The organism is Clostridium sp. cel8, from assembly GCF_014050525.1.
In the GTDB taxonomy this organism is placed as follows: domain Bacteria; phylum Bacillota; class Clostridia; order Clostridiales; family Clostridiaceae; genus Clostridium_B.
The window spans coordinates 1-52,635 of record NZ_JACGAG010000017.1 but is presented as its reverse complement, the minus strand read 5'-3'; the positions used below and the strand labels follow the sequence as shown (position 1 = coordinate 52,635).

Annotated in this window: 49 protein-coding genes, 6 tRNA genes, 1 rRNA gene, 1 riboswitch and 1 other annotated feature; of the genes, 12 read left to right on the top strand and 44 right to left on the bottom strand. The window is 28.8% G+C overall.

Translation table 11 applies throughout. The annotated features are described in order from the left end of the window. Positions 1-70 (bottom strand): 16S ribosomal RNA (locus tag H2684_RS11940); the annotation flags it as partial. 953 nt (positions 71-1,023) lie between these two features. On the opposite strand from H2684_RS11940, the gene H2684_RS12485 reads away from it, so the two are divergent. The 3 genes from H2684_RS12485 (at position 1,024) to H2684_RS12475 (ending at position 2,264) form a co-directional block, all read left to right on the top strand. Beyond that, positions 1,024-1,416 carry a transposase gene (locus tag H2684_RS12485; protein ID WP_347707555.1) on the top strand — a complete coding sequence of 131 codons (393 nt, stop codon included), beginning with the start codon at positions 1,024-1,026 and terminating at the stop codon, positions 1,414-1,416. Between the two features lie 74 nt (positions 1,417-1,490). Next, positions 1,491-2,069, top strand: a complete 579-nt coding sequence (locus H2684_RS12480) for a transposase (RefSeq protein ID WP_347707554.1) — start codon at positions 1,491-1,493, stop codon at positions 2,067-2,069. 42 nt (positions 2,070-2,111) lie between these two features. Beyond that, a complete protein-coding gene (locus tag H2684_RS12475; RefSeq protein WP_347707553.1) occupies positions 2,112-2,264 on the top strand; it encodes a hypothetical protein in 153 nt (50 codons plus the stop codon). Positions 2,265-2,449: 185 nt separating this feature from the next. Here H2684_RS12475 and H2684_RS11930 read toward each other — a convergent pair. The 36 genes from H2684_RS11930 to purR form a co-directional block, all read right to left on the bottom strand. Further along, a tRNA-Ala gene (locus H2684_RS11930) sits at positions 2,450-2,525 on the bottom strand. Between the two features lie 3 nt (positions 2,526-2,528). After that, positions 2,529-2,605: transfer RNA gene (locus H2684_RS11925), tRNA-Ile, on the bottom strand. Between the two features lie 196 nt (positions 2,606-2,801). Next, the gene (gene murD, locus H2684_RS11920; protein ID WP_182089622.1) at positions 2,802-4,178 is read right to left on the bottom strand and encodes a UDP-N-acetylmuramoyl-L-alanine--D-glutamate ligase; all 1,377 of its coding nucleotides are present in this window, start codon (positions 4,176-4,178) and stop codon (positions 2,802-2,804) included. Between the two features lie 382 nt (positions 4,179-4,560). Further along, positions 4,561-5,943, bottom strand: coding sequence for a glycine--tRNA ligase (locus tag H2684_RS11915; protein ID WP_182089621.1), 1,383 nt, complete (start codon positions 5,941-5,943; stop codon positions 4,561-4,563). 106 nt (positions 5,944-6,049) lie between these two features. Further along, positions 6,050-6,214, bottom strand: a binding site (T-box leader). A 45-nt stretch (positions 6,215-6,259) separates the two neighbouring features. Next, positions 6,260-7,762: a lysine--tRNA ligase gene (lysS, locus tag H2684_RS11910; protein ID WP_182089620.1), complete on the bottom strand. Its 1,503-nt coding sequence runs from the start codon at positions 7,760-7,762 to the stop codon at positions 6,260-6,262. A gap of 18 nt (positions 7,763-7,780) precedes the next feature. Beyond that, positions 7,781-8,260: a transcription elongation factor GreA gene (gene greA / locus H2684_RS11905; RefSeq protein WP_182089619.1), complete on the bottom strand. Its 480-nt coding sequence runs from the start codon at positions 8,258-8,260 to the stop codon at positions 7,781-7,783. A 181-nt stretch (positions 8,261-8,441) separates the two neighbouring features. Continuing rightward, positions 8,442-9,404, bottom strand: a complete 963-nt coding sequence (gene dusB, locus H2684_RS11900) for a tRNA dihydrouridine synthase DusB (protein ID WP_182089618.1) — start codon at positions 9,402-9,404, stop codon at positions 8,442-8,444. Then, positions 9,395-10,192, bottom strand: a complete 798-nt coding sequence (locus H2684_RS11895) for a type III pantothenate kinase (RefSeq protein ID WP_182089617.1) — start codon at positions 10,190-10,192, stop codon at positions 9,395-9,397. The genes dusB and H2684_RS11895 overlap by 10 nt, the downstream gene beginning before the upstream one ends. 224 nt (positions 10,193-10,416) lie before the next feature. Continuing rightward, positions 10,417-10,806, bottom strand: coding sequence for a thioesterase family protein (locus tag H2684_RS11890; protein WP_182089616.1), 390 nt, complete (start codon positions 10,804-10,806; stop codon positions 10,417-10,419). A 169-nt stretch (positions 10,807-10,975) separates the two neighbouring features. Then, the gene (ftsH, locus tag H2684_RS11885; protein ID WP_182089615.1) at positions 10,976-12,778 is read right to left on the bottom strand and encodes an ATP-dependent zinc metalloprotease FtsH; all 1,803 of its coding nucleotides are present in this window, start codon (positions 12,776-12,778) and stop codon (positions 10,976-10,978) included. Between the two features lie 78 nt (positions 12,779-12,856). After that, positions 12,857-13,402 carry a hypoxanthine phosphoribosyltransferase gene (gene hpt, locus H2684_RS11880; RefSeq protein ID WP_182089614.1) on the bottom strand — a complete coding sequence of 182 codons (546 nt, stop codon included), beginning with the start codon at positions 13,400-13,402 and terminating at the stop codon, positions 12,857-12,859. 1 nt (position 13,403) lies between these two features. Further along, positions 13,404-14,786, bottom strand: coding sequence for a tRNA lysidine(34) synthetase TilS (gene tilS, locus H2684_RS11875; RefSeq protein WP_182089613.1), 1,383 nt, complete (start codon positions 14,784-14,786; stop codon positions 13,404-13,406). Positions 14,787-14,887: 101 nt separating this feature from the next. Next, positions 14,888-17,275, bottom strand: a complete 2,388-nt coding sequence (gene spoIIE / locus H2684_RS11870; RefSeq protein WP_182089612.1) for a stage II sporulation protein E — start codon at positions 17,273-17,275, stop codon at positions 14,888-14,890. Positions 17,276-17,662: 387 nt separating this feature from the next. Further along, positions 17,663-17,738: transfer RNA gene (locus H2684_RS11865), tRNA-Met, on the bottom strand. 32 nt (positions 17,739-17,770) lie between these two features. Then, positions 17,771-17,847, bottom strand: a tRNA-Met gene (locus tag H2684_RS11860). A gap of 11 nt (positions 17,848-17,858) precedes the next feature. Next, a tRNA-Met gene (locus H2684_RS11855) sits at positions 17,859-17,934 on the bottom strand. Positions 17,935-17,939: 5 nt separating this feature from the next. Then, positions 17,940-18,028, bottom strand: a tRNA-Leu gene (locus H2684_RS11850). 166 nt (positions 18,029-18,194) lie between these two features. After that, positions 18,195-18,605 carry a S1 domain-containing RNA-binding protein gene (locus H2684_RS11845; protein WP_182089611.1) on the bottom strand — a complete coding sequence of 137 codons (411 nt, stop codon included), beginning with the start codon at positions 18,603-18,605 and terminating at the stop codon, positions 18,195-18,197. Positions 18,606-18,663: 58 nt separating this feature from the next. Next, entirely contained in the window at positions 18,664-18,939 is a 276-nt protein-coding gene (locus H2684_RS11840; RefSeq protein WP_182089610.1) for a septum formation initiator family protein, read from the bottom strand. Positions 18,940-19,052: 113 nt separating this feature from the next. Further along, positions 19,053-19,457: a spore cortex biosynthesis protein YabQ gene (gene yabQ / locus H2684_RS11835; protein WP_347707552.1), complete on the bottom strand. Its 405-nt coding sequence runs from the start codon at positions 19,455-19,457 to the stop codon at positions 19,053-19,055. A 35-nt stretch (positions 19,458-19,492) separates the two neighbouring features. Further along, positions 19,493-19,783: a sporulation protein YabP gene (gene yabP / locus H2684_RS11830; protein ID WP_182089608.1), complete on the bottom strand. Its 291-nt coding sequence runs from the start codon at positions 19,781-19,783 to the stop codon at positions 19,493-19,495. A gap of 49 nt (positions 19,784-19,832) precedes the next feature. Then, complete coding sequence (locus H2684_RS11825) at positions 19,833-20,090, bottom strand: RNA-binding S4 domain-containing protein (RefSeq protein ID WP_182089607.1); 258 nt, start codon at positions 20,088-20,090, stop codon at positions 19,833-19,835. 65 nt (positions 20,091-20,155) lie between these two features. Then, on the bottom strand, positions 20,156-20,431 hold the full coding sequence (locus tag H2684_RS11820) for an HU family DNA-binding protein (protein WP_182089606.1): 276 nt from the start codon (positions 20,429-20,431) through the stop codon (positions 20,156-20,158). A 94-nt stretch (positions 20,432-20,525) separates the two neighbouring features. Continuing rightward, positions 20,526-21,968, bottom strand: coding sequence for a nucleoside triphosphate pyrophosphohydrolase (gene mazG / locus H2684_RS11815; RefSeq protein WP_182089605.1), 1,443 nt, complete (start codon positions 21,966-21,968; stop codon positions 20,526-20,528). Between the two features lie 16 nt (positions 21,969-21,984). Further along, the gene (locus H2684_RS11810) at positions 21,985-23,520 is read right to left on the bottom strand and encodes a polysaccharide biosynthesis protein (RefSeq protein WP_182089604.1); all 1,536 of its coding nucleotides are present in this window, start codon (positions 23,518-23,520) and stop codon (positions 21,985-21,987) included. A gap of 185 nt (positions 23,521-23,705) precedes the next feature. Beyond that, positions 23,706-24,251 (bottom strand): stage V sporulation protein T, encoded by a 546-nt coding sequence (spoVT, locus tag H2684_RS11805; RefSeq protein ID WP_182089603.1) that lies wholly within the window; start codon positions 24,249-24,251, stop codon positions 23,706-23,708. 143 nt (positions 24,252-24,394) lie between these two features. Next, positions 24,395-25,417: a peptidylprolyl isomerase gene (locus H2684_RS11800; RefSeq protein ID WP_182089602.1), complete on the bottom strand. Its 1,023-nt coding sequence runs from the start codon at positions 25,415-25,417 to the stop codon at positions 24,395-24,397. 192 nt (positions 25,418-25,609) lie between these two features. Beyond that, positions 25,610-29,131: a transcription-repair coupling factor gene (gene mfd, locus H2684_RS11795; RefSeq protein WP_182089601.1), complete on the bottom strand. Its 3,522-nt coding sequence runs from the start codon at positions 29,129-29,131 to the stop codon at positions 25,610-25,612. Between the two features lie 95 nt (positions 29,132-29,226). Beyond that, positions 29,227-29,790: an aminoacyl-tRNA hydrolase gene (gene pth, locus H2684_RS11790; protein ID WP_182089600.1), complete on the bottom strand. Its 564-nt coding sequence runs from the start codon at positions 29,788-29,790 to the stop codon at positions 29,227-29,229. Between the two features lie 228 nt (positions 29,791-30,018). Further along, a complete protein-coding gene (locus H2684_RS11785) occupies positions 30,019-31,242 on the bottom strand; it encodes a trypsin-like peptidase domain-containing protein (RefSeq protein WP_182089599.1) in 1,224 nt (407 codons plus the stop codon). 84 nt (positions 31,243-31,326) lie between these two features. Further along, positions 31,327-32,742, bottom strand: a complete 1,416-nt coding sequence (locus H2684_RS11780) for an ATP-binding protein (protein WP_182089598.1) — start codon at positions 32,740-32,742, stop codon at positions 31,327-31,329. A gap of 1 nt (position 32,743) precedes the next feature. Then, positions 32,744-33,430 (bottom strand): response regulator transcription factor, encoded by a 687-nt coding sequence (locus H2684_RS11775; RefSeq protein ID WP_182089597.1) that lies wholly within the window; start codon positions 33,428-33,430, stop codon positions 32,744-32,746. 245 nt (positions 33,431-33,675) lie between these two features. Further along, positions 33,676-34,635: a ribose-phosphate diphosphokinase gene (locus tag H2684_RS11770; protein ID WP_182089596.1), complete on the bottom strand. Its 960-nt coding sequence runs from the start codon at positions 34,633-34,635 to the stop codon at positions 33,676-33,678. A 31-nt stretch (positions 34,636-34,666) separates the two neighbouring features. Next, complete coding sequence (gene glmU, locus H2684_RS11765; protein WP_182089595.1) at positions 34,667-36,043, bottom strand: bifunctional UDP-N-acetylglucosamine diphosphorylase/glucosamine-1-phosphate N-acetyltransferase GlmU; 1,377 nt, start codon at positions 36,041-36,043, stop codon at positions 34,667-34,669. Between the two features lie 146 nt (positions 36,044-36,189). Further along, complete coding sequence (gene spoVG, locus H2684_RS11760) at positions 36,190-36,474, bottom strand: septation regulator SpoVG (protein ID WP_182089594.1); 285 nt, start codon at positions 36,472-36,474, stop codon at positions 36,190-36,192. 110 nt (positions 36,475-36,584) lie between these two features. Then, on the bottom strand, positions 36,585-37,400 hold the full coding sequence (gene purR, locus H2684_RS11755; protein WP_182089593.1) for a pur operon repressor: 816 nt from the start codon (positions 37,398-37,400) through the stop codon (positions 36,585-36,587). A 235-nt stretch (positions 37,401-37,635) separates the two neighbouring features. Here purR and murC point away from each other — a divergent pair, with 235 nt between their 5' ends. From murC to H2684_RS11720, 7 genes are all read left to right on the top strand, one after another. Next, a complete protein-coding gene (gene murC, locus H2684_RS11750) occupies positions 37,636-39,012 on the top strand; it encodes a UDP-N-acetylmuramate--L-alanine ligase (RefSeq protein WP_182089592.1) in 1,377 nt (458 codons plus the stop codon). Between the two features lie 79 nt (positions 39,013-39,091). Further along, entirely contained in the window at positions 39,092-39,415 is a 324-nt protein-coding gene (locus H2684_RS11745) for a hypothetical protein (RefSeq protein ID WP_182089591.1), read from the top strand. Positions 39,416-39,510: 95 nt separating this feature from the next. Further along, positions 39,511-39,690: riboswitch (cobalamin riboswitch) on the top strand. Between the two features lie 132 nt (positions 39,691-39,822). Next, on the top strand, positions 39,823-40,503 hold the full coding sequence (locus tag H2684_RS11740) for an energy-coupling factor ABC transporter permease (protein WP_182089590.1): 681 nt from the start codon (positions 39,823-39,825) through the stop codon (positions 40,501-40,503). Continuing rightward, positions 40,503-40,841: a hypothetical protein gene (locus H2684_RS11735; RefSeq protein ID WP_182089589.1), complete on the top strand. Its 339-nt coding sequence runs from the start codon at positions 40,503-40,505 to the stop codon at positions 40,839-40,841. The genes H2684_RS11740 and H2684_RS11735 overlap by 1 nt, the downstream gene beginning before the upstream one ends. A 3-nt stretch (positions 40,842-40,844) precedes the next feature. Continuing rightward, complete coding sequence (gene cbiQ / locus H2684_RS11730) at positions 40,845-41,624, top strand: cobalt ECF transporter T component CbiQ (protein ID WP_182089588.1); 780 nt, start codon at positions 40,845-40,847, stop codon at positions 41,622-41,624. 19 nt (positions 41,625-41,643) lie between these two features. Then, entirely contained in the window at positions 41,644-42,477 is an 834-nt protein-coding gene (locus tag H2684_RS11725) for an ATP-binding cassette domain-containing protein (RefSeq protein ID WP_182089587.1), read from the top strand. 22 nt (positions 42,478-42,499) lie between these two features. Beyond that, positions 42,500-43,186, top strand: a complete 687-nt coding sequence (locus H2684_RS11720) for an HAD family phosphatase (protein WP_207719468.1) — start codon at positions 42,500-42,502, stop codon at positions 43,184-43,186. A 254-nt stretch (positions 43,187-43,440) separates the two neighbouring features. On the opposite strand, the gene H2684_RS11715 is transcribed toward H2684_RS11720, so the two are convergent. The 3 genes from H2684_RS11715 to H2684_RS11705 are packed head-to-tail and all read right to left on the bottom strand — an operon-like array spanning position 43,441 to position 46,248. Next, positions 43,441-44,145 carry a 2-phosphosulfolactate phosphatase family protein gene (locus H2684_RS11715; protein ID WP_182089586.1) on the bottom strand — a complete coding sequence of 235 codons (705 nt, stop codon included), beginning with the start codon at positions 44,143-44,145 and terminating at the stop codon, positions 43,441-43,443. A 26-nt stretch (positions 44,146-44,171) separates the two neighbouring features. After that, a complete protein-coding gene (locus H2684_RS11710; protein WP_182089625.1) occupies positions 44,172-45,101 on the bottom strand; it encodes a TIGR01212 family radical SAM protein in 930 nt (309 codons plus the stop codon). Positions 45,102-45,150: 49 nt separating this feature from the next. After that, on the bottom strand, positions 45,151-46,248 hold the full coding sequence (locus tag H2684_RS11705) for a hypothetical protein (protein ID WP_207719466.1): 1,098 nt from the start codon (positions 46,246-46,248) through the stop codon (positions 45,151-45,153). Positions 46,249-46,377: 129 nt separating this feature from the next. Here H2684_RS11705 and H2684_RS11700 point away from each other — a divergent pair, with 129 nt between their 5' ends. Both H2684_RS11700 and H2684_RS11695 read left to right on the top strand, forming a co-directional pair. Beyond that, positions 46,378-47,439 carry a transporter gene (locus H2684_RS11700; protein ID WP_182089585.1) on the top strand — a complete coding sequence of 354 codons (1,062 nt, stop codon included), beginning with the start codon at positions 46,378-46,380 and terminating at the stop codon, positions 47,437-47,439. A gap of 62 nt (positions 47,440-47,501) precedes the next feature. Beyond that, positions 47,502-48,401, top strand: coding sequence for a radical SAM protein (locus H2684_RS11695; RefSeq protein ID WP_182089584.1), 900 nt, complete (start codon positions 47,502-47,504; stop codon positions 48,399-48,401). Positions 48,402-48,447: 46 nt separating this feature from the next. On the opposite strand, the gene H2684_RS11690 is transcribed toward H2684_RS11695, so the two are convergent. The 4 genes from H2684_RS11690 to murI form a co-directional block, all read right to left on the bottom strand. Beyond that, positions 48,448-50,247, bottom strand: a complete 1,800-nt coding sequence (locus tag H2684_RS11690) for a heme NO-binding domain-containing protein (RefSeq protein WP_182089583.1) — start codon at positions 50,245-50,247, stop codon at positions 48,448-48,450. A 105-nt stretch (positions 50,248-50,352) separates the two neighbouring features. Continuing rightward, positions 50,353-51,021: a helix-turn-helix transcriptional regulator gene (locus tag H2684_RS11685; protein WP_182089582.1), complete on the bottom strand. Its 669-nt coding sequence runs from the start codon at positions 51,019-51,021 to the stop codon at positions 50,353-50,355. A gap of 25 nt (positions 51,022-51,046) precedes the next feature. Beyond that, entirely contained in the window at positions 51,047-51,436 is a 390-nt protein-coding gene (locus H2684_RS11680; protein ID WP_347707551.1) for a DUF3783 domain-containing protein, read from the bottom strand. A 49-nt stretch (positions 51,437-51,485) separates the two neighbouring features. Beyond that, complete coding sequence (murI, locus tag H2684_RS11675) at positions 51,486-52,274, bottom strand: glutamate racemase (protein ID WP_182089581.1); 789 nt, start codon at positions 52,272-52,274, stop codon at positions 51,486-51,488. Positions 52,275-52,635 lie beyond the last annotated feature (361 nt).

The window sequence follows — 52,635 nt, the reverse complement described above, 5'->3', positions numbered from 1 at the left end:
TTCGCTCGACTTGCATGTGTTAGGCACGCCGCCAGCGTTCGTCCTGAGCCAGGATCAAACTCTCAATTTAAAAGTTTGTTTATGCCCTTAGAAATTTCCATAAGCTTCGTAATACTGCGTCAAAGTATTCGCTTCAGTACTCATTTACCTTAGTAAACTCTGTTCCTCGCTCAAACTTTTCCTTGTCTTACTCGCTTCTGTAAATTTAAAAGTTTCCTTTGCTCATTTAAAATTAATACAAAGAATTGCTGGTTTATTTATATAAGTTTTCACTTATTTATGCTCTGTTTAATTTTCAAAGATCACATAACTCAACTAACAACTCGTTTATTTTATCATGTTTTATCAAATATGTCAATACTAAATTAAAATATTTATCGAAATTCAAAATTGACTTACAAGATAAACTATTATGTACGCCCTTAAGACGACAAGTGTTATTTTATCATCAAATTATAAAGCCTTCTATAGTTAATTATATATAAATATCAATTTATCCTCTATTTTCTCCATAAAAATTAATATTTCTACATATATCATATATTGACACGCCAGGAATAGTTTTCTTTATATAATGTAAAAAATGGCAGTAATATAGCAAATAATAAATTAAGAGAAACATTAAATTAGTTTCAAATTAAAATAAACTTTATCTTCGATAAATATATGTATTCGTGAATTTTAAAATTCTACAAAATAAAGGGGCTGTTGCACTAAAAAATTAGTGCGGCAGTTTTTCGCATAAAAATAAATCTCCCACTCGAAAGAGTGAAAGATTTATAGTAAAATTAACGTATGAACAAAAACATTAATTTTCATAAAAATTATACTTCAAATCGTAGGAATTATCAATTAAAACTTCCATTAAATATTGAGTACATGGTTCCAAATAATGATTCGGTGCGTTTGCTAAGTCAATTTGTAGAGGAGATGGATTTAACAGATTTATATTCGAGTTATTCTCGATTAAGGGAAAATCAGGCTACGCCTCGTCAAATGTTGAAGATTGTACTTTATTCTTAGATGAATCATAACTATTCTTCAAGGAAAATGGAAACTTCATGCAAAAGAGATGTAAATTTCATGTACCTATTAGAAGGTTCACCAGTACCAGATCATTCTACGTTTGCAAGGTTTAGAAGTCTTCACTTTGCTCCTTGCTCAGAAAGGATTATGGCTGAAATGACAAACTTTCTTTATGAAATTGGAAAAGTATCAGGAGATTCTATATTTATTGATGGTACCAAGATAGAGGCAAGTGCTAATAAATATACTTTTGTTTGGAAAAGAGCAGTTTCAAAAAATTTAGGAAGATTACTTATTAAATTATCTAATTTAGTTGCTGAATGTGAGGAACTGTATGGAATAAAACTTATATATCAAAATAAAATAAAGATAAAGCATATAAAAAGTTAAAAGAATATACACAGAAAATCCATACCTGCGGTAAGCATAATAGTTACTCTAAGACAGACAACGATGCAATTTTTATGAGAATGAAAGAGGATGCTATGAAAAATGGTCAATTAAAACCTGCTTACAACGTTCAACATGGATTAGATTCTGAATATATAGTATGGGTTACAGTTGGGGCGCAGCCTATGGATACACAAACATTAATTCCATTTATAAAAAGCATGGAGAATTCTCTATATTTTAAGTATTTTAAAATTGTTGCTGACGCAGGTTATGAGAGCGAAGAAAATTATGTCTACCTTAGAGAAAACGGACAGCTTTCATATATTAAGCCATCAAATTATGAAATATCAAAAACAAGAAAATATAAAAATGATATAGGTAGAATACAAAATATGAACTATACTGAAATTGGTGATTATTACACTTGTAAAAATAATAAGAAACTTAAAGTCAAAAAAATTATACAAAGGAAAAGTAAGACAGGATATATAAGTAAAAAAAAAACGATTTATACTTGTGAAGATTGTAGTAACTGTATTCACAAAAGCAAATGCATAAAAGGACACAACTGTAAAACTCCATTAGAAAAACGAGTTAAAAATCTTGAAAGAATTCTAACCGAGGAAGGTTACCAGCTAAGAATGAATTGAAGTATTCAAGCCGAAGGCTCATTAGGAGAAATAAAGCAGGATATGGGATTTCGCAGATATTTAAGTAAAGGCATAAAAAATGTTTTGGCAGAAAGTATTTTGCTAGCAATGGCACATAATATAAATAAACTACATAATAAAATCCAAGCAAATAGAACAGAAACTCATCTTTTCTCATTAAAAAAAGATGCATAATTTTAAAGCTTTAAAAACTTGATAAATTAAAAAAGCCTTAATATTAAAGCCTTATTAAAGTGCACCAATTTTTAAGTACTGAAGTTATTTAAATTTTAAATATTATATAAAGTCTATGAAATACATAAAAAACGCTGTCGCGTTAGCAAATTTTTTTATGCTAATGTGACAGCCTCTTTATTTTATGGTGGAGATAAAGAGATTCGAACTCTTGACCCCCTGCGTGCAAGGCAGGTGCTCTCCCAGCTGAGCTATACCCCCATATGGTGGACCTTCAGGGACTCGAACCCCAGACCTACCGGTTATGAGCCGGTTGCTCTAACCAACTGAGCTAAAGATCCATATTATATTTATATTATTAATTAAATTACATTCGACACAATTAGTAATTAGTGATTACAGTTTTATATTATACTTCCTTTTTTATAAGCTGTCAATACTTTTTATATTATAAATAATATAAAATTTTAATAATTATCCCCCATATTACTTTTTAATAATACAGGAGATAAAATTAATCATTATCATATAGATAATTTATAAATTATTTACCAATTCTTTGAACTTATTTCCTCTGGATTCAAAATTATCAAACATATCAAAGCTAGCACAAGCTGGAGATAATGTAACGATATCTCCTTCACTTGCAATATCTTTAGCCTTTAAAACAGCTTCTTCAAGGGATTCTACCATGATTATAGGAATTTCTATATTTTTAGATGATTTTATTTTTTCAAAAGCCGCTTTTATCTTATTCTTTGTACTACCACACAAAATAAGTGTTTTTATCTTGGAATATCCTTGTTCAGCAAGAACATCAAAAGGAATTTTCTTATCATATCCTCCTGCTATAAGTATAACTGGTTTTTCAAAAGCATTAAGTCCAGCCAAAGTTCTTGTTGGACTTGAAGCTATAGAATCATTATAATATTTAACTCCATTTACAGTCCTTATAAATTCACACCTATGCTCTACTCCCTCAAAAGTAGTAGCTACATTTCTCATATTTTCAAAGTCTACATCATCCTCTACAGCACAAAAAGCCGTTAATAAGTTAGCAACATTATGAATACCCATAAGTTTAATTTCATTTAATTTACATATTGGATTATTGTCAATAAATAACGTATCACCTTTAAGATAACCACCTGACGTTAACTCTTCTTTTACACTAAATTGCCTTGTTAGCCCACACGCTTCATTTACCATGTTATTAGTATATTCATTATCTCTATTTAAGACTAACAGATCACTCTTATCTTGATACTTAAATATATTTTTTTTCGCATCCACATATTCCTGCATATTCTTGTGTATATCAAGGTGATTTGGGCTTATATTTGTTACTACTGCAACTTGAGGGGAAAACTTCATACCCATAAGTTGAAAACTTGAAAGTTCTAAAACTACTTTATCATCTTTCTTTATCTCTTCTATTTTATTAAACAGTGGCATCCCTATATTACCACCTATCCAACTTTTATAACCTTGCTGCTTTAGCATATTATATATCAACGTAGTAGTTGTTGTCTTTCCATCACTACCTGTTACTCCAAATATCTTAGCTGGACAATATTTAATGAATTCTTGAATCTCAGAAGTTATATATGCACCATTTTCCTTTGCCTTTACAAGAGCCGGACTATCTATTCGCATTGATGGAGTTTTAAATATAACCTGAAAGTTATTTAATTTATCTAAATACCCTTCACCTGATATAAGCTTTACTCCTTTATTTTTTAATTTCTTTGCAATATCCCCTAATTGAGCTTCACTTTTTTTATCAAAAGCACTCACTTGTGCACCTAATTTCAATAAAAAATCTATCAAAGGCCTATTACTAATTCCTATACCTATAACCGCAACATCTTTTCCTTTTATAAAATTTTTGAATTCAATAAATTTATTTTTCATCAAAAGCCCTCCAAAACAAACTATCTTAATAAAATTTACACGAATTAATTATATCACTTATAGTACATTAATGAAGGTATTTATATATATTAGTAATAATTTAAACTTATTTTTATATAAAATCAGATATTATAAAGAAATATTAAAATTAAATAATTTAAATATTTCTATTGAAAATCAATCTTACTATATGATATACTATGATTGTGCCGTAAGGAAACATTAATATAATTCCCCAAGTTTTAATTAAACATATAACATATCCCCATGATTAAACCCTATTTACCGGATGTTAAACATCCGGTAAATTTTTGTTATAAATTAAGTAATATAAAAGACATAGGTCATTTTAAAATATATCCTATGTCTTTCAATTATAAAACTAAAATCGTATCTTTTCCTTTAAGAAATTACTAACTTCTTCTATCTTTATTCTAAATTGATCCATTGTATCTCTATCTCTTATAGTAACAGTATTATCTTCCATAGTATCAAAATCTACAGTTATACAATAAGGAGTTCCTATTTCATCTTCTCTTCTATATCTCTTTCCAATACTTCCTGCCTCATCATAATCTACATTTAGTTCTTCTCTTAAGGCATCATATATCTCCAATGATTTATCTTTTAACTTCTTAGTTAATGGAAGTACTGCAGCTTTAAAAGGAGCTATTGCTGGATGGAAATGCATAACTATTCTTATATCTCCATTTTCAAGTTTCTCCTCTTCATATGCATCTGATAAAAATGCTAATACTGCCCTATCTACTCCAACAGATGGTTCAATACAATAAGGCAAATATTTCTCATGAGTAGTTGGATCTAAATAACTCATATCTTTTCCTGAATGTTCCTGATGTTTTTTCAAGTCATAATCTGTTCTATCTGATATTCCCCAAAGTTCACCCCATCCAAATGGGAAAAGATATTCTATATCAGATGTTGCACTACTATAATGAGATAGTTCCTCTTTATCATGATCTCTAAATCTTATATGTTCTTTCTTCAATCCCAAATTCAACAAGAAGTTCCAACAATAATCTTTCCAATAACTATGCCATTCTAAATCTGTACCTGGTTTGCAGAAAAATTCTAGTTCCATCTGTTCAAATTCTCTAATTCTAAATATAAAGTTACCTGGAGTAATTTCATTTCTAAATGATTTACCTATTTGAGCAATTCCAAAAGGCACCTTTTTCCTACTCGTCCTTTGTACGTTCTTAAAATTTATAAATATTCCTTGCGCTGTTTCTGGTCTTAAATATATTTCTGATTTTGAATCTTCTGTTACTCCTTGATAAGTCTTAAACATAAGATTAAATTGTCTTATATCAGTAAAATTGGTTTTACCACAGTTAGGACAAGCTATATTGTTATCTTTAATATATTGCTGTAATTTTTCATTACTCCAACCATCTGCACTTGCCTTTTCAACTCCTTGAGCTGTCATGTGCTGTTCGACTAATTTATCAGCTCTAAATCTAGACTTACAATCTTTACAATCCATAAGAGGATCGGAAAAATTTCCAACATGTCCCGATGCTACCCATACTTCATTATTCATGAGTATAGCAGAGTCCAATCCTACATTATATTTACTCTCATGTACAAATTTTTGCCACCATGCCTTTTTTATGTTATTTTTGAGTTCTACTCCTATAGGACCATAATCCCAAGAATTAGCAAGTCCTCCATATATCTCTGAACCTGGATATACAAATCCCCTATTTTTAGCTAACGCAACAATCTTATCCATACTATACATACTTCAAATCAATCTCCTTTGTTTTATATTTTATAATCTAGAAAGTAAAAATTATAAATTTATATTTTATTGAATAGAAAAGCAAAATATAAAAAAAGAGCATATTTAAAGGGACGAATTTTTATCCGCGGTTCCACCCTTCTTAGCATATGCTCATCTCTAAATATTATGGTTCAAAAGTTCCTTTCATAATTCAATCCAGCTACTTTCCACCATAGGTAGCCTCTCTTTAGGATTTAAAATTATTACTATTCTTTATCATAACCATATATTAAATTTTATAAAATACTTGTTTATAAAAGCTTATATTAACATATTAAAGTGGTTTCATAGTAGGAAATAATATAACATCCCTTATTGAAGATGAATTAGTTAAAAACATTATAAGTCTATCTACTCCTATGCCTAGTCCTCCAGTTGGTGGCATTCCAATTTCTAAAGCATTTACAAAATCTTCATCCATCATATATGCTTCATCATCACCTAACTCTCTTTCTCTCAACTGCTGAAGAAATCTTTCTTTTTGTACTATAGGGTCGTTTAATTCAGAATAAGCATTACATATTTCTCTGCCATATACAAATCCTTCAAATCTCTCAGTGAATGCATCATTTCCTCTCTTCTTTTTAGTAAGAGGAGATACCTCCACAGGATAATCTATTACAAATGTTGGCTGTATGAACTTTTCCTCGCAAAACTCTTCAAACATCATATCTAGAATATATCCCTTTGTACAATCTTTTAACTCCTTTTTCAATTTAATATTCTTTTCCCTAGCTATATTTTGTGCTTCTTCATCATCTTTTACTTCATTAAAATCTATACCAGTAAATTTCTTCACTGCATCAACCATTGTGATTCTATTCCAAGGAGGTTTAAAATCTATCTCCGTATCTTCATATACTACAGTAGTAGTACCAAGAACTTTTTCGCATATATATGCTATCATATTTTCTGTTAATTCCATCATATCATTATAGTCAGCAAATGCTTCATAAAGTTCTATAGAGGTGAACTCTGGGTTATGTCTTATATCCATTCCTTCATTTCTAAAATTTTTCCCTATTTCATATACCTTCTCAAATCCACCTACAATTAATCTTTTTAAATACAATTCGGTTGCAATTCTTAAATACATATCCAAATCTAGACTATTGTGATGAGTTATAAATGGTTTAGCTGCTGCTCCTCCTGCAATAGTTGATAGTATAGGTGTTTCTACTTCAATAAAGTCTTTATTGTCTAAAAACTCTCTCATAGCTTTAATTATTGCAGTTCTTCTAAAAAACGTTTGTCTTACGTCTTGATTTATTATTAAATCTACATATCTTTGTCTATACTTCAAATCTGGATCTTTTAATCCATGCCATTTTTCAGGCAATGGTCTTAATGATTTGCAAACCAATTCAAAGTCTTCAATATGAATTGTTATTTCTCCAGTTTTAGTTTTAAATACTCTTCCTGTTATAGATAGAATATCTCCTATATCAAAAGTTTTATATTGTTTTAGTTTTTCTTCTCCAACATCGTTTATTTTTATATAAAGTTGAATTTTGCCATATCTATCATATAAATCCGAAAATCCAGCTTTTCCATGCACACGCTTTGACATAAGTCTTCCTGCAACAGTAACTGTTTCTCCTTCAAGTTCTTCATAATTAGCTTTTATTTGATCTGATGTATGAGTCCTATTAACCTTATACACTTCAAATGGATTTTTTCCTTCGCTTTTAAGTTTAGTAAACTTATCTACTCTCTCATTTATAAGTGCATTAAATTTTTTCTCTAGTTTATTAAAATTATCCTTATCATTTGCCATTAAACTTTATCCTCCAATTTATTTTCTTATACTAATTATATTATATTTACTAACACCATCTGGTACTTGTACTTCAACAGTATCTCCAACTTTTTTTCCTAAAAGGCTTTTTCCTACCGGAGATTCACTGGATATTTTATTATTAACAGGATCTGCTTCTGCCGATCCTACAATTGAATACTCAACTTCTTCATTTAGATCGCAATCTTTTACTTTTACAATACAACCAACACTTACTACATCCGATGGAATTTCACTCTCATCTACTATAGTAACATTTTTAAGCATATTTTCAAGTTGCACTATTCTACCTTCAACAAATGCCTGCTCATTTTTTGCTTCATCATATTCTGAATTTTCGCTTAAGTCTCCAAAAGAAAGTGCAAATCTTATTTTTTCACTTATTTCTTTTCTCTTAACTGTTCTTAAATACTCAAGCTCATCCTCCATTTTTTTTACTCCCTCATATGTCATTATATGCTTGTTTGTATTACTCATTAACATTCTCCCCTTTAGCAAAACTATTTTTAAAAATTAACAGCCTTGTGGTTTCCAATGTATATCCAACATATCCGAATAATTATTGAAGTTATTATAAGTCAGCATAATTTTAATGTCAACTATCTAAATAAAAATTTTAAAAATGTATTCAAACTTTAATTTATTATTCTATAAAATTCTATAAAGAATTCTTATATATATTTAAAATTTCAAATACAGACTCAATATCATTTTCACAATTTACTCTATTTTTTATTTCTTTACTTCCCTTAATTCCTTTTAAATACCAACTTAAATGTTTTCTCATTTCAAGAACAGCTTTTAGTTCACCTTTATAGCGGCAAACTCTTTTGTAATGTTCCATGCACATATCTATTTTTTCTACATCACTTGGATATTCAACATTCAGTCCATTCATTTTCTGATATATTTGATTAAATATCCATGGATTTCCCAGTGCACCTCTTCCAATCATAATTCCATCACATTTAGATGTATTTAATCTATACTGCGCTTCATCAGCTGTATCTATATCTCCATTCCCTATAACAGGAATTCTAATCTGCTCCTTGACTTTTTTTATTATATTCCAATCTGCTTTTCCAGTATACATTTGTTTGCTTGTCCTACCATGCACTGTTATTGCATCTGCTCCTGCTTGTTCCATCCTCTTTGCGAAATCTATTACATTTATATTTTCAGAATCAAATCCAATTCTCATCTTTACTGTAACAGGCTTCAAGGATGACTTTTTAACCTCTCTCACTATATTCTCTGCAAGCTTAGGATTTTTCATAAGTGCAGATCCATCACCGTTTTTTACTATCTTAGGTGCAGGGCATCCCATATTTATATCTATTAAACATATTTCATCTATAGAATTAAAATAATCACAAGTTTTAGCCATTATATAAGGATCACTACCAAATATTTGTACCGCAGTAGGAGCCTCTATCTTTGATATATTAAACATGCGTATAGTTTTATCACTTCCATGAAACAATGCCTTTGAACTTATCATTTCAGTATATGCTAGTCCACATCCCTGTTCTCTACATAATTCCCTAAAAGCAGTATCAGTTACCCCTGCCATAGGAGCTAAAAATATATTATTCTCAAATTTGAGATTACCTATTTGCATTTTAATACATGCTCCTTATTTTTATAATATATTATTTTAAGCCCAGTTAGTGTAAGTATTGGATCTATCATATCTATAGAACCGGATTCATCATTTATAAGTTTTGCTAGACCTCCAGTTGCCACAACAAAAGGCTCCTTTTCACCCATACTTATCATCTCTTTTTTCATTTTATTTATAATATATTCAACCTGTCCTACATATCCATATATTATTCCAGCCTGCATACTTGAAACAGTATTTTTACATATAACACTCTTTGGCTTCACCAATTCAACTCTTGGAAGTTTTGCAGCCCTTTCAAACAATGCATCTGAAGATATTTTAACACCAGGACATATAGATCCACCTAGATAATCTCCATTAGCAGTAAGAGCACAAAATGTAGTTGCCGTACCAAAATCTATTATAATTGAAGCTCTCTTGTATATCTCATGTGCTGCAACTGCATTTACTATTCTATCAGATCCAACTTCTCTTGGATTGTCATATTTTATATTTATTCCTGTCTTAACTCCAGGTCCAACCACAATTGGAGCAACTTTAAAATACTTTATTATCATATGTTCTAAAGAATACATTATGTTTGGAACTACTGAAGAAATTATGGCACCTTTAATATCTGATGGATTTAAATTATTTTTAATAAAAAGCTGAAGAGCTTGAATACCATATTCATCAGCTGTTCTTTTAGAGTCAGTAGACAATCTCCATACCGACACTAAATCGTCATTGTCATAAACACCTACTACAATATTGGTATTTCCAACATCTAAAACTAAAATCATAAAGCGACACCACCTTTAGCGAAACTTATAAAAAATACTTTACATCAAGGTCACATAATTAAAGAGCAGCCTTAAAGCTGCTCTAATTTACAATGTTCCGTCAATTAATATCTTAATTGTATCAATAAAATGTCATTTGTCAAGAGCTACATAACATAACTTCAAATTATAAATTAAAACAATCCACTACTATTAAATAGTGTCATATATGTGTATTAAATTTTTTAATTGCATCTTGTTTTTTCCATAAATTCATTAGAATTTACTATATACCTTATATGTGTGGCTTTTCCTATGATTCCCTTTTCATCACTTGCCTCAATATCAAAAAACAATTTCTTTCTGTCAACTTTTATAAGAGTTGCTGTACACTTTATACTAGCACCAACAGGTGAAGATTTTATATGTTTTACACTCATGTCTATACCAACTGTAGTATATCCTTCTGGAAGTACTTTTGATACAGAATTTTTAGCTGCATTTTCCATAAGAGCTACCATAGATGGAGTAGCATATACTTCCAAATCACCTGAACCCATTTTTATAGCAGTGTCATTTTCTGTAACTTTTATTTCCTTAGTATTTTGAATTCCTTCTTTTATGTTAAATTCCACCTTAAAATTCACTTCCTTCAATAAGTTATTATTTATATTTATTAAAAAAGTTCAAACCATAGATTAATTATTTATTTTTTAGCATAAGTTTATGGTACTAGAAATTATTTTATTTTTCAAGTAAAACAATTTAAAATCCACTCTATGGTATAACCATAAAGTGGATTTTTTAGGCTTCGTTAAATATTGTTAGGAATTCATCTGCATCTACTTTTTCCTCTTCTATAAGTTTCTTTGCTACGGCATGAAGTTTATTAATATTTTCAGTTAAAAGCTTCTCTGCTTTATTATAACTTTCATCAATTAGCTTTCTTATCTCTTTATCTATTTCAAAAGCAACTTCTTCACTAAAGTTTCTCCCTTTTCCTAAATCTCTTCCTAAAAATACTTCATCATGTCCAGAACCAAAAGCTATAGGTCCAAGATCACTCATTCCATAATCCATTACCATTTTCTTTGCTATAGTAGTTGCTCTCTCAATATCATTTTTAGCTCCAGTACTTATATCTCCAATTATAAGTTTTTCAGCTACTCTTCCACCAAGAAGTCCTATAATTTCTTCTTCCAACTTTGTCTTTGACATATAAGCTGTATCTTTTTCTGGAAGATGCATTGTATATCCTCCTGCCATTCCTCTAGGTATTATACTTATTTCATGAACAGGATCTGCTGTAGGAAGCAATTGCATAACTACTGCATGCCCAGCTTCATGATATGCAGTAAGCCTCTTATCTTCATCATCAATTACTTTACTTCTCTTTTCTGGTCCTGCAATAACTCTAGTTACTGCCTCTTCTAATTCTTCCATTCCAATATTATTTTTTTTCTTTCTAACTGCAAGTAATGCTGCTTCATTCATTAAATTCTCTAAATCAGCTCCTGTAAAACCAGGGGTTCTTTTAGCTAAAACATCTAACTTAACTTCATCTGAAAGATGTTTATTTCTCGAATGAACCTTAAGTATTTCTTCTCTTCCTTTTACATCAGGAGCACCTACAAGTATCTGTCTGTCAAATCTTCCTGGTCTTAATAGTGCTGGATCTAAAATATCAGGTCTATTAGTAGCTGCTATCATGATTATCCCTTGATTTTGACCAAACCCATCCATTTCAACCAAAAGTTGATTTAATGTTTGTTCTCTTTCATCATGTCCACCACCAAGTCCAGCTCCTCTTTGCCTTCCTACTGCATCTATTTCATCAATGAATACTATACAAGGTGAGTTTTTCTTTGCTTGATCAAATAAATCCCTCACTCTTGATGCACCTACACCAACAAACATCTCAACAAAGTCAGATCCTGATATACTAAAAAATGGAACTCCAGCTTCACCAGATATAGCTTTCGCAAGCAATGTCTTACCTGTACCTGGAGGTCCAACAAGCAAAACTCCTTTAGGTATTCTTGCTCCCATTTCTATGTATTTCTTAGGCTGCTTTAAAAAATCAACAATTTCTGCAAGTTCCTCTTTTTCTTCATCTGCTCCAGCCACATCTTTAAATGTAACATTCTTCTTATCGGGTGTTGCCATTTTGGCACGACTTTTCCCAAAATTCATGACACCACGATTTCCTCCGCCTCCTTGGGACTGCTGCATAAACATAAACCAAAAGCCAACTAAAACTAATATCATTAAAATGATAGGTAAATATTGTACCCACATTGGAATTGTTGCTGGTTTCAAATATGTTTCTTTCACTTGACCATCTTTAGGATATTTTGCTATAAATTGAAATAATCTTTCAGATGGTACTATAGTTTCATATTGAGTACCATTTTTTAAAGTTCCTCTAACTGTCATTTTGTCTTCCCCAAGTTGAAAGCTTTTTATACTACTACTCATCCAATATTTTTGGAATTCATTAAAACTAATATTAGTTGAATTTTCACCAGTTCTTGCAAGCATTAATGCTGCTAGAATTGCAAAAACGAGAATTATAGTCCAGACCGTTGCACTTGAAAATTTTTTCATTAAAGACCCCCCTCTCTTTGTAGTTTTATACTGTAAAATTGTATCATACGCAAATTTCCTTTACAATAAATTTTCACATTATTTATAAATTTCCTCCTTTAACACTCCTACATAGGGAAAATTCCTATATTTTTCTGCATAATCCAAGCCAAAACCTACAAGAAAATAGTCTGGAACTTCAAATCCTATATACTTTGCATCAATTTTTACCTTTCTAGCTTCTTTCTTATTTAATAAGCATGCTATTTCTATGCTTTTTGGTTTTCTACCTTTTAAGTAATCAACAAGATAGGAAAGCGTAGTTCCTGAATCTATTATATCTTCTACTAATAATATGTGTTTATTTTCAATTTCGAAATCTAAATCTTTAAGTATTCTTACTACTCCTGAACTCTTACTAGAATTTCCATAACTTGAAACTGCCATGAAATCCATAATACATGGGATTGTTATTTTTCTCAATAAATCTGCCATAAACGGAACAGATCCTTTAAGTATGCCAATAAGTATAAGATCTTTTCCTTCATAATCCATACTTATTTTCTTTCCCATTTCTTCTATTTTATCTTTAATCTTATCTTCACTAATAAGTATTTCCTTGATGTCATCGCTCATATTGTGCATATTATATTTCCTCGCTTTCAAAACTTATAGCTAAAATATTTTTAGTACTCTTATCAACTTTAAAAATATCACTTATTCTATACCCCACTACCCAAGCTATATTCTTTCCGAAACATATTAATGGAATATTGTTTCTTTCATTCTTAGATATTTTTAAATCAATAAATAAATCCTTAAGCTTTTTACTTCCCTTCATTCCAAGTGGTACAAATCTATCTCCCTCACACCTAGTTCTAAGTACTATATCGCCATTTATTTTATCCATATCAAAATATTGAGTGAATTTATCCTTGGATTTAATACATTGTTTGCAATTATAGGATTTTATTTTAACCTTGCAATGATATTCTGGAATATTATTATATCCTTCATGTAGCACATAACTATTAACATGCTCTACATTTGTCTTATTATTTCTTGTTATAACTATATTACCATAATCATTAAAAACTGTTACATGATTTGGCAACATAATTTGTTTTCCTGTAGAATGAGTCTGGATTTGTATTATATCCATAATATGAATTTTCTCAAGGTTATGTAAATTCCCCAATATTTTTTCTAAAGCTAATCTTAGTATTCTAGATATTATAGATTTATCTTCTAAAAAGGCCTCCTTAGATATTATAACCTTTTCTGGTGTTATATCACAATATTTTTTAAACTTTTCTTTACAAATTCTATTTAAATAATCATTGTCTACTCTTATTGTTTGTGCTAATCTATTTAAGCTTCTTATAACATCTTTATTAAAATTCTTTTCCATATACGGTATAAGTTCAAGACGTATTTTATTTCTTGAGTATATAGTTTCATAATTAGTCTTATCAATTCTGGGTTTCAACCCATTTTCTTCACAATATTTTTCTATTTCATTTCTTGTAGTATTTATAAGGGGTCTTACAAATATATCATCTCTTACAGGCTTTATTCCAGTTAATCCATCTAATCCAGTTCCTCTCATAATCCTCATTAAAACAGTTTCTGCTTGATCATTTGCATTATGAGCTATAGCTATTTTTTGAGCTCCAAATTGTGATTTTAACTCTTCAAAAAACTCATACCTTATTTTTCTTCCAGCTGTTTCACAAGATAAATTATATTTTGATGCAACTTTATTTATGTCAACTTTTATACTTCTAAATTCTACATTTATTTTCTTACAAAATTCTTTTACAAATTTTTCATCTTCATCAGATTCATTTCCCCTTAAACAATGATTGACATGTGCTACATATAAAGAAATATTTAACCTTTCTTTAAGTTTATACAATATATGCAAAAGGCATAATGAATCTGGTCCACCTGACACAGCTACTATTACTTTATCTCCACTTGTAAACATATTATTCTCATTTATAGTATTAAGTACGGTTTTTATCAAGTTAAACACTTCCTAAAAACAATTTATCTAGAAATAATATTTATATTATAGCATAACTATATCAAATTTGTGTCTAAATAAAACATGCTTGAGTAAAGTTATTAGTATAAATTATATACTTTTTCAACTATTACTGTCATATCATCTTTTATTTTGTTTTCTGACAGTTCCATTGCCTTTTTCATAATAGCATCACTCATCTTTTTTGGATCGTTGCATTTTAATTCCTTCAAAAATTTAACCATCCATTCGTAACTTCCTGCTATATCAGAGTTATAATCCAATACTCCATCACTAAGCATTATTATGAAATCTCCATTTAAAATTCGTTTGTTTGTTATTTCAAAATCAGGTTTATCCAATATTCCTATTGGAAGTGTCTTAGATTTTATAACATCTACATCATCTCCTCTCTTTATAAAACTAGCTACTGCTCCAACCTTTATAAAATCTATTTCACCTTTATATAAATCTATACTACTTAAATCCAATGTAGAAAACTTCTCATCTTCTGTAAATTTAATACTCATAATAGAATTAACAGTACTTATAGCAGTCAACTTATTAAATCCAGCTTTTACAAATTTCTCTATAAGCTCTACAGTAGCACTGCTTTCCCTGCTAGCTTGAGGTCCAAAACCCATTCCATCACTTATAATAGTCATATAACTTCCATCTGGTAAGCTCCCATAACTGTAGCTATCTCCATTATACTTTTCACCATTTTTACACACTCTGTTAACGTAAGTTGCTATATGATATTTAGGAGTTTCCTCAAAAGTTATGCTACAGTTTCTTGTATTTTTATCTATTTTGCATCCTTCTTCATTTACAGACATTAGTTTTCCAGTTACATTATTTACAAGTGGTAGTATATCTTTTACACACTTCTGCTCCCCTCCGCATGCTTTCATTGACATTTTTACAACTAAATGATCATTTTTATCATTAAAACAAAATATATCTCTATAATGAATCTTATTTTTAGTAAGTATTCTTCTTATTTTATTCTCTACATCTGAATTAAATTTTATGTCCAAATTAAACTCATTAACTATTTCATATATTGATTTAGACATATTTCCTATTTGTCCTGCAAGAAGTCCCCTACACTCACTTAATCTCTTTCTCCACATTTCATTTATAATATAATTATTTACAATTTCTTGTGTATTATCCATAATCATAGTTCTCTTTATACACTTTTTCTCTAAATCAGCAGGCATTATTTTTTTATTTTCCTGATAATTCTGTATAATCTCTGAAAACATACTATAGGTGTTATAACTTTCTCGCCTCCAACAAAGCATCCTCATGGAACAATCAGAACAAACCCTATCTGCCAAACTTTCAACTAGTGCACTACTTTTATTTTTCATTTCAAGTTTATCGTTGTCAGATAATTTTTTAAGTATTGTGGACATATTATCAAGCACTCCACCAAAATTTTGAAGCTTTTCTACTAACAAAGACTTGATCTTCTCTGCATAATTCTCTTTTTGGTGTTCCCTTTTTTTCTGCCAATCAAGTTCCATTTCCATTTCATTATATAATTTCTTTGGTATCAAAATAAATATGGCAGAGCTTATAAACATTTCTGGAAGGCTAAATTGTACTCCTATATTTGAGTAAAATTTTAATATCATAAATATAACCATATATGAGGATACAGTCATTATCTTTCCTGTTTCTCGAAAAATTCCGGATACAAGTCCACACAATCCATACACAGAAATATATATCAGTATATTACTTGAAGTTATTCCTAATATAGTGCCCATAGCCACACCAGATGCTGCTCCCTGGGCACTCCCTTTTACATACCCAAGTATTAGAACAAAAGTTAAAGCTATTATATTCCTAAAGGATACACCATGAATCATAATCCCCCATGTACCAGATATTACAAATGACAATGTCACTGCCATACTTATTATCTCTTCACTACTATACAAATGTTGAGTTTTTAATTCTCTAAAGCATATTATTGAATAGTCAATAATAAAATATAATGGGAAAATACATAAAACCTGAAAAAATGAATTAAAAGCTGCTACTGAAAATGAAAACTTAGATATCAGAAACTTATAAAATAACATCTCAGTGAAAATAACTCCAAACAAAATTATTAACTTTTTATTTTTCTCCATGTTGTCAATTATATAACTTATAGTAAAAAGTAATACACTTAATACACAATACATTGGAATGTATTTAGCATTCCCATACATAGATATATACCCTAGTACAGTACCTATTGTTGATAGAAAAGTGTTCTTCCTGTTTTCTGATACTATAATTGCAGTAAGAAAAGCTATTCCAAATGGTGCCATTAAATTTATCATCATAACTCTTCCTACTAAAAATGAAGCTACAAAATAAAGCATAAGTCTTAAAAATTGTGATAATTTTTCTAGTTTGTTTTTCTTTTTTTCACCTCTTAATCGTTCTGCCCTTTGATAGGGGAATACTTCTAAACCATATTGCATATATATCACCCACCTTATAAAATAACTGTTTCCATTATAGCAATATTAACTGGAAATATATGTCATATAGTGATGGCTGTATATATTTTTTTTCGGACATTTATTTCTAAGTTTTTTTTAAATTTTTATTTTAGACAATTATGTTTATAAAAATAAATTTTAATATTTTTATATGTCGTATATTATATAGTTATAATTAATATGGTACTTATAAACGCATATATATAATATTTATCCACAATGTGACTTATTTTATAATAAAATTGTTAATAAGATTTTTATTATATAAATTAAAAAAGATTGTGCCTTATAATAGCACAATCTGCAAAATAAAAAAATCTATAAGACTTATAGATTTTGATGTACAATTTATTCTTTTATAATTTATGGTTGCGGAGGTAGGATTCGAACCTACGACCTTCGGGTTATGAGCCCGACGAGCTACCAGCTGCTCCACCCCGCGACATCATATAATAAAAACTTTACAAAATAAAATGGTAGCGGAAATAGGACTTGAACCTACGACACTTCGGGTATGAACCGAATGCTCTAGCCACCTGAGCTATTCCGCCACAAAAATTTATGGTTGCGGAGGTAGGATTCGAACCTACGACCTTCGGGTTATGAGCCCGACGAGCTACCAACTGCTCCACCCCGCGGCATTTGGTGCTGAAGACCGGAATCGAACCGGTACGAGTTTTAAAGCCCGCAGGATTTTAAGTCCTGTGCGTCTGCCAGTTCCGCCACTCCAGCACATTTCGTTGCTTTAACTCAGCAACATAAATTATTATATAGCATACATTTTATTATGTCAAGCATTTTATAAATATTTTTATTAAAAAAATAATAGAGAGGCTATATTAGCCTCTTAAAATCAATAATTAGTAATCCAATCATATTTATTTATAGCTTAATAAGCTCAATAATTTGAAGATTTCTTATATCCTCTACCTTTTGAATCCTGATGTTTTTTAATATCTTGAAATCTTTCTTCACTTTCCTTCAAGAATTTAGACAATCTGTCTTCAAAGCTTCCTTGTGGCTGATTATTTTTATCTTTTTGCCAATCTATTTCTATTGGTTTTACACTTTTCTTATTTACATTAGCTTGTTTAATAGACAAACTAATTTTACCATTGTCATCAATAGAAATTATTTTAACTTTAACTTTATCTTTTTCTTTAAGATAATCTCTAATATTCTTTACATAGGTATCAGATATCTCTGATATATGCACTAATCCAGTTTTACCATCCACTTCAACAAAAGCTCCAAAATTTGTTATATTAACTACTGTGCCTTCTAGTATGCTTCCTGCCTTTAAGGTCATATTAAAAAGACTCCTCCTTAAAAAATAATATATAAAATAAAAATTTGTAAACTTAATGCTAATTCTTAATATTTATTACAGGAGTCTCGCCTTGTTTAATAAAACCTAGTCTTTCCCTTGCTAACTTCTCTATATACATATCAGATGTAGACATTTTAACTTCATCCTGTAATTTTATATTCTTTTGTTTTATTTTTTGTTCTTCAACATATTTATTATTTATTTCCTTCTTTATATTCCACATAGTTATTTGTTGACTTACAAATATATAGCCTACATATAAAACTAATAATAATACAATCACATTTTTAGGCTTTATTTTTATCCCTTTCATATCATTAATTCTCCTATTATAATATTTAACATATCTATAATTTGTGTCATCAACAATAATATTTGTTTACAATACATAATTATATTGTAATTTGATTTTTAATTTTATTCAAGTTATTTTTTGCATTTTTTATTATTTTTTGATTTAAAATAATAAATAATAAGCTGAAAAGGATACTCAACAATATTTTTTATTATCCTTATAAATCTTGCTGACACTTCAAATGTATTTCTTTCTATATGCAAAAATTTATTACTTACCAATTTAAAATATACATATATTCCAAATAGTATCAACAAGTATACATACATATCTGTATATGCATAATTGGTATAAATCAAGAATATGAACACAATCATTCCTGCTAAAATCCAAAACAATATATCTTCTATAAAAGTAACAAACTTATTGAGATTTGTTACTCCCCTTATAACTCTATATATATCAAATAGTATTCCAGTTAGAATTCCTGCAATCAAACTAAATATTATAAGCCTGAGCTGTACACTTATCGACATAATCATTTATATATACCTACCTCAATTTTTAATTACTATTTAAATATTTTTGAAATTAGCCTATGTCTTTTTCTCTTTAATTGACTATTGGTATACACGCATGAATTTATACTACCTATAATAATTACCTGCCCATTTTGTACGTCAAGCTTATTCATTTTTAATGATGATCCTTTTATATCAAGTGTTCCCAAAGTTGTATTCAGTTTTATCTCATCTTCATTAAAACTTATAACTTCTATAATTCCAGTTATGTTTAGCTTTTTTCTATTTTCAAGACTTAAAGAACTCTTTTTATCATTCAAATTATGCTCTTTCTTTTCCATAAAACATCCCTCCACCTGTAATAATTATATGTGGAGAAATGTATGGTTATTACTTATTATTTACATCAGAAATTATTTCATACATACTTTGTGCATCTTGTTTTAATGCATGCTGTTTTACATTTAATATCCTTGCTTTTAATATGCTGTTTGCATATTTTATCTCTATAATATCTCCTTCTTTTATTTCACTACTTGGTTTGGCAACTTTTCCATTTATATTTACTCTTCCGTTTTCACAAGCCTCTTTTGCTACAGTCCTTCTCTTTATTATTCTTGATACTTTAAGATATTTATCCAATCTCATAAAACAAATCCTCCTAGTAAAACAAAAAACCTAGATTTACACCCAGGTTCTTTGAAAAATTTATCTTATTTATTCACTCTATCTTTAAATTCTTTACCAGCTTTAAATACTGGTACAGTTGATTCTGGTATAGTTATTTCTTCTTTAGTTCTTGGGTTTCTTCCAATTCTTGCAGCTCTCTTTCTTGTTTCAAATGTACCAAAACCAACTAATTGAACCTTATCTCCCTGTTCTAATGTTTCTTCTACACTCTGTATAAAGCCCTTTAAGGCTGCTTCTGCATCCTTCTTTGTTAATTTTGACTTTTCTGATATACTTGCAATTAATTCTGATTTGTTCACTTCTTTTACCTCCTTAATAATAAATATACTCAAGTTAGCATATTCTCTGTCAGTTCAAAAAACTCTTCCTTTTTGCATGTAAAAACTAAATCTGCTATTTTTTAGATTCCTCCCACAATTTATTCATTTCATCTAATTCCATATCATTCATATCTATATTCTCAGACTTAGCTTTATTTTCTATATATGCAAATCGTTTTATAAACTTCTCTATAGTATAATTTAATGCAATTTCAGGGTCTATGTCAAGGAATCTAGCAACATTTACTACAGCAAATATTAAATCTCCTATTTCTTCTAATATTTTTGCCTTTTTATCACTGTTATATACACTTTTAAGCTCCCTATATTCTTCTATAACTTTATCTAGTGCATCTTCTACTCTTTCAAAATCAAAACCCACTTTTGCCGCCTTTTTTTGAATTTTTTCTGAACGCATTAAAGAAGGTAATGTTTTTGCAACATGTTTAAGTTCATCTGTATAACTTTTTAGCCCTTGCTGACGTTTCTTAATCTTATCCCATTCCATAATTACCTGTTTTGAAGTTCTTATATCGCTATTACCAAACACATGAGGATGTCTTTCTATCATCTTATTGCAAATTGTATCTATTACATCATTAATGTTAAAGGATCCATCTTCTCTTCCTATTTGAGAATGAAATACTATATGAAAAAGTAAATCACCTAATTCCTCAACTAATTCTTCATCATCATTATCCTCTATAGCTTCGATTACTTCATAACTCTCTTCAATAAGGCTTTTCTTTAGACTTTTATGATCTTGCTCTTTATCCCAAGGGCATCCATTTTCTCCTCTCAATGTACTCATTATATTCAACAAATCTACAAAATCATATCCGGATTCTGAATTCTCTGGTATATAGATAGACGTTAGATAGTCTATATCGTTTTGCCTATCAAGTTCATACAATTTTATACATCTTACAGACTCTATTTTTTTTATTCCTGCCGCTCTTACAAAATATATATCTATATCAGGCTTATAATATTCCATAAGTGCCAATTTAACCTCTGAAGCTATTAGTTTATCATATACTTGGGTTATTATTATAGCACATCTTTTATCTAAAACTTGAGAAGTTATATCAAAAGCATCTACTATTTTTAAGTTTTTAACCATATCAAGCTTAAGAGCTTCAAATATAGCATCTATAAAACTCACTGATGGTACTATATTATAATCTATAGAATTCATTTTACAAAGCTCAATAAGCATTGTAACAGACTTTTCAGCTACTAATGGGTGTCCCGGCACTGCATACACTATGTTTTTATATTGCTTCTCTTTTAATATTAAGTCTTCAGCTATTTTTTTATATACATCTTCAAATTTACATTCAAAATTATATACAGCATCATAGGTTTCAAAATTAAATCCCTGCGATCTTAAATAGTCTACTGTAGGATGTTTTTCTGTTCTCAAGTAAATTTTTGATGAATTCTTTAAAATATTTATAGTTCCAAGTGTAATAGAATCTATGGAACCAGGTCCAAGTCCCACTATATTAATCATAAGAATTTCTCCTTTTTTATCTTTTAAAAAACCTGTTCTTAATATAGCTATACTTAAATATTCTGAAAACAATTAATAAAATAGTATAAATAATCATTCCAACTAATATTACAAAGAAACAGGCAAATCTAATACTCATGGTATAATTATAAACATTCATGTAGATAATTACAACTGCTATAATCATTAGTACAGAAGCAAATGTAGGCTTTACTATAATTTCAAAATAATTTATTCCTATATCTAGCTTTCTTTTCAAAAACATGATATTTAAAATTGCTGCTAAAGCATATCCCAATGTACTTCCTAGTATTGCACCATATATATTTATACCTGGAATTGGCACCAAAAGCATTGTAAACACTATTTTTAAAATACATCCTGCTGCTAAATTTAAAACTGGTACAATATAGTATCCAGATCCTTGTAATATAGCGGTAGATGTCTGGACAATTACTATAAATGGTATTGATATAGCGGAATACTGAAGTATAGTAAATCCCTGCGATTGTCCAGGAAATAACAGTTCTAGAATCGGATGTGCTAAAGTATACAATCCTAACATAGAAGGTATAGCTATTACTGTTGATAGTTTAAATGCCATATCTATCTTAGATGCAAGTTCAAATTTCTTATTAAGAATATGATATTCTGCAATTATAGGTACAATAGAAGAACAGAGAGCTACAGATAATGTTAATGGAACGTTTATAAGTATAAATGCTTTTCCAGTAAGCTGTCCATATAATATAGTAGACTGTGTATATGTAAAACCCGCTTCTAAAAGTTTTTGTGGAACAAGTGCTGAATCTATAAGACTCATTATACTGTTTACAGCTGCACCTATAGATACAGGAATTGCTATGTACAAAAGTCTATCAAGTATTTTAGGATTATCTGGTGGATTGGCTACATGTATTTCCTTTCGCACATAAAAGTATTTCTTTACTAAATATATCCCTCCAAATAAGCCTCCTGCTGCAGCACCTAATGCTGCTCCACCAGCTGAATATTCTATTCCCTTTGGTAAAAATAGATAAGCAAGTCCAACTCCAACTACAACTCTACCTATCTGTTCTATTACTTGGGATACTGCTGTATAATTCATATTTTGCAATCCTTGAAAAAATCCTCTAAAAGCACTCATTATGGATATAAACATAGGAGCAAATGCAATTGCTACAAGTGAATAATAGGACTTGTTATCCCATCTTAAAAAATGTATTATAGGCCTTGAAAAAATCAATAAAAGGGCAGTAAATCCAGTCCCTAATATAAACATAAGTAACATTGCTTTCCTAAATATTTGGATTACTACTACATAATTTTCTGTTGCATAACTTTCCGATACCATCTTTGAAATTGCCACAGGTATTCCTGAAGCTGCAGCTATAAAAAACATATATAATGGGAATGACATTTGATAGTATCCTACTCCTTGATCTCCAATTAACATTTGAAGTGGCCATCTAAAAAACAGCCCTAGGAACTTACATATCATACCTGACATTCCCAATATAAAAGTGCCCTTCATAAGTGATTGTTTTATCATAAAAATACCCCCGAATATCCTTGATTGCAAACTTATAAAATATACTATATATGTTTATAATTATTTTGAGTTTACAATTATTATTACTTAATGTGGGTATTTTTTACTATTAGTAATTATTATTTAACAGATATATAATTTCATTTTTCAAAGAAAATACAGCAGCAGTTTAAACTGCCACTGTATTATTCCTCCATTTGTTTACCTAAAAATGATGCTGCTGTTTCAGCAAGTTTAGCTTCAACATCTCCAAAATCTACATCTTCTTTTGATGTTATTATAACTGCCCCAATTGCATCTCCTCCTGCTATAATAGGAGATACTACCTGAGCTGTATATTTTCCCTGAGCCTCCTCATCATCATACAGATCAATTACTTCATTTTCATTTAATGAAACTAATTTTCTATTTTCAATTAGGCTCTCCAATTCTTCACTTATTCTTTTATCCATGTATTCCTTTTTAGGAGCGCCACTTATGGATACTATACTATCATTATCACAAATTAAAATAATATTTCCAATAGTTTGCTCAAGAGATTCTGCATATCCTTTTGATATTTCACTTAATTCATCAATAGGTGAATACTTTTTTAAAATAACTCCTCCTTCTCTATCTGTAAATATTTCAAGTGGATCACCTTCTCTTATCCTAAGAGTTCTTCTTATCTCTTTTGGTATAACAACTCTACCTAAATCGTCTATACGTCTAACAATTCCAGTTGCTTTCATTTCATATTCCTCCTTAATTATATAGATTGTGTTATTATTATTTTTCTAAATATGAAATTTTATGCACAATTGTTATTAAAACTAGTAATACAAAAAAATAACCTTATTAGAATTATCTAATTAAGGCTATTTTTATGATATTCTTATATTATATTTTTTTCTTTCTTTTCTATATCAGCAGCTTTTTTCCACTCAGCAATTTTTTTCTGAACTATACTTGTTTTTTGCTCATTCTCAAGTTTAGTTTTTATCTCATCTTTAACTTCAGAAAAATCTTTAACTGGATATATTGTTTTCTTTATACACTTTATTATATGCCATCCAAAGCTACTTTGTACTGGATCCGAAATCTCACCTTCATTTAAAGCTGTAGCTCCAGCCATGAATTGTGCATCATAGTTAGTATCATCTGCACTTATCTCTCCTAAATCTCCACCATTATCTTTATTTGAATCATCTAGGGAAACATCTTTTGCAACCTCACTAAAGCTTTCTCCTTTATCCAATCTTGCTTTTACCTTTTTAGCTTCATCTTCTGTCTTTACAAGTATATGAGCTAAATGCATTTTAGTAGGATATTCTCTATAACTATCCTTGTTGTTATTATAATAATCTTCAACTTGCTTATCTGTAATCTTCAAATTCTTAGTAAGGCTTTTTGTTATGTTTTCTTGTATTTCTTGATTTCTAACTTGATCTATATACATATTTTTCAAAGAATTCTCAGTAAGTCCTTGATTTTTAAGAGCTTCTTTAAATTTAGTTTCATCATTATCAAAATATTGTTTTTTCATGTTATTTATTTGAGTTTCAGCATCAGCTTTAACTTTAGATTCACTTGGAAGAAGATTCAATTCTTTAGCCTTTTGAGCTAATAATTTCTCTGTTATCATATTATCTAATATAGTTTCTTTTTGAATTTTTATAGCTTCCATTGCCTCATCATTTTCAGAATAATTGTCCCCATACTGCTGTTTAACCTGCTCAATTAACTGAAGGGTATTTGGATCACTATCAAGTTCACCTCTTGTTATCTTCTCTCCATTAACTGTAGCTACAACACTATTTTTTATAGCCTCAGGTGTCTTTTCTATCATACTACACCCAGAAATAGAAAGTGCTGCTATAATACCTAAACAAGCACATAAAATTTTCTTCGTATTCACTACTACTCCTCCACTCTCTTATGTAATAAAATTTTTATAAACTTTTATTTTGACTCGCTTTATTAAAATTGATATTGACACAGATTTCCATACTTATTTTATAAAATATAAAATAATTTTATCATAAATATAATTTTATAACAAAACTATTTTTATTTATATACTTGTAATTTATTGTAAATTATTAAATTATTAGTTTCCTTCTTTAATTTTTACCATAAACTCCATAAGTTCTTTTATATTTGATATGAGGTTATCTTTCTTTACATTTTTAAGACTATATCCAAATCCAGGTCTATCATCCACTTTCAACACTATATTTTTCGAATATTTTCTTAAAACAGCTTTTAAAACTTCTTTATCTATTTTCTCTTTACTTTTAAATAGGAACAAAACTTCATTTCCCTTTTCTTTTATTTCTTCTATCCAAAGTCTTTTTCCAACACTTCTTAAATATGATATATTCATAAGATTATAAACTGGATCTGGTATACTAGAGAACCTATCTTCTAGCTCTTCTTTTATATCCATCATATCATCATAAGAGTCAATAGTTGCTATTTTCTTATATATTTCTATTTTCTGTACTTCACTTTGTATATAAGAATCTGGTATATACGCGTCAACTTTCAATTCTACTGTAGTTTCTATAGATTCATCTTCAACTTCTCCTTTTATCAATTTAATGGTATCTTCAAGCATTTTACAATATAAATCATATCCTATTGCCGCCATATGCCCATGTTGTGATGATCCCATCATATTTCCAGCACCTCTTATCTCCAAATCCTTAAGTGCTATTTTAAATCCAGAGCCTAATTCTGTAAAATCTTTAATTGCTTTTAGCCTTTTTTCAGCTACCTCTGTAAGTACTTTATCTCTTCTATATGTTAAATAACAATATGCTATTTTATCTGTTCTTCCTACTCTCCCTCTCAATTGATATAGTTGTGATAATCCCATCTTATCTGCATCATAAATTATCATTGTATTAACATTTTGTATATCCATACCAGTTTCTATAATAGTAGTACATATTAAAACATCATATTCATTATTCATAAAAGAAACCATTATATTTTCAAGTTCTCTTTCTTTCATCTGGCCATGGGCAACTGCAACCCTTGCTTCAGGTATGAGTTTTGATATGTAGGCAGCCATTTTATTTATATTTTCTACTCTGTTATATACAAAATATATTTGTCCCTCTCTATTAATCTCTCTCAATATAGCATCTCTTATCAACTGATCATTATATTCAACTACATAAGTTTGTATAGGTCTTCTCTCCTCAGGTGGAGTTTCTATAACACTTATATCTCTAACTCCCACAAGTGACATATGAAGAGTTCTAGGTATAGGTGTTGCACTCAATGTAAGGACATCGATATTTTTCTTTAATTTCTTTATCTTTTCTTTATGACTAACTCCAAATCTTTGTTCCTCATCTATTATTAAAAGTCCAAGATCCCTAAACTTAACATCTTTTTGAAGTATCCTATGAGTTCCTATAAGTATATCAATATCATTAGTTTTCAATGCTTTTAGAGTTTTTTTCTGATCAGCAGAACTTCTAAATCTGCTTATCATATCTATTTTTATAGGGAAACCTGAAAATCTTTTAATAAAATTATTATAATGCTGTTGTGCAAGTATTGTAGTAGGTACTAAAAAAGCAACTTGTTTACCATCCATAACAGCTTTAAATGCCGCTCTTACTGCAACTTCTGTTTTACCATATCCTACATCACCACATAGTAGTCTATCCATAACCTTATCTGATTCCATATCTGATTTTATATCTTGTATTGCATTAATTTGATCTGGAGTTTCATCATAAGGAAATTCATCCTCAAACTGTTTTTGCCATACAGTATCTTTCAAGTACTTATAGCCTTTAACAGTTGATCTCACTGCATATAACTTTACAAGATCATCTGCTATTTCCTCTATAGATTTTTTTGCTCTTCTTTTAGCTTTAGACCATTCAGAACTTCCAAGTTTATTTATTCTTGGTAACTTTCCTTCACTTCCTATATACTTTTGGACCATATCCAATTGTTCAACAGGTACATATAATTTATCATTATCATAATACATAAGTTCAAGGTAATCTTTTTTATGTCCCTGAACTTCTAGCTGCTTTATTCCCTTATATACTCCTATACCATGATTTACATGAACCACATAATCCCCAGGTTTTAATTCAGTGAAACTCTTTATTTTATTTGTACCTTTTTTTCCACCTTTTTTTGACCTTTTTTTTCTAGATGTCTTAAACATATTCTTACCTGATATAACACATAATTTCAATTCAGGATATTCAAAACTATTTTTTAATCCTCCAAAAGTTATTACTACCTCACCATTTTTTATTTCATCTACTTTGTCTTTATAACTACTCTCTATATCATTATCTCTAAGAGCTTCTACTAATCTTTCACCTCTAGGTCTTGTACCTGAAAGAATTAACATCTTAAATTCATCAGATTTTTTCTTTTTTATTTCATCAATTAACAAATCTATCTGACCATCATAATTATTTAATGTTTTTTGAGAAAATTCAATGCTTGATTTAGGTTTGATATAACTTCCTGATTTGCTTATTGAATCCATTATAATAAGTTGTCTTGACATTAACAAATTAATAATCCTAGACTTTTCTACAAGAAGATTAACCTGTTTTGGCAAAACATTTCCTCTTTGAAGAAATGTTTTATAATTTTCTTCAAATTCAAAATAAACACTATCAAGCTTTCCACTGCACCTTTTAGCATCATCAATTATTATAAAATAATTTTTTGTATAATCTAAAAACAGAGATGGTTTATCATAAAAATAGGGCATAAAACTATCTATCGTACTAAAACTACCATTTTCTTTAAGGGATTCAATATTCCTGTTTATTACTTCTTCTAATCTATCTGCAGCTTCATAGTTTTTATTCTTACGCAGTTTTTGTACAATCAAATCCTTATCATTTTTTATACTTTCATATCCACTTTGAATTTTATCATCATCCAATATAATTTCTTTTGCTGGAAAAATTTCTATACTTTTTACCCTATCAATACTTCTTTGGGATTCAACATTAAAACTTCTTATTGATTCAATCTCATCTCCAAATAATTCTATTCTATAAGGTTCAGATAATATAGGAGAATATATATCTAATATACCTCCCCTTATAGAAAATTGTCCTTTAGAGTCTACAGTATCTATTCTTTCATACCCACATTGAACCAATTTCTTAGTGAAATCCTTTAGATTAATGCTCTTCCCTTCTGACAACTTAAATGTATATTCTTTATACAGCTCCATAGGTATATATGTAGAACTCAGTGCTTCAACACAGGTAATTATAATCTTTCTACTACGTTTCATCATCTGTCTAATTACTTTCAGTCGTTCCCATCTTAAATCACCCGATATAGCATCTACGTTGTAAAACACTACTTCTTTAGTAGGTAAATAGAATACATTAGTTTCATAAAAAGATAAATCTTCATATAACTTTCTTGCTTCCACATCACTATGAGTAAGAATTAGGAAGGGCTTATTTATCTTCTCATATACTGAATCGATAAAATAGCTCCTTCCTGACTCAGAAAGCCCAACTACTCCTATTGGAAACTTTTTATCTCCAATTAACTTTATTATATCATGGAATTTTTCACTATCTTTCATAGATTCCATAAGTCCATTTAATCTCATTTTAAACAACCACCTATAAAATTTCTCAATTTAAACAACAAACAATAACCGTCAACCTCTTAAATTAAGAGATTACGGTAAATAAAATGTACTTTTCAAATATTTATTCCATTAAATTTATTCATAGCCTCGTATGTTCCTTTATTTATAATAGTAGAAACAGCGTCCTCTGCAACTTTAAAAACTTTTTCTATATGCCTTCTCTCTTCTTTATCAAATTTACCAAGAACGTAAGATATAATATCTACATCAGGCTGTCCAACACCTATTTTTATTCTCGTAAATTTATCTGTTTTTAAATTATTTATTATATTTTTTATACCATTGTGACCACCAGCACTGCCTTTAGATCTTATTCTAATCTTTCCTATTGGAAGGCTTATATCATCTTGAATAATTATTATATTTTCATTATTTATCTTATAAAAGTCAACTATTTCTCTTACACTTTCACCACTTAGGTTCATATAAGTACTAGGCTTTAACAATATAACTTTTTCATTTTGTATAACTCCACTTCCATAAGTTCCTTTAAATTTTTGCTTATTTATATTTATATCATAATCTTTACTTATAAGATCAACAACATCAAATCCTACATTATGGCGTGTATTATTATATTTTATTCCAATATTACCTAATCCAACTATCAAAAACATTTTACTACTCCAATCTAAATACTAAATAAAATTAACTATGGATAAAAAATTACACATTTATACAGGCACATAAAAGTTTTAACTTAACAGTAAGTTGCTAAGTTAAAACTCAATTGATTCCTAAATAATAATTATTGTAAAATATAACAATAATATTATAACATATATACAGCTAGTATATTAGATTGTTTTTAAACTTTTCTTATAAAAGTAAAATTAAAGTTAAGATTAATTTTCTATTTCCTTCTGTAAAACTACAGTTATATTTATAGTATTACCATTTCTCAAAATTTTACACTTAATCTTATCTCCAACCTTATGTGAATTTATAATATATTGAACATCGTCCATTTCAAATACTTTTTGATCATCAATAGCCAGAAGAACATCAGTAGGTTTTATTCCTGCTACAAAAGCACTACTCCCTTTTTCTACTCCCTCAATATAAACTCCCTTAACTTTATTATTATCTAGCACTACAGCATTTCCATATATCCCTAAATATGGTGTAGAAACTTTTCCATTTTCAATAAGTCGTTCTATTATTTCTTTAACTTCATTTATAGATAGAGCAAATCCTAACCCTTTAGTACCATCAACTGAACTAGCCTGAAATCTATTTATACCAATAACTTCTCCATCTTTATTACAAAGTGGTCCTCCATTATTACCTGAATTTATTGCAGCATCAGTCTGTATAATTTTATTATATTCCACACCACTATATTCTATTTTCCTATTAATACCACTTATTATTCCGGCTGTTACTGAGCCTTCAGGATTCTCTCCCATAGAACTACCTATTGCAATTGCAGTATCACCTATTTTTATCTTAGAGGAATCTCCCAACTTAGCTTGTGGAAGATTATTTGCATTTACTTTTATTACTGCTAAATTAGTTTTTTTATCTATTCCCTGTATTGAGGCGTTTAACATCTTTCCACTTGAAAGCTTTACTGTAATCTTAGGTGCATTTTTTATTAGATCATAATTTGTTACTATATATCCTTTTGAATCTATTATTATTCCTGATCCTACATTTGTATTAGAATCATCAACATATCCTTGGCTATTATTAACTATGGAAACTACTGTAGACCCTACTGTTTCAGCTACTTTTACTATTGAATTTGACTCATCAGATGTATCTTCATTATAAGTAGTATCTCCATACGAATTTTGTATATTTGAACCAACTTGAACTTGACTTTTTTTAGATTGCATTAATGTAGGATCACTTGGCGCATAGACTTTATCAGGTTCTCTTTTACTTGCAACATATGCTCCTGATATGCCTCCTGAAACCATTGCTATTAAAATAAAAGAACATAGTCTTAGCATCTTCCTAATATTAGATTTTTTCCGACTATTTATAAACTTTATTTTGGCTTTATCATTAGTTACACTTTGCCATTTTACGTCTTTTACGCCATCATTTTTTCTATCACTCATTAAATTACACCTCATAATTACTCTATTTAGCATTAGTATAATAAAAACTTTTTACGCAAGTATGAACAATACTCTAATGATTTGTTAAATTCTTTTAAGTGTAAATGCAAATTCTACTCCTCCACTTTCAATATTCTTTACCCATATATCTTCTCCAAGCTGAGTCAATATACTTCTTACTATTGGAAGTCCAAGACCTGTGCTTACCTTCGAAGTTCTAGACTTATCTACTTTATAAAATCTATCCCATATATGTTTTAAATCCTCTTCACCTATTCCAACTCCATCATTAAACACTGATATAATTGCTTTAGAACCCTTTGTTTTAGTTTTAACCTTCACATTTCCTCCAATGGGCACATACTTTATTGCATTGTCAATTAAATTTGTTATAACTTGAGTTATTCTATCTTTATCTGCTGCTACATATAATTTATCATCTTCCATAAGAACATCTACTTTTAGTTTTTTATCATTTATCTTCTGCTCAAATTTTATTACACATAATCTCACTATCTCATTTATATCTATTTCATCAATTCTAAGCTTGAGTTGTCCTGATTCTATGGCAGATAAATCTAAGAGATCATTTACAAGCCTTGTAAGCCTTTGTATTTCAGAATAAGTTAGCGAAAGATAATAATTTTGTTTTTCAGGAGGAATTACACCATCTAACATTCCTCCTATAAATCCCTTTATAGATGTTATAGGAGATCTTATTTCGTGAGATACATTGGATATAAATTCCCTTCTATTCTTTTCAACTTGTTGAAGTGAATCTGCCATACTATTAAAAGACTTTGCAAGTACTCCTATTTCATCTTTTGAGTCTATGTATACTCTATTTTCAACCTCACCTTTTGATATTTTATCAGCTACATAATTTATCTTTTCAAGAGGTTTTATAATCATCTTTTGTGAAAGATAATATATTACAATACACGAAACTATAATGGCAAACACTGCAGATATCCATATTATCTCATACACTCGTTTAAGTGCAGCTTTTAGCTCACTTATAGATGTATGCATCATTATTGCACCTTTAAATACTCCATTAAAAAAAATTGGAATTTCAAATGTATGAACCGGTGAGTTAAATACACCTAAATATGTTCCTGTTTTATCCACAGTCTTTCCATTTCTAAGCTCATCTAAGTCACTAGTTACTATTTGTATTGAAGCATCAGTTAAATCTTCATGATTGCTCTTAGATACAGAATATACATATCCATAGTTATCTACAAGCCATATATCTGCTGATAAATAATTTCCTATATAAGTTATAGTATTATTTATATCCTCAGAGGTTATATCCCCCATTAAGTATTCAATAGTTCTTTCCTTTATAAATTTAGATTCTCGAATAAGCTCAGACTTTCTCTGATTAAAATAATAATTTTCAAACCAATATGATATAAACGCAAAAGTTATAACAAAACTCACAACAATTATAGCTGTAAACGCTATTACAAACTTTGAAAACAAGCTTTTCTTCACGCTATTTCACCTCAAATTTATATCCAACACCCCAAACAGTTTGTATTTGCCAATTTGATCCACCTTGAAGTTTTTCTCTCAATCTTTTGACATGTACATCTACTGTTCTTGAATCTCCAGGATAATCATATCCCCAAACTTCACATAAAAGTTGTTCTCTTGTAAATACCCTATTTTTATTACTTGCCAAATAATATAAGAGTTCAAATTCTTTAGGAGGCATTTTTATTTCCTTATTTTTATATAAAACTATATAAGAATTAATATCTATTGTAAGATTTTCAAACTTTAAAACTTCTTTGCTATCATTATCACCACTATATCTCCTAAGAACCGCCTTAATTCTAGCAAGCATTTCCTTTGCCTCAAAAGGCTTAACTATATAATCATCTGCACCTAGTTCAAGACCAAGTACTTTATCAAATGTTTCACCTTTTGCAGTTAACATAATTACTGGTGTTTCATAATCCTTTCTAATCCATTTTAATACATCTATCCCATCAATATTAGGAAGCATTATATCAAGAAGAACTAAATCTGGTTTATATTGAAGAAATACTTCTTCAGCAGATTTACCATCATTAGCTATTTCCACTTCATATCCTGCACTTTCCACATACATCTTTATTACTTCACATATATTTTCATCATCATCAACAATTAATATCTTTCCTATTGAACCCTCCATATATATATATCTCTCCTTTACTAAATGTAATGCCCTTTTATTAAATTATAAACAATATAATAAAAATAATGTATAATTCTCATAATAATAATTTATCACATACTTAATATAGTATAATAGCTTATATTCAAAATGTAACAAATAAGTTACAAATAAGAAACTTATCTCACTAATACAAAACTTGAATATTTAAAAAGAGGCAGCTGACAAAATTAAAATTTTGTAGCTACCTCCTTTTAAATTTATTAGTCTTCGAACAATTTACTAACTGACATATCTCCATATATTCTCTTTATAGCTTCTGCAAATACTGGTGCTATAGATAATATAGTAAATTTATCTAGCATTTTTTCTTCTGGCAATTTTATAGTATTAAGCATAACTAATTCTTTTATAGCACTATTCTTTATTCTTTCAATAGCCGGACCTGAAAGTACAGCATGAGTACAACAAGCATATACTTCCTTTGCTCCTCTTTCTATAAGTGCATCTGCTCCATTTGTTATAGTTCCTGCTGTATCTATCATATCATCTACTAATATAACTGTTTTATCTTTTATATCTCCAATTATATTCATTACTTCTGAAACATTAGGCTTTGGTCTTCTTTTATCTATAATAGCTATTTGTGTATTAAGTTTATCTGCAAATTTTCTAGCTCTTGTTACACTACCAAGGTCTGGAGAAACTACAACCACGTCATCTCTATTTCCAAAACCTTTTTCTACAAAATATCTAGCAAGTATTGGTGCTCCTAATAAATTATCTAACGGAATATTAAAATATCCCTGAATTTGAGATGCATGTAAATCCATTGTAAGAACTCTATCTGCACCAGCTGCAGTTAATAGATCTGCAACAAGTTTTGCAGTAATTGGATCCCTTGCCTTTGCTTTTCTATCCTGTCTTGCATAACCATAATAAGGCATTACAGCTGTAATTCTTCCTGCTGATGCTCTCTTAAAAGCATCTATCATAATCAAAATTTCCATTAAATTATCATTTACAGGATTGTTAGTTGATTGAATTATAAATACATCTCTTCCTCGTACTGTTTCATTAATATCTACTGATATCTCTCCATCACTAAAAGTTGAAACCTTTGAATTTCCTACATCTATTTTTAGTATATCAGCTATTTCCTTTGCTAAATCAGGATGAGAATTTCCTGTAAAGATTTTAATGCTTTTTCCATGGGTTATCATTTCTTTTTTGATCCTCCTAAATTTTATTTAATCAATCCTTTTTGTATAATCCTTTTTTGTGCACCCAATCTTTTTTGTTTACCTGTCTAGCTCTTGCTATAGAAAGTGCTCCTTCAGGAACTTCCTCTGTTATAGTAGAACCTGCAGCTATGTATGTATTATTATTGACTTTAACAGGAGAAACTAGATTAGTATTACATCCTATAAAAGAATTATCTCCAACTATGGTCTTATATTTCTTTTTTCCATCATAATTAACAACAACTGTACCACATCCAAAATTACATCCTGAACCAACTTCTGCATCTCCAATATAAGTAAGATGAGATACCTTCGTTCCATCACCAATTGAAGATTTTTTTATTTCAACAAAGTCGCCTATTCTCACCGAAGTACCTATTACACTTTCAGGTCTTATATATGCAAATGGTCCAACTGTAGTATTTTGCCCTATTTTACTTTCCAATATAACTGAGCTTTGAACTTTTACATTTTCATCTATTATGCTATTCTCTATTCTAGATCCTGGATACAATATACAATTCTTTGCTATTTTTGTACAACCTTGAATAACATTTTGAGGGTATATTATAGTATCTTTTCCAATTTCTACATCAAAATCTATATATGTAGTAGCTGGATCAATTAAAGTAACTCCATTTTCCATATGTTTTTTATTTATTCTATCTCTCATTATTTTTTCTACTTGGGAAAGCTGAAGTCGTGAATTTACGCCTCTAGTTTCTTCAAAAGGAATGGTAAGTGCTCCTACTTTTTTTCCTGATTTTTTAAGTACTTCTATTACATCTGTTAGATAATATTCACCTTGAGCATTGTCATTTGTTATTTTATCTAAACTTTCAACTAAACTTTCTATGTCAAAACAATACATAGATGAATTTATCTCATTTACTTTAAGTTCTTCTTCAGAGCAATCTTTATGTTCTACTATCTTTGAAACATCGCCATTTTTTTCTCTTATAATTCTACCATAACCATAAGGATCATCAACTAAAGAGGTTAATATAACTGCACTATAACCTTCTTTATTATGAAAATCTACAAGTTTTTTAATACTACTTTCTTTTATCAAAGGTGCATCACCTGTAAGTACAACTACAGTGCCTTTTTTATTTTTAAGAAAATCCTTAGCACATATAATTGCATGTCCCGTTCCTAACTGCTCTTTTTGAATTGAGAAATTAACATTTCTTGATTTAGTTGCTTCTTTTACCTTTTCCAGTCCTGTTCCTATAACTAAATCTATATCAATTATTTCTGCTTTTTTAAGTTCATCAATAACAATATTTACCATTTCTTTTCCACAGACTTTATGAAGCACTTTTGGTATAGAAGATTTCATCCTTTTTCCCTTACCTGCTGCCAATATTATAGCACATTTATACATTTTAACACCTCTTTATAGCATTAACTATATCCTATAACATATATTAACGTATATTATATAAAGCATTCAATATTATTATATTTTATATATTCACTATTTGCAACTATATACATAATAAAAAGGAGTATTTCTACTCCCTTTTATTCCTATGCATTATCCTTAGCAATAGTTTCTTCACTTTTTACCTTTTCATATTCCTCAAGAATAGCACTCTGAATTTTCTCTCTTGTTTGAGTGTTAATTGGATGAGCAATATCCTTGAATTCTCCATCAGGAGTTTTCCTACTAGGCATTGCAATAAAAAGCCCATTTTGACCTTCTATAACTTTTATATCGTGAACAACGAATTCGTTATCAAAAGTCACAGAAACAATAGCTTTCATTTTACCCTCAGTAGTAATTTTTCTAACCCTAACGTCTGTAATTTGCATATAATCCACCTCCAAGATGCTTATGTATATACTATTCTCTAAAATTTATATTTTTCCTTCTTATTTTTTAAAAAACTGAAAAATTTTTTAAATTCTATTTATTAATTAACTTAGATAAACTTAGACGGAAAAAGCTGTGCCTCACCTTTCTCATCAATACCTTTGAAATCAACTATTGAAACATAATCTTGAACTAGTTTCTTAGAAATATCTATATTATCCATAAGAACACCAATTCCTAAAAGCTTACTATCAAATTCCTTTAATAGATTAATTATCCCAACAGCTGTTCCTCCTGCCTTCATAAAATCATCTATAAATATACATTTACTTCCTGGTTTCATGGCTTTCTTTGACAATGACATATTTTGAATTCTACCTGTAGATCCTGAAACATAATTTATTGTAATTGTTGAACCTTCAGTAAATTTGGTTTCACGTCTAGCAACTACCATCTGAACTCCAAGCATTTTTGCTACTTCATAAGCAAGTGGAATTCCTTTTGTTTCAACTGTAATTACATAGTCTGGATTTTTATCTATAAATTTTGAAGCTAGAATAATTGCAGCAGTATATATTATTCTAGGATTAAACATAATATCAGTAATATACAGAAAATTTCCTGGTATTATTCTATCTTTATTTTTTAAAATAATACATAAATTTTCGGCAAATTCCAAACTTTTTTCTTGTGATATCCCACATATGTACTTTACTCCACCTGCTGCTCCAGATACTGTTTCTACCTTACCTATATTAAGCTTACTTAGTGTATCCTTAACCATAACTATATCTTCACTTATTGTAGACTTTGCAGTGTTAAATAATTCGGTAAAATTATTTAAACTAATTATTTTATTAGGATTTTCAAGTAAAATTTTTGTTATAGCGGCTATTCTATGATTTCTACTTATCTTGTTGTGCATTTTATCACCTATCTATTAGAGTTTTGCGAATAATTTATTTAAATTTTATTCTATTATTCATATTGTATTCTAAAATTGAGCGTTAATCAACAATTATTTAATATTTCAGCTATCCTGCAATAATATATTTTATTGATTTAATATAAATTTTTAATAATAAATTACTTAATTATGTTTTTTCATCTCATTTTTGTATATAATTATTAAGAAATGTAATTTATGAGGAGTGAGTCCATTGTCATTTGATTTTATAAAAGATAAACATAAAAAAGTACATTTTATAGGAATAGGCGGAATAAGCATGAGCGGCCTTGCAGAGATTCTAATAAAAAAGGGGTTTAAGGTATCGGGCTCTGATATGAAATCATCACCCTTAACAGATAAATTAAGTTCTCTTGGTGTAGAAATATATATAGGACAAAGCAAGGAAAATATAAACTCTGACATTGATCTAGTTGTTTACACTGCTGCTATTTCAGATGATAATCCTGAATTATTAATGGCAAAAGAATTAAATATTCCAATTATGATAAGAGCCGAGTTTTTGGGGCAGATTATGAAAGGTCATAAATATAATATAGCTATTTCAGGAACGCACGGGAAAACTACTACAACATCCATGTTATCAACTATCGCTTTAAGTGCAAATTTAGATCCAACTATATTAGTTGGTGGAGAGCTAGACATAATAAATGGAAACGTAAGAGTTGGGCATAGTGATTATTTCATAACAGAAGCCTGTGAATACAAGCGTTCATTTTTAAAATTTTTTCCTTATATAGGTGTAATTCTAAATATAGATAAAGATCATTTAGATTACTACAAAGACATTGATGATATAGAAAGTGCATTCATAAAATTTGCAAAGTTAATTCCAGATAATGGATACCTTGTATGCTGTAGTGATGATAAAAAAATGAAAGATATAATTTCAAGTGTAAGTTGCAACGTAATTACCTATGGAATTGAAAGTGGTACTTTAAGAGCTAAAAATATAAGTTATGACGAAAAGGGATGTGCAACTTTTGATGTTTATAAATCAGATGAATTAATATTATCTGTAAAATTAAACATTCCTGGTAGACATAATATATTGAATTCTCTAGCAAGTATAGCATCATCTTTAATTATTGATATACCTAAAGGTAAAATAACTGAAGGACTTGAAAATTTCAAAGGTGCTCATAGGCGATTTGAAATTAAAGGTAAAAAAGATGGTATAACAGTTATAGATGATTATGCTCATCACCCAACTGAAATAAAGGCAACTTTAAATGCTGTACAAAATTATCCTCACAAAAAAGTGTACTGTGTTTTTCAACCACACACATTTTCAAGAACATTGAGTCTATATAAGGAATTTGAAGCATCATTTGACAAAGTTGATGAACTTGTATTAGCTGATATTTATGCAGCAAGAGAAAAGGATACTCATGAAGTAAGTTCAACTATGCTTGCAAAAAGTATAGCAGACAGAGGAGTACCTTGCAAAAATATTCATGATTTTAACTCCATAGTATCATATTTAAAGGGAAAGCTAAAATCTGGAGATATATTGATTACTATAGGAGCCGGTGACGTATTTAAAGTTGGAGACATGTATCTTCAATAATAATTTTATATAAAATGTGTAAAACCCTTCAATGTAGTAAATACTATAACTAATTACTACATTTGGAGGTGTTTTTAACTTGAAAAATTTTTTAATATCTGCTTTAGTTGATATTGTATTAATTTTCCTATCTTATTTTATATTTAAGAAAATATTAAACGGACCAACTAGACATAAAATATATGAAAAATTGTTTAGTTCCTTTGCCAAGTTTATAATTTATATATTTGTTATAACAATATTAATAAATGCGATTATGGCAATTATCTTGTATAGAACTTTATATATAGCTTATATAAATATAATAACTCCTTCTGTAATTTCAATTTTAGTTGGATTTTTAATGTCTACAGTACCAACTAAAGGATCTGGAGATTCTAAAGGCAATGAACATTTTATTTGAATAATTTTATAAATATATAAATTTCTAAATTGTTTTCATTTAAAGCTTGACACAACGAATAATTTATGAAAAACTTAAAGAGAAGAAATATAAAAATTTAATAACAGATTATAGGTTCAGTTTGCAACTGATTAAAAGGGAAGTTAGGTGAAAATCCTACACGGTCCCGCCGCTGTAATAGTGGAGTCTTTATTAAAGTGTCACTGATAAATCGGGAAGGCCATAAAGACGTAGATACTTGAGTCAGAATACCTGCCTATAATTTAATCCATTTACTCTACGAGCGATAGAGTGGGATTTCGCAAATTATTGTAATCTTGATTATAATAATTAATCCCTAAGCATCTCTATGCTAAAGGGATTTTTTAATAATATAAATAATTTTAAAGGTTAAAGGGGAATTTTTTATGCATATAGAAGATGGCATATTGTCACCTCAATCATGGGGAACATGGTATGTAATAAGTACAATATTTGTAGTTCCAGGTATTAAAGAAATAAAAAAAAGAATAAAAGAAAACTTATACTACAAACCTTTTCTTGCAATGGTAGGAGTTGCTGTATTCATTATATCCTGCATGCACATTCCAGTACCTGTAACTGGATCTTGTTCTCATCCATGTGGTACTGCACTTGCTGCAATAATAGTTGGACCCTTCGCATCTACAATTATATCTTTAATATCTATATTTTTTCAGGCAATATTTTTAGGACATGGTGGTATAACTACTATAGGTGCAAATAATTTTTCTATGGGTATAATTGGTAGCATTTCTGGTTATCTTATTTGGAAATTATTGAGATACTTCAAATCTCCTATATGGCTTGCTGCAGGAGCTGCTGGAATAGTCGGCGATTTACTTACATATCTAACTTCTGCTTTTGAACTTGCACTTGATCTTCACGGTAATATTCCATTTTTTAAAGAATGGATAATATTTTTTATGGGATACGCTCCAACGCAGATACCTCTTGCAATTGCTGAAGGAGTATTTACAGCCGTAATATTACAAACTATGATAAATAGACGTCCAGATCTTATGCCAAATGTTATTTCAACTATCCAAAAAAGGAGTGAAAATAAGTAATGAATTCAACTTCTAAAGATAACAATTATACTTCAAAATTCTTAGATGGATTTACGAAAGTAATACTAACTGTAATGTTTATTATTTTAATATTTATATTTATTTCTGCAAGATATATGTATGACCATAATATGGCAGCTAGCGGAACAGATGATAAAGTAAATACAATGGCAACAAATATATCAAAAACAAAGAGTCATCCATTCATCGAACTTCCAGGTGATGCAGAAATTGGAGCTTTTTCAGTTACTAGCTTCTGCTCAGGTCTAATTGTAGGACATCATTGGGAAAAACTTTTTAGCAAATCAAATTCAAAAAGAACTTTAAAGGATGAGTAGATTATGGAATTATCTAATTTTCATCACTTCAATAATTTAAATACTCCTCTTCATCGTGCAGATGGCAGATTGAAAACTATATTATTTTTAAGCACTATAATAGCTGCTACAATATTTTCACACTGGTATTTTGTAATTGCATTTTTCATAATCTCCTTAGTGTGTTTTAAAAGCTTACAAATTCCATGGAAAAATTTATTTTTGCGACTACTCATTCCTTTTACAATGGCATGGCTTGTATTTTTAAGTATTATATTTACAAAAGGAAGTCATGTATTGACTTCAATACACCTTGGAAGCATACATCTAAATATATACAGAGAAGGCATTGACTTCGGAGTACTAGTTATTCTGAGAATTATAACTGCTGTAAGTCTAGCTTCTGTTCTTTCATTTAGTACCCCTATGATAGAAATTTTAGAAACTTTAAGGATTCTTAAAGTTCCATCTATAATTATTGACATAGCAAGTATGATGTATCGATACCTATTTATAATTGAACAAACTGCTCATAATATAAGGAAATCTCAGATTAGCAGACTTGGAGGTACATTACCTTGGATTAATAGGATAAAAGATTCCGGAAAAATTGCGCTCCATGTACTAGAAAAATCTTTAGATAAAAGCACTAAAATATATAAATCCATGCTAAGTAGATGTTACAATGAAGATATAAATCTGGTAACTTTTTTTACCTATCCAATACCTAAAAAACAATTAATTATTCTAATGCTTGTTGAAGTCACAATCATATTTACATTGATTTTAGATATCTTAATTTAATTAGAAAAGGTGATTAAAAATGGAAGCTATAAACCTATCCCATGTAAATTATAATTATATAAGCGGAACTAAGGCTCTTAAAAACATAAATATGAAAATAGAACAGAAGGAAAGAATAGCAATACTTGGGCAAAACGGTGCTGGAAAATCAACTCTTTTTCAACTTTTTAATGGACTTCTTACCCCTTCTTCAGGTAGTATTTTTATAAATGGAATTAAACTATCTAAAAAAAATCTTTCTAAAATAAGAAAAGAAGTGGGAATGGTATTCCAAGACTCCGATGATCAACTTTTCAATTCAAACGTGTATCAAGAAGTAGCCTATGGTCCTTTAAATATGGGACTTAGGGGAAAAGCACTAGAGGAACGTATAAATTGGGCCTTGGATTCAACTAAAATATCAGGATATGAAAATCGTAAACCTCATAGTTTAAGCGGAGGTGAAAAGAAAAGAGTTGCTCTTGCCAGTGTGCTGGCCATGAAACCTAAAATACTAGTATTAGATGAACCAACTATGGCTCTTGATCCTATTGGTGTTTCTCAACTTATAAAGTTACTAAATTATATAAATAAAAAACTTGAGATAACTATAATATTTTCCACTCATGACGTAGATATAGTTCCTCTACTAGCTGATAAAGTATATGTATTAAATAAAGGTGAAATAATCTTAAACGGCAGTCCAAGTGAAGTATTTTCAAAACCAGATTTATTGAGAAAAGTAAATTTAAGATTACCGAGAATTGCCCACCTCATGGAGATTTTAAAGAGGGATGGATTTATAGATTGCGATAATCTTCCTCTGACTATTGGTGAAGCAAGAAGATTTATTGAAAACAGCTTAAAATTATAACTTTAATGGAGATGACTGTTATATGTGTAAAAATAGGAATTTAATAAAAAACATATTAAAAAATATAGATGCTGCTATTTTTGACATGGATGGAACTTTGCTTGACTCAATGGGAATGTGGGATGATATAGATGAAGAATACTTGAAAAAAAGAAATATAGATCTTCCATTAAATTTAAAATCTGACATAGAACACATGAGTTTTAAAGAAACTGCACAATACTTTAAAGAAACTTTCAATATAAAAGACTCCATTGATGTTATAGAGAAAGAATGGTATGACATGGCTTTTAAAAGATATACAACTAAAAAAATGATAAGACCCCATGTAAAAGAATTTTTACAGATTTTAAAATCAAGAAATATTAAAATAGGTCTAGCTACCAGTAATTATATGGAAACATCTATATCCGCTTTAAAAACAAATGAAATATACAGTTTTTTTGATATTATAGTTACAACCCAACAGGTTAATCGCGGAAAAGATTTCCCAGATATATTCCTATTAACTTCAAATAAATTAAATGTTCCCTGTAAAAATTGCGTAGTTTTTGAAGATTCTCTTCCTGCCATAAAAGCTGCTAAATCCGCAAATATGAAAGTAATTGCAGTAAATGATCTTTATTCACCACATAAATGGGAAGACATATTAAAATATTCTGATGCTGGAATTGAAAGCTTCTCTGAAATAACATTTGATTTCAAGTAAAATATTTTATTCACATTATCCCATTTTGTGAATATATTATTATAGTAGTAACCTTTTTAGGAGTATATTATATGATAGCCTTTTTATTTTTTGCAATCATAGCCTCATCACTGGCAACTTTCTATCGTTTCAAAAATCAAATAGCAGCTCAAAGGAAACAGATCATACTTTTGAAATATGAAAATGACAAACTAAAACATAAATTAAAGAATCAGAATTAATCATAATTCTGTTCTTTAATTTATATTAACAACTTACATTATTATACTATCCTTGTATTCAGGTACTATATTAATTATATCCTTCTGACAACAATATTTTATATCATCTTCAAGATTTAGTCCTTTCATAACTTCATAATGCCTAGCATATTTTATAAAACTAAATATATCAGTATTTTTCTCATATATATATTTAGCAGTTTTTGCTATATCCGTAAGTTCTATATTATCTGTTTCCTTTAATATATTTTCTATTATATACCCACTGCAGATAAAATCATCCATAGAAAACTGACCTTTTGTACCAGCATTAACTAGTACAATATCATTGTTTAATTCAACTAATCTTTTTGCAGCATACTTTGCGTTTATCATAGCAGCTATTATTATATTTTTTGCACCGTTGCTGTTTTTTATAGCTTTAGTTCCATTTGTAGTTGTCATAACAAGTGTCTTATCTTTAACTGCATTTTCAGTATACTCAAGTGGGGAATTTGAAAAGTCAAAATTCTCTATTATAACAGCATTTCTTTCTCCACCAAGTATATATTTTTCTCTATCTTTAGCTATTTCAAAAGCTTCTTTCACTGTTAATACAGGTATTACTCCTTTACATTTATTATAAATTGCAGTAATTATAACAGAGGTAGCTCTTAACATATCTATTACAACTACGGAATTATCATGAATCTTATCATATTTTATATCATCTGCCGATATAATTACATCTATCTTCATACTCTTTCCCCCATCCAATTTAATATTTATCCCCCATAGTTAATACCTTGATATATATTATTGTCACTAAGGCACTTATCTATATCGTTTAATATTTCCCATTTTTTTAAACTCCACTTTGGTTCAATTAAAGACTCTCTTGGTGCATCACCTGTAAGCCTGTGTATAACTATATTAGGATTTGTATATGAAAGTGCTTTGCAAATTAAACTTACATATTCTTCTTGTGTCATAAATTTCAATTTTTTATCTTCATAAAATTTAACCAACGTTGTATTTTTCATAAGATGCAACAGATGAAATTTAACTCCTTGAATCCCAATATTAGAAACATATTTTACAGTATCAAGCATATCATTCTGATCTTCTCCAGGTAATCCAAATATTATATGCACTACAACATCAATATTTCTCTTTCTTAGTTTCTTAACTGCATCTTCAAATACATTCAGCTTATATCCCCTATTTATTGTAAGTGCAGTACTGTCATTTGAGGTTTGAAGTCCAAGTTCCACCCATGTATATATCTTTTTATTAAACTCAGATATTAAATTAACTACATCTTCTCCAAGACAATCTGGCCTTGTAGCTATAGCTAGACCTACCACACCTTCTTCTTGTATTGCCTCTTCATACTTTTTTCTAAGAACTGAAACAGGTGCATAAGTATTTGTATATGCTTGAAAGTAGGCAATATATTTACCATTTTTCCACTTCTTATTCATAGCCTTTTTTATATTTTGAAATTGATCATGTATAGACATATTTCTATTGCCTGCAAAATCTCCTGAACCCTTTTCACTACAAAATATACATCCTCCTGTCCCTATAGTACCATCTCTATTAGGACATGAAAATCCACCATCTAAACATATCTTAAACACTTTAGAACCAAATTTTTGTCTTAAATAATAATTTAAAGTATAATACCTTTTATCCCCCCAAAACAATAATATCAATCCCTTCAATAAAATAATATAATTTGAATTTCAAATATATATTATATCACATTCTAACTGCTTTAAATTTAATTAAGTCAAGTTGCCATTTACCTATAATATCAGATACAGAAGTGTCATCATTCTTTTTTGCCACAACATCAAAGTTAAGCACATCATCATCAAAAGAAGAAAAATCTATATCTACTTTATCCATTGGAAATTTTTCCTCAAACTCATAATCTATCATATCTCCATCGTCAATTATATAAACTCTAATGCAATTACCTATATCCTTATTATTATACTGAACAGCTAAAAACTTCTCATCTTTTGAAAACTCCATAAAATTTACTTTAGAATCTTTTAAAAAATCAAGTGTAACTATCTCCTTTCCAATTGGCTTTTCTACAACATCCTGATTACCTTCACTATCTTGACTGTCCTGTCCGCTATCTCCTTGTCCTCCATCTTGCATATTACCTTGAACTGACATAGATTGATCTATCTTTATAACTCCAATATAGGAATTTTTATCATAAGTTGTAACTCCAAGCATACTACCATCATAGGAAAAATTCATTATTCCTAAATTATATTTAGGCACAGGAAGTTTATCTAAATTTGCCTCATCATTTTTCGCAAATACATAATTAGGAAATGACTTAAGTGAAATAATCATACTTGTATTAGCTGAATCTTTACTTTTCATTCTAATTTTATTTTTATATACAAACGCCTCCTGCTCAACTGCATTATCTATCTTAGATATTTTATACTCATTATTTTCTTTAACTACTTTTATAGAATATTTGTCTAAACTTGCAAAAGGTTCATCAATATATGACCTTGAAACATCAATTAGAAAAATTGCTGACTGTCCAATCTTACTTTTATCTTCTACATTATATCCCCAAATTCTAAGTTTACTATTTTCATTATTCACAGGAGATTTTAAAAGATCTTTTGAATATAACTTTTTTATACTTTCAGTTTCACCTTTCGTTAAATACTTCATGTAAGTTTCAACTATATTCGAAGCTAACTTCATATCAAATGTATCTTCAAAGCTATATTCCTTTTTTATACTTTTAGCACATGATGTAAAAAAAATAATACATATTAAAAATGAAACAATAAAAACAACTCTATTTCTCCTATTCACTTAATTTCACCTCTTTTTCGTAACTCTAAATATTATTTTTTCCTTAAATATAAATTTAATTTATAATACATTTTTTCAATTTAAATTTATATATTTATATAAATGAGTAAATTTCATTAAATAGTAATTATGGGAGGAAGTTCTTTGAATAAAAAATTATCATTATACTTTCAGATAGCAGCAGTATTTATAGGAACAGTAGTTGGTGCAGGTTTAGCTTCTGGTCAAGAAATAAGCCATTTTTTTACTGTATATGGATACAAAAGTTTTTTAGGAATATTCATATGCCTAATTGTATATATATTAGTATCATTTTTTATAATAAATATAAGTTTAAAATATAATCTTAAATCCTATGACAGTTTAATCTCACTTGTAAGTCCTGGAATTTTAGGCGTTATAATAAACTCTTTAACCACATTTTTTCTAATAGGTAGTTCATCTATAATATTAGCTGGAAGTGGTGCATTAATACATCAATATTTCAATATATCTAAATGGTTTGGAATATCTGCTATGATATTAATATCTTTATTTGTACTATTTAAAGATACAAACGGATTAATAAAAATAAATTCATTTATAGTTCCCTGCCTTGTAACTATTATTATTACATTATTTATCTTATACATTATTTTTTATAGCAGTATTAATTTAAACGATCTAAAAAATGTGCATCCTTTAAAAAGCAATTGGGCACTATCCTCATTGTTATACAGTGGATTTAACATACTTTGCTGCAGCGGTGTGCTCGTCCCTCTATGTAAAGATGTAAAAGAAAAAAAGCCTCTATTAAAAGGTGTGGTAATTGGAACTTTAGGTCTTACATTGTTGACACTTATAATAAATTTTCTATTGATGCTTAATGTTCCTTATATATTTGAATATGAAGTTCCTCTTTTATACATAGCAAATAGATTTGGTAAATTTGTTCAGACACTACTTCTATTTGTAATGTGGCTTGAAATGTTTTCAACTGAAGTATCCGATATATATAGTGTAGGTAAAACCTTAGAAGATATTTTAGGTATTTCTTATAAAAAATGTGTTATATTAGTAATTTTACTCACAATACCAATATCCCAAATAGGATTTACAAAACTAATATCCTACTTATATCCTGCCTTTGGTACAATTAGCTTAATATTTATAATTAATTGTCTTATGTTTTATCTAAAACATCTAGATTGATAATTTATATAATACAGTATATAATTATTATTTATTGAAAATTAATCGAGGTGCTTTTTTAAATGTTAGATGAATTGAAAAAATGCAATCTCTGTTCAAGAAACTGCTATGTGGACAGATTAAGAGGTAATCTTGGATTTTGCAAGGCAGGGAAAAACGTAAAAATAGCAAAAGTTTCTCTACATAAATGGGAAGAACCATGTATATCTGGTACTAAAGGCTCCGGAACAATATTTTTCTCAAATTGTAATCTTAAATGTGTTTTTTGTCAAAATCACATTATAAGTTCAGAACACTTTGGTAAAGAAATTTCTATAAATCGTCTAAGTGAAATATTTCTCGAACAACAAAAAAGGGGAGCTCACAATATAAACTTAGTGAGTCCAACTCACTATATTCCTCAAATAAAGCAAGCAATATCTATTGCCAAATCAAAGGGATTAAATTTACCTATATTATTTAATACTAATAGTTATGCAAATTTGGAATCAATAAAATCACTTAGAGGATACATAGATGTGTACTTACCAGATTTCAAATATTTTGATGACAAATATGCTATAAAGTACTCAAGTGCACCAAATTATTTTAACATTGCATCTAAAAATATACATGAAATGGTAAAACAAGTAGGTAAAATTAAATTCGATAAAGATGGGATTATAAAGAAAGGCGTAATAATAAGGCATTTAATGCTTCCTGGACTTTTATTTGACTCAAAAAAGATAATGGATTACATAAATAAAAATTTTTCACATTCAGTTTATATAAGTTTAATGAATCAATACACTCCAACTTATAAAGCATATAAGTTTCCTGAAATAAATAAAAAATTGAATCCTAAACATTACTATTCAATGATAAATTATTGCATTTCAATTGGATTAACCAATGGATTTGTACAAGACACAGGTACTTCTTCTAAGGACTTTATACCTGACTTCAACTTAGATGGAGTATAATTTTAAAAAGCATAAAAAATAACGGCACAACGCCGTTACTTTTTTATTATATCTTATACTTTTCCAAATCAGCTTTAAATGATTCAGTTATCTCTTTAAATTGTCCTATTCCATCTACAAGTTTTTGAATTTCATTAGTATAATTAGAAACATTTGCACTTACTTCCTCAGAAGAAGCTGAATTTTCTTCTGCAATAGCTGCCAAAGATTCTACATTTTTATAAATTCCTTCAATTGAACTTGCCTCCTCATTGAGTTTTGTAATTGTTTCTATCATTGACGAAGCTACTTCTCCAATTGAAGTTGTTGCCTCATAACTTATATTCCTAACTCCTTCAAGATTTTTAGTTTCTCCTTGAAGAACGCCAAATTGCATTTCTATCTTATACACTAATGCTTTTATATCTTTTACAAAATTAACTAAATTAAAATTAATTTCCTCTACCGAACTTTGAGATTGCTCTGCAAGTTTTCTTACTTCTTCAGCTACTACTGCAAATCCTTTCCCATGTTCTCCTGCTCTAGCTGCTTCTATAGATGCATTTAATGCAAGTAAGTTAGTTTGTTCCGAAATATCTGATACCATAGAAACTATATTTGTAATGTCTTGAGCTTTTGATTGAAGATCTATACCTTTATCCTTAACTTCTTGAAATTGTTCAAGTATATTAAGTATATTATCGCTTGTACTTTTTACATTTTTGTAACTATTATTTATTTTCTCTATTGAATGCTCAAGTTCCGTCTTATTTTTGTTTTCATTACCTACAATTGTCTTTAAATTATTTATATTTTCATTTAGCACAGATGCTACATTTCCTGTATTTTCAGCCTGATTTACAGCACAATTTGCTACTTCATCTACTACTCCAGCTATATCATTTGACGTATTGCTCATTGAGTTAGCTATCTTATTAATACGTCTAACAAAAGTACCCATTTCATCTGTAACACCTTTAAATCCAACAAAATCTTTTCTCACATTCTTTTTATGTTCACCTAATAACTTGTATATATCCTCAAAGAAATCATTAGTTTCAATGCTTCCATCCTCTAAATAGCTGCTTTCGTTTATTTTTAAAATATTATCTTTTATAATTGACTTAGGCCTCATTAAAAGGGATCCTGAAACATATGAAGCTATAAATGCTGCTACTGAAATTATAAAACTCTTTAAAATACTATCTATTCCAAATGACAAAAGGGAAACTATTAAACAAATTATAAAATTAAATATACCTATTTTTGCTCCTATATTTCTTATAAATCCAAATGAAAGTAATTTATTAAATTTATACACCTTTTTATAATATATATCATTATCAAAAGTAAATTTAAATTTTACCGAAGTATCTGTTTTTTCAATTTGCTCTACCTTTAATTCTTCATTAAAAAATTTAGCACTTCCCTCTATCATTCCCATAAGGTAATCAAACATACCTCTTTTAGATCTGTACTCAAATATTGCCTCTCTTCTTGATATAGGATATATCTTTACAAGAGGTGGCTTGGCTCCTGGAAGTTTTTTAGTCATAACAACATGAACATCAAACATGGATTTAAAAAACGAATACAAATTCTCATGTCTAAAAAATGCAGGATAATCCCTATGAAATGCATTTATATTATCTAGTCCTATTTTTTTCCAAACTATATTTTCTTTTTCATTTGTTGTACTAGATATATTTTTAATTACATTATTTACTGTTTTATCATCTACATCTTCAGCAGGGAAAAATACTTTTGATGGATTCCATCCTACTGAACTCATAGCATTATCTACAATTTCATCTCCATACAGTTTTCTGCAAGTTTTCATCCATGTAGCAACAACAGTTCCCTTCATTCCATCACTCCCTAATTATACTTTTTATATTATTTAAATATGTTTACATTATAGGTCATCACTAAGTAAAGAATAAGTAAAGAATTAATAAAAGTTCCTACAAAACTAGCTTAAATTTATCTCTAATTTATATAATTTTAAAATTGGTTTAAAATCTTTGGTTCCCACAGTTTCAGTTCTTAAAGTTCCTCTGTTGCTTATAAGTAATACCTTATTATTATCTAATTTCTTTATTTGCCTAATAGCTCTAATACCTTTATATTCTAAAAGAAATATAGAATTGTTTTCAACTTCTTGAGTTAAGTGACCTAATACAAGATCTCCTTCCTGTATCCTAAAACCAAGCATATCATCATCTTGTACCTTTATATATACAACTTTATCTTTTGAATACCCATCTATCTTATTATTTATAACAGGTAATTTTCTAAATCCCATTGATTTTGTTAAACTATAATCATATATTGGCACATCTTTTAATATTTCAGAAAAAGCATCACTCCAAACTGAATTTATCTTTTTCTCCTTAACTGGAGTTGAGTATTTGCTTTTATCTTCTTTATAAACTTCTTCTTCAAAGTTCATAGTGACATCGTTTATTTCTTGGCCTAATATTTTAGATAACCTATCAATTACACTTTGATTTGCTATTCTTCTTCCAATTTCTACTTCATTTATAAACTTTTCAGAAACTCCTAGCTTCTTTGCCAGCTGTTTTTTACTCATTCCCTTTGTTTGTCTTGCTGCTTTTATTTTTTCTCCTACTCTACTCATAATAATCATCCTTCTCGTAAATATGCTATTTTTTATTTTGTTGCTGTTTTTTAAACCATTCTCTTTCATCAATAAGATTTTCAAGTAAATAGTCAAAAGTCCATTCACAGGAAGTTTTAGTTATTACTGCAAAAATAGGTTTAACATCAAATGACTTTTTAATATTATATATAAGTTTATTTAATTCATCTTCACTTACATCATTAAATAAAACAACCTTCTCATCTGGTAAATTCTTTGAATTATTGCTGCTTATATTGCCATTTACTATATCTTTTAGCTTATTACCAACCATAGATTTCTCAATTATTTTATGTTCTAACTTGGTATTTCCCAATTTTATGTTATCTATAGCTTTATTCTCATTTTCATTTAATCCATAAGTTAATATCATCTTATTTACGTTTTTTTTCACAGTTTTATACATCCTTTCAATACTCAAATTTTAATATTCATATGTAAAATCATTCATTTAAAAGTCTATAACTTAAATCTATTATTTCTTTATTTTTTAAAGAGTTAAATATTTTTATATTTCCTGACTTATTATTACAGCCTGCTATAATTCCATATTTTTCTAATTGCCTCTTAAGTTGATTTACAGTGCCTAAGCTTCCATCTAATATATTGACATTCTTACCCATTTCATTTAGCACTTTATCAAGAGCTTTTTTTATAAATGGATAATGGGTACAACCTAAAACTACTGCTGATATATCATCATCTATAAATGGCAAAAACTTATCTTTTAAATAAGTTTCTACCTCTTTTCCATAAGTAAGACCACTTTCTATAAGCTCTACCAGTCCAGGACAAGGCATTGGTTCTATATCGCATTTTATATTATATCTTTTTACTAGATTATAAAACTTCTCTTCTGATAAAGTTACAGGAGTCGCCATTATTATAATTTTTCCCTTTGACATACACTCAGCTGCAGGCTTTAAAGCTGGCTCTATTCCTATTACAGGCATATGATCTTCATACTTTTTCCTCAAATCTTCTATAGCTATGCTTGTAGCTGTATTACAAGCAACAACAAGTGCTTTAATATCTTGACTCAATAAAAAATCTACTGCATTAAAAGTAAGTTTTTTTATTTCATCTGATGTCTTTATTCCATAAGGTGCTCTAAAAGAATCACCAAAGTATACAAAATTTTCATTTGGAAGTATTTTTACTGCATATTTTAGAACACTTATACCTCCAACTCCAGAATCAAAGAAACCAATTGGCCTTGCTTTAAGATCCATTCTATCACCTCATATTATGTCTATCTTATACAAGTTAAAAACATATATTTAATAAATTTATATAAATATTACACTTTATTCCTATATTATATAACATAGATATAAACTATACAAACTTAAATTTTATACTATAAATTTATCATATTATCAAAATTTATTCTGAATTATTACTATTGACATATTGAAATATAAATTATAAAATCAAAAATATAATTAAACCTGTAATTTTTTAATATATGTAAAAAGAGTACTTACTCTTTTATTATTTATTTAGGAGGTTTACCATGTTAAAAGATTTAATTTATACAATATCAAAAGATAATCATACTGAAAAAGCACTTAAGGAAATTTTAAATTCACA

Excerpts from the sequence above, each read along its gene's own strand:
- H2684_RS12485 (WP_347707555.1), top strand. The coding sequence starts at position 1,024 with ATGAATCATAACTATTCTTCAAGGAAAATGGAAACTTCATGCAAAAGA.
- H2684_RS12480 (WP_347707554.1), top strand. The coding sequence starts at position 1,491 with ATGAGAATGAAAGAGGATGCTATGAAAAATGGTCAATTAAAACCTGCT.
- H2684_RS12475 (WP_347707553.1), top strand. The coding sequence starts at position 2,112 with ATGGGATTTCGCAGATATTTAAGTAAAGGCATAAAAAATGTTTTGGCA.
- murD (WP_182089622.1), bottom strand. The coding sequence starts at position 4,178 with ATGAAAAATAAATTTATTGAATTCAAAAATTTTATAAAAGGAAAAGAT.
- H2684_RS11915 (WP_182089621.1), bottom strand. The coding sequence starts at position 5,943 with ATGTATAGTATGGATAAGATTGTTGCGTTAGCTAAAAATAGGGGATTT.
- lysS (WP_182089620.1), bottom strand. The coding sequence starts at position 7,762 with ATGGCAAATGATAAGGATAATTTTAATAAACTAGAGAAAAAATTTAAT.
- greA (WP_182089619.1), bottom strand. The coding sequence starts at position 8,260 with ATGAGTAATACAAACAAGCATATAATGACATATGAGGGAGTAAAAAAA.
- dusB (WP_182089618.1), bottom strand. The coding sequence starts at position 9,404 with ATGCAAATAGGTAATCTCAAATTTGAGAATAATATATTTTTAGCTCCT.
- H2684_RS11895 (WP_182089617.1), bottom strand. The coding sequence starts at position 10,192 with ATGATTTTAGTTTTAGATGTTGGAAATACCAATATTGTAGTAGGTGTT.
- ftsH (WP_182089615.1), bottom strand. The coding sequence starts at position 12,778 with ATGAAAAAATTTTCAAGTGCAACGGTCTGGACTATAATTCTCGTTTTT.
- hpt (WP_182089614.1), bottom strand. The coding sequence starts at position 13,402 with ATGCACAATATGAGCGATGACATCAAGGAAATACTTATTAGTGAAGAT.
- spoIIE (WP_182089612.1), bottom strand. The coding sequence starts at position 17,275 with ATGCAATATGGTTTAGAAGTATTCCCCTATCAAAGGGCAGAACGATTA.
- H2684_RS11845 (WP_182089611.1), bottom strand. The coding sequence starts at position 18,605 with ATGACCTTAAAGGCAGGAAGCATACTAGAAGGCACAGTAGTTAATATA.
- H2684_RS11840 (WP_182089610.1), bottom strand. The coding sequence starts at position 18,939 with ATGAAAGGGATAAAAATAAAGCCTAAAAATGTGATTGTATTATTATTA.
- yabQ (WP_347707552.1), bottom strand. The coding sequence starts at position 19,457 with ATGTCGATAAGTGTACAGCTCAGGCTTATAATATTTAGTTTGATTGCA.
- yabP (WP_182089608.1), bottom strand. The coding sequence starts at position 19,783 with ATGGAAAAGAAAGAGCATAATTTGAATGATAAAAAGAGTTCTTTAAGT.
- H2684_RS11825 (WP_182089607.1), bottom strand. The coding sequence starts at position 20,090 with ATGAGATTGGATAAATATCTTAAAGTATCAAGAATAATAAAGAGAAGG.
- mazG (WP_182089605.1), bottom strand. The coding sequence starts at position 21,968 with ATGATTAATATAGTGGGACTTGGACCTGGTTCCATAGATTCTATTACA.
- H2684_RS11810 (WP_182089604.1), bottom strand. The coding sequence starts at position 23,520 with ATGATAAAACAATCACTTATGAAGGGCACTTTTATATTGGGAATGTCA.
- spoVT (WP_182089603.1), bottom strand. The coding sequence starts at position 24,251 with ATGAAAGCAACTGGAATTGTTAGACGTATAGACGATTTAGGTAGAGTT.
- mfd (WP_182089601.1), bottom strand. The coding sequence starts at position 29,131 with ATGAGATTAAATGGACTTATGGAATCTATGAAAGATAGTGAAAAATTC.
- pth (WP_182089600.1), bottom strand. The coding sequence starts at position 29,790 with ATGTTTTTGATAGTTGGATTAGGTAATATTGGAATAAAATATAATAAT.
- H2684_RS11785 (WP_182089599.1), bottom strand. The coding sequence starts at position 31,242 with ATGAGTGATAGAAAAAATGATGGCGTAAAAGACGTAAAATGGCAAAGT.
- H2684_RS11775 (WP_182089597.1), bottom strand. The coding sequence starts at position 33,430 with ATGGAGGGTTCAATAGGAAAGATATTAATTGTTGATGATGATGAAAAT.
- H2684_RS11770 (WP_182089596.1), bottom strand. The coding sequence starts at position 34,635 with ATGATAACCCATGGAAAAAGCATTAAAATCTTTACAGGAAATTCTCAT.
- glmU (WP_182089595.1), bottom strand. The coding sequence starts at position 36,043 with ATGTATAAATGTGCTATAATATTGGCAGCAGGTAAGGGAAAAAGGATG.
- spoVG (WP_182089594.1), bottom strand. The coding sequence starts at position 36,474 with ATGCAAATTACAGACGTTAGGGTTAGAAAAATTACTACTGAGGGTAAA.
- purR (WP_182089593.1), bottom strand. The coding sequence starts at position 37,400 with ATGCACAACAAGATAAGTAGAAATCATAGAATAGCCGCTATAACAAAA.
- H2684_RS11740 (WP_182089590.1), top strand. The coding sequence starts at position 39,823 with ATGCATATAGAAGATGGCATATTGTCACCTCAATCATGGGGAACATGG.
- H2684_RS11735 (WP_182089589.1), top strand. The coding sequence starts at position 40,503 with ATGAATTCAACTTCTAAAGATAACAATTATACTTCAAAATTCTTAGAT.
- cbiQ (WP_182089588.1), top strand. The coding sequence starts at position 40,845 with ATGGAATTATCTAATTTTCATCACTTCAATAATTTAAATACTCCTCTT.
- H2684_RS11725 (WP_182089587.1), top strand. The coding sequence starts at position 41,644 with ATGGAAGCTATAAACCTATCCCATGTAAATTATAATTATATAAGCGGA.
- H2684_RS11720 (WP_207719468.1), top strand. The coding sequence starts at position 42,500 with ATGTGTAAAAATAGGAATTTAATAAAAAACATATTAAAAAATATAGAT.
- H2684_RS11715 (WP_182089586.1), bottom strand. The coding sequence starts at position 44,145 with ATGAAGATAGATGTAATTATATCGGCAGATGATATAAAATATGATAAG.
- H2684_RS11700 (WP_182089585.1), top strand. The coding sequence starts at position 46,378 with ATGGGAGGAAGTTCTTTGAATAAAAAATTATCATTATACTTTCAGATA.
- H2684_RS11695 (WP_182089584.1), top strand. The coding sequence starts at position 47,502 with ATGTTAGATGAATTGAAAAAATGCAATCTCTGTTCAAGAAACTGCTAT.
- H2684_RS11690 (WP_182089583.1), bottom strand. The coding sequence starts at position 50,247 with ATGAAGGGAACTGTTGTTGCTACATGGATGAAAACTTGCAGAAAACTG.
- H2684_RS11685 (WP_182089582.1), bottom strand. The coding sequence starts at position 51,021 with ATGAGTAGAGTAGGAGAAAAAATAAAAGCAGCAAGACAAACAAAGGGA.
- murI (WP_182089581.1), bottom strand. The coding sequence starts at position 52,274 with ATGGATCTTAAAGCAAGGCCAATTGGTTTCTTTGATTCTGGAGTTGGA.